Annotated in this window: 45 protein-coding genes and 2 pseudogenes (1 of these 47 only partly in view); 22 read left to right on the forward strand and 25 right to left on the reverse strand. The window is 71.8% G+C overall.

Features of this window, described 5'->3' with window-relative positions; genetic code table 11:
• The 6 genes from ABZW18_RS07240 to ABZW18_RS07265 form a co-directional block, all read right to left on the reverse strand.
• Positions 1-180, reverse strand: the 5' portion of a protein-coding gene (locus tag ABZW18_RS07240) for a sugar phosphate isomerase/epimerase family protein (RefSeq protein ID WP_356183309.1). 828 nt of this gene lie to the left of the window's left edge; 180 of the gene's 1,008 nt are visible here — the first part of the coding sequence; the start codon lies at positions 178-180; its stop codon lies off the left edge, out of view.
• Positions 180-1,355 (reverse strand): Gfo/Idh/MocA family oxidoreductase, encoded by a 1,176-nt coding sequence (locus ABZW18_RS07245; RefSeq protein WP_356183451.1) that lies wholly within the window; start codon positions 1,353-1,355, stop codon positions 180-182. Before ABZW18_RS07245 ends, ABZW18_RS07240 begins: the two co-directional genes overlap by 1 nt.
• A gap of 125 nt (positions 1,356-1,480) precedes the next feature.
• A complete protein-coding gene (locus tag ABZW18_RS07250; protein WP_356183312.1) occupies positions 1,481-2,527 on the reverse strand; it encodes a substrate-binding domain-containing protein in 1,047 nt (348 codons plus the stop codon).
• 45 nt (positions 2,528-2,572) lie between these two features.
• On the reverse strand, positions 2,573-3,529 hold the full coding sequence (locus ABZW18_RS07255) for an ABC transporter permease (RefSeq protein ID WP_356183454.1): 957 nt from the start codon (positions 3,527-3,529) through the stop codon (positions 2,573-2,575).
• Positions 3,530-3,684: 155 nt separating this feature from the next.
• Positions 3,685-5,211, reverse strand: coding sequence for a sugar ABC transporter ATP-binding protein (locus tag ABZW18_RS07260; protein WP_356183314.1), 1,527 nt, complete (start codon positions 5,209-5,211; stop codon positions 3,685-3,687).
• Between the two features lie 420 nt (positions 5,212-5,631).
• Complete coding sequence (locus ABZW18_RS07265; RefSeq protein ID WP_356183457.1) at positions 5,632-6,813, reverse strand: ROK family transcriptional regulator; 1,182 nt, start codon at positions 6,811-6,813, stop codon at positions 5,632-5,634.
• Between the two features lie 816 nt (positions 6,814-7,629).
• Here ABZW18_RS07265 and ABZW18_RS07270 point away from each other — a divergent pair.
• Positions 7,630-8,271, forward strand: a complete 642-nt coding sequence (locus ABZW18_RS07270; RefSeq protein WP_356183317.1) for a GNAT family N-acetyltransferase — start codon at positions 7,630-7,632, stop codon at positions 8,269-8,271.
• A 27-nt stretch (positions 8,272-8,298) separates the two neighbouring features.
• Here ABZW18_RS07270 and ABZW18_RS07275 read toward each other — a convergent pair whose 3' ends face one another.
• Positions 8,299-9,189, reverse strand: coding sequence for a glutamate ABC transporter substrate-binding protein (locus ABZW18_RS07275; protein WP_356183320.1), 891 nt, complete (start codon positions 9,187-9,189; stop codon positions 8,299-8,301).
• Positions 9,190-9,588: 399 nt separating this feature from the next.
• Between ABZW18_RS07275 and ABZW18_RS07280 the strand changes: the two are divergent.
• The 5 genes and pseudogenes from ABZW18_RS07280 to ABZW18_RS07300 form a co-directional block, all read left to right on the forward strand.
• Positions 9,589-9,927, forward strand: a pseudogene (locus ABZW18_RS07280) (Fe-S-binding domain-containing protein); the annotation flags it as partial.
• Between the two features lie 20 nt (positions 9,928-9,947).
• Positions 9,948-10,796, forward strand: coding sequence for a formate dehydrogenase accessory sulfurtransferase FdhD (fdhD, locus tag ABZW18_RS07285; RefSeq protein WP_356183460.1), 849 nt, complete (start codon positions 9,948-9,950; stop codon positions 10,794-10,796).
• Positions 10,797-11,683: 887 nt separating this feature from the next.
• A complete protein-coding gene (locus ABZW18_RS07290) occupies positions 11,684-13,687 on the forward strand; it encodes a sialidase family protein (RefSeq protein WP_356183323.1) in 2,004 nt (667 codons plus the stop codon).
• A gap of 464 nt (positions 13,688-14,151) precedes the next feature.
• Complete coding sequence (locus ABZW18_RS07295) at positions 14,152-15,975, forward strand: long-chain fatty acid--CoA ligase (RefSeq protein WP_356183325.1); 1,824 nt, start codon at positions 14,152-14,154, stop codon at positions 15,973-15,975.
• Between the two features lie 118 nt (positions 15,976-16,093).
• Entirely contained in the window at positions 16,094-16,933 is an 840-nt protein-coding gene (locus tag ABZW18_RS07300) for an aldo/keto reductase (RefSeq protein ID WP_356183328.1), read from the forward strand.
• 196 nt (positions 16,934-17,129) lie between these two features.
• Here the strand turns inward: ABZW18_RS07300 and ABZW18_RS07305 are convergent, their stop codons facing one another.
• Positions 17,130-17,393, reverse strand: a complete 264-nt coding sequence (locus ABZW18_RS07305) for a UBP-type zinc finger domain-containing protein (RefSeq protein WP_356183331.1) — start codon at positions 17,391-17,393, stop codon at positions 17,130-17,132.
• Positions 17,394-17,778: 385 nt separating this feature from the next.
• On the opposite strand from ABZW18_RS07305, the gene ABZW18_RS07310 reads away from it, so the two are divergent.
• Genes ABZW18_RS07310 through ABZW18_RS07320 form a run of 3 tightly spaced genes read left to right on the forward strand, consistent with a single transcriptional unit; the run spans position 17,779 to position 20,504 of the window.
• A complete protein-coding gene (locus tag ABZW18_RS07310) occupies positions 17,779-18,369 on the forward strand; it encodes a sigma-70 family RNA polymerase sigma factor (protein ID WP_356183334.1) in 591 nt (196 codons plus the stop codon).
• The gene (locus ABZW18_RS07315; RefSeq protein ID WP_356183337.1) at positions 18,366-19,133 is read left to right on the forward strand and encodes an anti-sigma factor; all 768 of its coding nucleotides are present in this window, start codon (positions 18,366-18,368) and stop codon (positions 19,131-19,133) included. The genes ABZW18_RS07310 and ABZW18_RS07315 overlap by 4 nt, the downstream gene beginning before the upstream one ends.
• Before the next feature lie 9 nt (positions 19,134-19,142).
• Positions 19,143-20,504 (forward strand): deoxyribodipyrimidine photo-lyase, encoded by a 1,362-nt coding sequence (locus tag ABZW18_RS07320; protein WP_356183340.1) that lies wholly within the window; start codon positions 19,143-19,145, stop codon positions 20,502-20,504.
• 227 nt (positions 20,505-20,731) lie between these two features.
• Here ABZW18_RS07320 and ABZW18_RS07325 read toward each other — a convergent pair whose 3' ends face one another.
• The 5 genes from ABZW18_RS07325 to ABZW18_RS07345 all read right to left on the reverse strand — a co-directional run bounded on the left by ABZW18_RS07325 (position 20,732) and on the right by ABZW18_RS07345 (position 26,588).
• Positions 20,732-21,916, reverse strand: coding sequence for an amidohydrolase family protein (locus tag ABZW18_RS07325; RefSeq protein WP_356183343.1), 1,185 nt, complete (start codon positions 21,914-21,916; stop codon positions 20,732-20,734).
• Positions 21,917-22,351: 435 nt separating this feature from the next.
• Positions 22,352-23,158, reverse strand: a complete 807-nt coding sequence (locus ABZW18_RS07330) for a DUF1295 domain-containing protein (protein ID WP_356183346.1) — start codon at positions 23,156-23,158, stop codon at positions 22,352-22,354.
• Positions 23,159-24,421, reverse strand: a complete 1,263-nt coding sequence (locus tag ABZW18_RS07335; protein WP_356183349.1) for a cyclopropane-fatty-acyl-phospholipid synthase family protein — start codon at positions 24,419-24,421, stop codon at positions 23,159-23,161.
• Positions 24,418-25,302, reverse strand: a complete 885-nt coding sequence (locus ABZW18_RS07340) for a DUF1365 domain-containing protein (protein WP_356183351.1) — start codon at positions 25,300-25,302, stop codon at positions 24,418-24,420. Before ABZW18_RS07340 ends, ABZW18_RS07335 begins: the two co-directional genes overlap by 4 nt.
• Positions 25,296-26,588 carry an FAD-dependent oxidoreductase gene (locus ABZW18_RS07345; protein ID WP_356183353.1) on the reverse strand — a complete coding sequence of 431 codons (1,293 nt, stop codon included), beginning with the start codon at positions 26,586-26,588 and terminating at the stop codon, positions 25,296-25,298. The genes ABZW18_RS07340 and ABZW18_RS07345 overlap by 7 nt, the downstream gene beginning before the upstream one ends.
• A 235-nt stretch (positions 26,589-26,823) precedes the next feature.
• Here ABZW18_RS07345 and ABZW18_RS07350 point away from each other — a divergent pair, with 235 nt between their 5' ends.
• Positions 26,824-27,216 (forward strand): YciI family protein, encoded by a 393-nt coding sequence (locus ABZW18_RS07350; RefSeq protein ID WP_356183356.1) that lies wholly within the window; start codon positions 26,824-26,826, stop codon positions 27,214-27,216.
• Between the two features lie 622 nt (positions 27,217-27,838).
• On the opposite strand, the gene ABZW18_RS07355 is transcribed toward ABZW18_RS07350, so the two are convergent.
• Entirely contained in the window at positions 27,839-28,159 is a 321-nt protein-coding gene (locus ABZW18_RS07355) for a 4a-hydroxytetrahydrobiopterin dehydratase (RefSeq protein ID WP_356183359.1), read from the reverse strand.
• 176 nt (positions 28,160-28,335) lie between these two features.
• Between ABZW18_RS07355 and ABZW18_RS07360 the strand changes: the two genes are divergently transcribed.
• Positions 28,336-30,132: an FAD-dependent oxidoreductase gene (locus ABZW18_RS07360; protein WP_356183361.1), complete on the forward strand. Its 1,797-nt coding sequence runs from the start codon at positions 28,336-28,338 to the stop codon at positions 30,130-30,132.
• Between the two features lie 301 nt (positions 30,133-30,433).
• Here the strand turns inward: ABZW18_RS07360 and ABZW18_RS07365 are convergent, their stop codons facing one another.
• Complete coding sequence (locus ABZW18_RS07365) at positions 30,434-32,596, reverse strand: phage holin family protein (protein WP_356183364.1); 2,163 nt, start codon at positions 32,594-32,596, stop codon at positions 30,434-30,436.
• 331 nt (positions 32,597-32,927) lie between these two features.
• On the opposite strand from ABZW18_RS07365, the gene ABZW18_RS07370 reads away from it, so the two are divergent.
• Both ABZW18_RS07370 and ABZW18_RS07375 read left to right on the forward strand, forming a co-directional pair.
• The gene (locus ABZW18_RS07370; RefSeq protein WP_356183367.1) at positions 32,928-33,710 is read left to right on the forward strand and encodes an MBL fold metallo-hydrolase; all 783 of its coding nucleotides are present in this window, start codon (positions 32,928-32,930) and stop codon (positions 33,708-33,710) included.
• Positions 33,707-34,345: a DedA family protein gene (locus ABZW18_RS07375; RefSeq protein WP_356183370.1), complete on the forward strand. Its 639-nt coding sequence runs from the start codon at positions 33,707-33,709 to the stop codon at positions 34,343-34,345. The genes ABZW18_RS07370 and ABZW18_RS07375 overlap by 4 nt, the downstream gene beginning before the upstream one ends.
• A 192-nt stretch (positions 34,346-34,537) precedes the next feature.
• On the opposite strand, the gene ABZW18_RS07380 is transcribed toward ABZW18_RS07375, so the two are convergent.
• Both ABZW18_RS07380 and ABZW18_RS07385 read right to left on the reverse strand, forming a co-directional pair.
• A complete protein-coding gene (locus ABZW18_RS07380) occupies positions 34,538-35,548 on the reverse strand; it encodes an MBL fold metallo-hydrolase (protein WP_356183373.1) in 1,011 nt (336 codons plus the stop codon).
• Between the two features lie 60 nt (positions 35,549-35,608).
• On the reverse strand, positions 35,609-36,844 hold the full coding sequence (locus ABZW18_RS07385; RefSeq protein WP_356183463.1) for an aminotransferase class I/II-fold pyridoxal phosphate-dependent enzyme: 1,236 nt from the start codon (positions 36,842-36,844) through the stop codon (positions 35,609-35,611).
• 233 nt (positions 36,845-37,077) lie between these two features.
• Here ABZW18_RS07385 and ABZW18_RS07390 point away from each other — a divergent pair, with 233 nt between their 5' ends.
• Positions 37,078-38,442, forward strand: a complete 1,365-nt coding sequence (locus ABZW18_RS07390) for a PAS domain-containing protein (RefSeq protein WP_356183376.1) — start codon at positions 37,078-37,080, stop codon at positions 38,440-38,442.
• Positions 38,443-38,566: 124 nt separating this feature from the next.
• Here ABZW18_RS07390 and ABZW18_RS07395 read toward each other — a convergent pair whose 3' ends face one another.
• From ABZW18_RS07395 to ABZW18_RS07420, 6 genes and pseudogenes are all read right to left on the reverse strand, one after another.
• A complete protein-coding gene (locus tag ABZW18_RS07395) occupies positions 38,567-39,376 on the reverse strand; it encodes an RNA polymerase sigma factor SigF (RefSeq protein ID WP_356183379.1) in 810 nt (269 codons plus the stop codon).
• Between the two features lie 371 nt (positions 39,377-39,747).
• Positions 39,748-39,978, reverse strand: a complete 231-nt coding sequence (locus ABZW18_RS07400) for a DUF4235 domain-containing protein (protein WP_356183465.1) — start codon at positions 39,976-39,978, stop codon at positions 39,748-39,750.
• A 33-nt stretch (positions 39,979-40,011) separates the two neighbouring features.
• On the reverse strand, positions 40,012-40,356 hold the full coding sequence (locus tag ABZW18_RS07405) for a DUF3618 domain-containing protein (protein ID WP_356183382.1): 345 nt from the start codon (positions 40,354-40,356) through the stop codon (positions 40,012-40,014).
• On the reverse strand, positions 40,353-40,724 hold the full coding sequence (locus tag ABZW18_RS07410) for a phage holin family protein (protein ID WP_356183468.1): 372 nt from the start codon (positions 40,722-40,724) through the stop codon (positions 40,353-40,355). The genes ABZW18_RS07405 and ABZW18_RS07410 overlap by 4 nt, the downstream gene beginning before the upstream one ends.
• 101 nt (positions 40,725-40,825) lie before the next feature.
• Positions 40,826-41,008, reverse strand: a complete 183-nt coding sequence (locus ABZW18_RS07415; RefSeq protein WP_356183385.1) for a hypothetical protein — start codon at positions 41,006-41,008, stop codon at positions 40,826-40,828.
• A gap of 206 nt (positions 41,009-41,214) precedes the next feature.
• Positions 41,215-41,469: pseudogene (locus ABZW18_RS07420) on the reverse strand (DUF6158 family protein); the annotation flags it as partial.
• Positions 41,470-41,598: 129 nt separating this feature from the next.
• On the opposite strand from ABZW18_RS07420, the gene ABZW18_RS07425 reads away from it, so the two are divergent.
• From ABZW18_RS07425 to ABZW18_RS07460, 8 genes are all read left to right on the forward strand, one after another.
• The gene (locus ABZW18_RS07425) at positions 41,599-41,982 is read left to right on the forward strand and encodes a DUF2795 domain-containing protein (protein ID WP_356183387.1); all 384 of its coding nucleotides are present in this window, start codon (positions 41,599-41,601) and stop codon (positions 41,980-41,982) included.
• A 172-nt stretch (positions 41,983-42,154) separates the two neighbouring features.
• A complete protein-coding gene (locus ABZW18_RS07430; protein WP_356183390.1) occupies positions 42,155-42,595 on the forward strand; it encodes a CBS domain-containing protein in 441 nt (146 codons plus the stop codon).
• 44 nt (positions 42,596-42,639) lie between these two features.
• Positions 42,640-44,154, forward strand: coding sequence for a diacylglycerol kinase family protein (locus ABZW18_RS07435; RefSeq protein ID WP_356183393.1), 1,515 nt, complete (start codon positions 42,640-42,642; stop codon positions 44,152-44,154).
• 290 nt (positions 44,155-44,444) lie between these two features.
• Complete coding sequence (locus ABZW18_RS07440; RefSeq protein WP_356183395.1) at positions 44,445-45,266, forward strand: methyltransferase domain-containing protein; 822 nt, start codon at positions 44,445-44,447, stop codon at positions 45,264-45,266.
• Between the two features lie 209 nt (positions 45,267-45,475).
• The gene (locus ABZW18_RS07445) at positions 45,476-46,507 is read left to right on the forward strand and encodes an NAD(P)-dependent alcohol dehydrogenase (protein ID WP_356183398.1); all 1,032 of its coding nucleotides are present in this window, start codon (positions 45,476-45,478) and stop codon (positions 46,505-46,507) included.
• A gap of 17 nt (positions 46,508-46,524) precedes the next feature.
• Entirely contained in the window at positions 46,525-47,250 is a 726-nt protein-coding gene (locus ABZW18_RS07450) for an MIP/aquaporin family protein (protein WP_356183401.1), read from the forward strand.
• Between the two features lie 86 nt (positions 47,251-47,336).
• Complete coding sequence (locus ABZW18_RS07455) at positions 47,337-48,137, forward strand: IclR family transcriptional regulator (protein ID WP_356183403.1); 801 nt, start codon at positions 47,337-47,339, stop codon at positions 48,135-48,137.
• A 33-nt stretch (positions 48,138-48,170) separates the two neighbouring features.
• Entirely contained in the window at positions 48,171-48,527 is a 357-nt protein-coding gene (locus tag ABZW18_RS07460) for a VOC family protein (protein ID WP_356183405.1), read from the forward strand.
• Positions 48,528-48,652: 125 nt separating this feature from the next.
• Here ABZW18_RS07460 and ABZW18_RS07465 read toward each other — a convergent pair whose 3' ends face one another.
• Positions 48,653-49,570, reverse strand: a complete 918-nt coding sequence (locus ABZW18_RS07465; protein ID WP_356183408.1) for an NADP-dependent oxidoreductase — start codon at positions 49,568-49,570, stop codon at positions 48,653-48,655.
• Positions 49,571-49,629: 59 nt separating this feature from the next.
• Positions 49,630-51,996, reverse strand: coding sequence for a DUF5107 domain-containing protein (locus tag ABZW18_RS07470; RefSeq protein ID WP_356183411.1), 2,367 nt, complete (start codon positions 51,994-51,996; stop codon positions 49,630-49,632).
• Positions 51,997-52,175 lie beyond the last annotated feature (179 nt).

A 52,175-nucleotide genomic window follows, 5' to 3' on the forward strand; every position in this document is an offset into this window, starting at 1 on the left:
CAGCAGCGCGCGCCGCCCGTCCAGGTAGCCCGTCTCCGTGAGAGCCCGGTCGACCTCGAAGTGGTCACCCCAGCAAGCGAGTTCCAGACCGTCGTAACCGAATCCGCGGGCCAGCCGGCAGACCTCCTCGAGCGGGAGGTCGGCCCATTGGCCGGTGAAGAGTGTGAAGGGCCGGGGCATCAGCTGGCCTCCTGGACGAGGGCGGGGAGTACGGGCGTGTAGACGCTGTTCCTGGCGGCGCTCTCCTCGACGGCCGCCAGCACCCGCTGCACCTGGAGTCCGTCGGCGAAGGACGGCTCCGGTTCGGTTCCGGCGGCGATGGCGTGCACGAGGTCCCGCGCCTGGTGGACGAAGGTGTGCTCGTAGCCGAGTCCGTGGCCCGGCGGCCACCACGCCTCCAGATAGGGGTGATCCGCCTCGGTGACCAGGATCCGGCGGAAGCCGGAGGATGCGGCGGGCTCCGTGTGGTCGTGGAAGTACAGCTCGTTGAGCCGCTCCAGGTCGAAGGCGAGCGAGCCGCGGTCCCCGTTCAACTCGATGCGCAGGGAGTTCTTACGGCCCGCGGCCACCCGGGAGACCTCGAAGGCGGCCAGCGCTCCGCAGGCGAGCCGCCCAGTGAAAAGCGCCGCGTCGTCGACCGTCACCGCACCGCGCGCCGCTCCCCCGCCGGCCGCCGTGGACAGCCCCACCACGGCCCCGCCGGGCAGCGGCCGTTCCCGTACGAACGTCTCGGTCACCGCGGAGACGCCGACCAGCGGCTCCCCCGACAGATGCTGCGCGAGATCCACGATGTGCGCGCCCAGGTCGCCGAGCGCGCCCGAGCCCGCGTACTCCTTCTGCAACCGCCAGACCAGCGGGAACTCCGGATCCACGATCCAGTCCTGGAGATACGTCACCCGTACGTGCCGCAGGGTCCCGATCCGGCCGTCCCGCACCATCAGGCGGGCCAGCGCGATGGCGGGCGTGCGACGGTAGTTGAAGCCGACCATCGCGATCCGGCCGCGGTCACCGGCCCTCCGCGCCGCCTCCGCCATCGCCTCGGCCTCCGCGACCGTGTTGGCGAGCGGCTTCTCGCACAGCACGTGCTTACCGGCCTCCAGCGCCGCGACGGCGATCTCGGCGTGGCTGTCCCCGGGGGTGCAGATGTCCACGAGCTGTACGTCGTCGCGGGCGATCAGGGCGCGCCAGTCGGTCTCGGCGGCCGCCCAGCCGAGTTTGCCCGCCGCGGCCCGGACGGCCGCCGGGTCGCGGCCGCACACCGCGGCCATCACCGGGTTCAGCGGCAGGTCGAAGACCCGGCCCACGGTGCGCCAGCCCTGGGAGTGGGCGGCGCCCATGAAGGCGTAGCCCACCATGCCCACGCCGAGGGTGGGCCGGTTGCTCTCGATGTCGGAAACGTCCACGGGACCTCCAGAGATCGTCGTCGCGCTCTCCCCCGGAGCTCATCCCCGGGCGGGATCCCCAACCGGGGACGTGCCTGTCAGCTGAAGCCGGTGGGCAGGTACTCGTCGACGTTCTCCTTGGTGACGACGGCGGAGTAGAGGGTGAGGGAGGCCGGGATCTCCTGTTCCGCCAGGCCCGCGACGCCCTTCGTCTGCCCCAGGGCCCGGGCGAGGTCGATGGCGGACGCGGCCATGGTGGGCGGGTAGAGGACGGTGGCCTTGAGGACGGAGTTGTCGGCCTTGATGGCGTCCATGGCGTGCTTGGACCCGGCGCCGCCGACCATCAGGAACTCGTCCCGCCCCGCCTGCCTGATGGCGCGCTCGGCACCCACGCCCTGGTCGTCGTCGTGGTTCCAGAGTGCGTCGAACTCGCCCACCGCCTGGAGCAGTTGGGCCATCTTCGCCTGGCCCGACTCGACGGTGAACTCGGCTGCCTGGCGGGCGACCTTCTTGATGTCGGGGTAGTTCTTGAGGGCGTCGTTGAAGCCCTCGGTGCGCTGCCGGGTCAGCTCCAGGTTGTCCATCCCGGCCAGCTCGACCACCTTGGCGTCCTTCCTGCCCTTGAGCTGCTCGCCGATGTAGCGGCCCGCGTTGAGGCCCATGCCGTAGTTGTCACCTCCGATCCAGCTGCGGTACGCCTGCGGGGAGGCGAAGATGCGGTCGAGGTTCACCACCGGGATGCCCGCCCGCATGGCCTTGAGACCGACCTGGGTGAGGGCCTTGCCGTCGGCCGGCAGGATCACCAGCACGTCGACCTTCTTGTTGATCAGCGTCTCGATCTGGCCGATCTGCTGGGCGGTGTCGTTGGAGCCCTCGGTGATCTCCAGGGTGACGTCGGAGTACTTCTTGGCCCGCTCCTTGGCGTTCTCGTTGATCGCGTTGAGCCAGCCGTGGTCGGCCTGGGGCCCGGCGAAGCCGATGGTGACGGGCTTTCCCGGCTTGTCGTCGACGGCTCCGGCGGGCCCCTTCGCCTCGCCCTTGTCGTTGTTCTCATTGCTGGTGCAGCCGGTCAGGAAGGCGGTCGCGGAGACGGCGGCGGTGCCGAACAGCAGGCTCCGGCGGCTGGTGCGTGGGCTCTCGGGCATGGTGGATGACCCTTCCGCTGGGACGTACCGGGGGCTGTGGGGGTTCTACGGGGTGCCGCCGCGCACGGTGCGGTGCTGGATCAGGACGGCGGCGACGATGATGGCGCCCTTGGCGATCTGCTGGACGTCGCTCTGCAGGTTGTTCAGGGCGAACAGGTTGGTGATCGTGGTGAAGACGAGAACGCCGAGGACGGAACCGGTGATGGTGCCCCGGCCGCCGCTGAGCAGCGTGCCGCCGATGATCGCCGCCGCGATGGCGTCGAGCTCGTAGAGGTTGCCGTTGGTGTTCTGGCCCGAGCCGGTGAGGACGACCAGCATGAAGGCGGCGATGCCGCAGCACAGTCCGGACAGCAGATAGAGCAGCAGCCGCTGGCGTTTGACATCGATACCGGCGAGCCGGGCGGCCTCGGCGTTCCCGCCGACTGCGACGGAGCGCCGGCCGAAGGTCGTACGGTTCAGCGCCAGCCAACCGATGACGGTGACGGCCGCGAAGACCAGCACAAGCGGCGGGATACCGAGGACGTACGCGTCGGGCAGCCCGAGGTCGAGCACCGGTGCGACGTTGACGACCTGCGTCTTTCCGTCGCTGATCTGCAGGGCGAGACCACGGGCGGAGGCCAGCATGGCGAGGGTGGCGATGAACGGGACCATGCCGCCGTACGCGATGAGCACGCCGTTGACCAGCCCGCAGCCGACGCCGACGAGCACCGCGCACAGCAGCATCCCGCCGAGCCCGTAGTCCTGCGTCGCGAGGGTCGTGGCCCAGACGGAGGCGAGGGCGACGATCGCCCCGACGGACAGGTCGATGCCGCCGCTGATGATGACGAAGGTGACGCCGACCGTGACGACTCCGATGACCGAGGCCTGGGTGAGGACGAGTTGGAGGTTGTCGGTGCTCAGGAACTCCTCGGGCCGGGTGAAGCCGCCCACCACGATCAGGATCGCGAGGACCCCGACCAGGGAGAGATTACGCAGGTCGGCGCGGGCGCCGAGGGCACGCAGCGCCCCGCGGGCGGCGGCCGCTCCGGACGTCCCGGCCGTCGGCCCGGCAGCGCCGGGCACGCCCGCCCGGCGCTGCTTCGCGACCGGGGCGGGAGGCCCCGCGTCGGTTGCGGCTCGGTCCGGCGTCGGGGACTGCGGATGGCTCCCGGGAGGATTCAGCACGACGGGCTCCCTTCCATGACGAGGTCGAGGACCCGGTGCTCGTCGAGCTCCCGGGCAGGTGCGGTGTGCACGACCCGCCCCTCGCGGAGCACCAGCACCCGCTCGGCGAGGCCCAGGACTTCCGGCACCTCGCTGGAGACGAGCAGGACGGCGACGCCGTCGTCGGCGAGGCGGCGGATCAGGGCGTAGAGCTCGGCGCGGGCGCCGACGTCGACGCCGCGGGTGGGCTCGTCGAGCAGCAGCACGCGGCAGCCGCGCAGCAGCCAGCGGGCGAGGACCACCTTCTGCTGGTTGCCGCCGGACAGGGTACGCACGGGCCGGTCGGGGTCGTCGGGGCGCAGCGACAGATCGCGGATGTTGCGGTGCGCCGCGGCTCGCTCGCCCGTACGGTCCAGCCAGCCCGCTCGGGAGAACCGGGCCAGCGAGGAGACGGAGACGTTACGGGTAATGGATTCGAGCATCAGCAGGCCCTGGGCCTTGCGTTCCTCGGGGGCGAGGCCGAGTCCGGCGCGGACGGCGGCTATGACGCTGCCGGGGCGCAGCGGGCGGCCGTCGACGAGGACGCGGCCCGCGGTGGGGCGGCGGGCGCCGTAGATCGTTTCGAGGACCTCGGAGCGGCCGGAGCCGACGAGGCCGGCGAGGCCGGCGATCTCGCCGGGGCGCAGCTCCAGATCGACGGGCTCGAACTCGCCCTCGCGGGCGAGCCCTTCGACCCGCAGTACGGGCGCCGGGCGGGCTTCGGGCGCGGCGGGCCGCTCGGGGAAGGCGTATTCGACATTGCGGCCGGTCATCAGCGCGACGACGTCTCGGGTGGGGGTGTCCCTGGCGGGCAGTCCGCGGGCGGCGGCGCGGCCGTCCTTGAGCACGGTGACGCGGTCGCCGATGCGCCGGATCTCCTCCAGCCGGTGGGAGATGTAGACGACGGCCACGCCGTCGGTGGTGAGGTCGCGGACGATCCGGAACAGGTTGTCGACCTCGTCGGGGTCGAGGGCGGCGGAGGGCTCGTCCATGACGATGAGCCGCACGTCGTGGGAGAGCGCGCGGGCCATGGAGACGATCTGCCGTCCGGCGGCGGAGAGGGTGCCGACGATCCGGCCCGGGTCGATCTCGGGGTGGCCGAGCCGGCCGAGCAGGGCGGCGGTGGCGGCGCGCGCCTCACGGGCCCGGACGAACCCTCCGGTGGTGAGCTCATGGCCGAGGTAGACGTTCTCAGCGACGTCCAGGTGCTCCACCAGGTCGAGTTCCTGGTAGATCGTGGCGATGCCGAGGCGCATGGCGGCGACCGGGGACTTGAGGGCGGCCGGCTCGCCTCGCCAGGTGATGTCGCCCGCGTCGGGCTGGTGGGCTCCGGAGAGCACCTTGATGAGGGTGGACTTGCCGGCCCCGTTCTGGCCGAGGAGGCAGTGCACCTCGCCGGGCAGGACGTCGAGGTCGACGCCGTCGAGGGCACGGACGCCGGGGAAGGACTTGGTGATGCCGGACATGGTGAGGAGGGGGACGGGGGCTTGCTCTGGTGCCATGAGGACCTCCTCGGCGGGTGTGGCGCCGGTGAGCGGGCAGTTCAGGGCAGGGCTGAGCTCGGTGTGGCGGGACGGTGTTGTGAGGAGCGGAGCGGCGGGAAGGTGCGGAGGGGGCTGCGGTGCGGAGAGGGCGGAGCGGAGGGGGCTGCGGTGCGGCTCGAGCGGTGGTACGTGACGCGGGGTGCGTACTGCGGTACTGCTGAGGTGCTGTGCTGCTGAGGTGTGCTCAGGTGCCGTGCTGCTGAGGTGCCGTGGTGCTCAGGCTGCCGTCGTGCTCAGGTGCCGTGCTGCTGACGTGCCGTGCTGCTCAAGTGCCGTCGTGCTCAAGTGCCGTGCTGCTGACGTGCCGTGCTGCTGACGTGCCGTGCTGCTCAAGTGCCGTCGTGCTCAAGTGCCGTGCTGCTCAGGTTGCTGTCGAGCTCAGGCCGGGGAGAACAGGTGGTCGCTGATCAGGCGGGCCGCGCCGATGACTCCGGCGGCCGGGCCGAGTTCGCCCAGCACGATGGGGAGGTTTCCGGTGGCCAGCGGCAGTGACTGGCGGTAGACCTGGGTGCGGATGCTGGCGAGCAGGGTGTGGCCGAGGCCGGTCACCCCGCCGCCGATCACCACCAGGCCAGGGTTGAAGAAACTGACGAGTCCGGCGATGACCTGGCCCGTACGGTTGCCGCCCTCGCGGATGAGATCGAGGCAGGCGGTGTCGCCGGCCGCGGCGGCGGACGCCACGTCGGCAGCGGTGAGGCGTCCGGCGGCCTCCAGACGGGTGGCGAGTTCGTCGGAGCGGCCGTCGCGGGCGGCGGACTCGGCGTCGCGGGCGAGCGCCGAGCCGCTGAAGTACGCCTCGAGGCAACCGCGGTTGCCGCAGGCGCACTGACGGCCGTCCGGCTCGACCTGGATGTGGCCGATGTCGCCCGCGCTGCCGGTCGTACCGCGGTACACCTCGCTTCCGACGACGATGCCGCAGCCGATTCCCGTGCCGATCTTGACGCAGAGGAAGTCCTGCACGGAGCGGGCCACGCCCGCGTGCTGCTCCCCCATCGCCATCAGATTCACATCGTTGTCGACCATGACGGGGCAGCCCAGCTCCTGGCTGAGCGCCTCGCGTACGGGGAAGCCGTCCCAGCCGGGCATGATCGGCGGGGCGACGGGGACGCCCTCGGGGAAGCGAACGGGTCCGGGGACCCCGATGCCCGCGCCGTCGAAGCCTTCCGCGACTCCGGTGGCACGCAGTTTGGACGCCATGGTGAGGACTTGCTCGAACACCGCGACCGGGCCCTCGCGCACGTCCATGGGCTGGTTGAGGTGGCCGAGGATCTCCAACTCGGCGTTGGTGACGGCCACATCGACGGAGGTGGCACCGATGTCCACGCCGAGGAAGCGCAGCGCGGGTGCGAGCCGGATGTTGTGGGAGCGGCGGCCGCCGCGCGAGGCGGCGAGTCCGTCGGCGACCACGAGCCCGGTGTCCAGCAGGCGGTCGATCTCCACGGCGAGCTTCGAACGGGAGAGGTCGACCTGATCCCCCAGCTGGGCACGGGAGTTCGGCCCGCCCTCGCGCAGCAGACGGAGCAGTCGCGCCTGGTGCGTGTTCGCGGGACGAGCGGTCATGCGCCTCACGTGCCCCTCCCTCCCCTGTGGTTCCCCTGCCGTGCGGCGAGGGGATTCGGCATGGGGACCGACATCGGCAGTGCCCACGGTGAGCGGCGCTGCCCACCGGGCTTTCACAGGGAAAGTAGCAGCGCTTGTCGGGGCTGGGAAGAAGTTGAGCGCGGATTGACTCCAACTTTCTCCTGACTGAGGACAAAGCCGGGTCCGGGAACCGGCCGAAGCGGGCGGGGCTTCGAACATCCCGGCTGTCAGCCGGAGTTCCGCCGGTGGTAGGACGCGCGGGTGTGCTCGGTGCGCGCGCCTGATCTCGGTGACGAGCCGCTCGTCGCTGGCGGCGAGGGCGGCGATCAGCTCGCGGTGCGGATCCAAGACCGCATGCCGCGCCGCCGGGAGACAGGCGTCAACTTCTCGGCCCTGAAGGTATCGAGCTTGCGTGCTCGGTCGCTTCAAGCCGGGTCGCGCTCCCGGCTGTCCCTACGACGGGACGGCCACGGGCCGCATATACCAGTCGGGGAGGTTATGCACCTGGTGGTACGGGTGCGTTGACGAACACCCACTGCCCCACATCTCCGATCCACGGCCTCCGGCCGGTGCCCGTCACGAACCCCCGCAGGTCAACGCCCCGCGCTCACACGTCAGTTGGCGGAAGTGATACTGATATACCGGTTCCCGGAACGACGACCGCACAGGACTCCGTGGACCGCGGACCAGGCCCCGGAGCTCAGTCCGCAGTTGTCCGCAGCTGCGGACAACTGTGCGTAGACCTAGCAGACCTAGCAGACCTCGCAGACCTTCGCAGACCAGGGAGCCATAGCCATGTCCACGTCAGCCTCGGCCGCGCCCGGGATCCGTCGAGCCCGGGCGGAGGAACGGCAGGCGATACGGCAGCTGCTGTGCGACGCCTTCATGGACGACCCGGTCAGCGGCTGGGTGTTCCCGGACGAGGCGCACCGGCGCACGGTCCAACCGCGCTTCTTCGGAGTCTTCCTGGACGAGGCCCTGGGAGAGGGCTGGGTCGATGTCACCGAGGATCTGTCGGCCGCGGCGCTGTGGCTGCCCATACCAGCGGCGTCCACCGTCGAACACGGCGAAGGCGACAGCGAGAACGACGGCGACACCGACAACATGGCCGAGCGAATGGCGCAGGTCGACCCGGGCAATGAACGCACGGGCATCATCGGCCGGCTGACCTCCGAGGCCCACCCCCAAGCCCGCGCCCACTACTACCTGCCCGCGATCGTCGTGGCACCGGGGCGCCAGAGCACGGGGCTCGGCAGCGCCCTGCTGACCACCGCACTCGGACGCTGCGACCGCGAGCAGGCCCCCGCCTACCTGGAGGCGAGCAACGCGCGCAGCAAGGCGCTGTACGAGCGCCTCGGCTTCGTCTTCACCGGCAGGACGGTCGACCTGCCGGGCGGCCCCCCGATGTGGCCGATGTGGCGCGAACCCCGCCCCTGACCTCCCCGGACACCCATAACGGTGCCGTCACTGCGGGCAGGGGTCCACGTCCGGGTAGGCCACCGCCCCGGAGGTCTTCCACAGCGTCCTCGACAACGCGTTCACCCACGACCCGTCCCGGTAGGAGTGCGTGAGGGTGCGGTTGATGAACTCGCACATCTCGGTGTCACCCTTCTGATAACCGACGCCGTAGCGCTCCGAGCTGAACGGCTTGCCGACGACCTTGAGGGCTTCCGGCTTCTGCGCGGCGTAGCCGAGAAGGAGCGCACCGTCCGTGGTGACCGCGTCGACGGACTTGTCGAGGAGCTGCTCGATGCATTCGGTGTAGGTCCCGTACGGAACCGGCGTGGCGTCGTACTTCTCCTCGACCCTCTGAATCGACGTCGTACCGCGGGCCGAGCAGACCCGCTTGCCCTTGACGTCCCGCGTCCCGGAGATCGACTTGTCGCCCTTGCGCACGAGCAATTGCTGGCCGGTGACGTAGTACGGGCCCGCGATGCCGACGAGCTCGCGTCGCTCGGGAGTGATCGAGTAGGAGGCGAGTACGAGATCGACTGTTTTGTTCCGCAGGAACTTCTCGCGGTTCTGCGACTCGGTCTCCACCCACTGGATCTTGTCCGGCGCTATGCCGAGCTTCCCCGCGATGACCTGCGCCATCTCGACGTCGAAGCCCTCCGGGTCGTCGTCCGACCCGGCCTCCCGGTAACCCATCCCGGGCTGGTCGAACTTCACGCCGATCCTGATCTTGCCCGCGACGCGCAGCTTCTCCATGGTGCTGCCGGGTACGAAGGTCGGGTTCTCGTCGACGTAGACCGACTCTTTGGGTTCGGGATCGCCGCTGCCGCACCCGGCCAGGGTGAGGCCCGCGGCAACGCAAACGGTGACACTCGCGACGAAACTCTGTCTTCGAACGGCCATGCTGTCTCCATACGTGGTGGGGCGAACGCGCCGACGGTCAGGGGGCGGAGCTGTTCGATAAGGCCGGCGTCACGGACCGGGGCTCCCGGCCCTCGCCCATCCGCAGCCGGATGGAGAGTGCCTCGGGAGCAGTCGGGCGGGCGACGCCGCCACCGGCCGGGCGCGCGGCACAGCCGGCAGCGCACCGCGCGAAGCCCGGACTCGAAGCGCTCAAGCCGTTCATCCCCCCCCGAACCCCTTCACCCCGTACCGCTCCCTGCTCCGGCGCGCACCGCACACTGACACATCACCGCATCGGCGGTATCAGAACAGATAGCGGGCGTCCGCGCCAGTGCCGCCCAGAACCCCTGCGACCGACCCCGCCCTCGGTCGCTTCACCGAACGGAGCCACACCGGAAAGTCGCAGTTGTCGGCGCCGGTGCCCGGATCTCCGCCGAGCACGATACGCCGCTCACCGACTCCGCCTGTGTGTACGGCGGCAACTGCATCGAGGTGTGCCCGACGGGCGCTGGGCTGCACGTCCGAGTTCGACATGCGCGTGGCCGTGACCTGGGAGGAGTCCCGGCAGACGGAGACCACGACGGTCTGCGCCTACTGCGGTGTCGACTGCAGCCTCACGCTGCACGTGCAGGACAATGGGATGTGAAGGTCACCTCGCCGCACGACAACCCGGTGACCCACGGCAACCTCCGCATCAAGGGCCGCTTCGGCTACCAGCACGTGCACAGTGCTGACTGAAACGAGTGGGACTGATCACCATGGGACGGGTCACCGAGCGACGCCGCGTCATCCGCATCCGCGACGGGGCCGTCACCACGCGCCCGGACACCCTCGTCGCCGAGGAGCCCCTCGAAATCCGGCTGAACGGCAAGCCGCTCGCCATCACCATGCGCACGCCCGGCGACGACTTCGCACTGGCCGCCGGTTTCCTGGTGAGCGAGGGGGTCCTCGGCGAGGCGGAGGAACTGGCGAACATCGTGTACTGCGCGGGCGCGACCGCGGGGGGTTCGAACACCTACAACGTCGTCGACGTGACGCTCGCGCCCGGGGTGCCCGTGCCGGACATCACGCTGGAACGGAATGTGTACACGAGCTCCTCCTGCGGTCTGTGCGGGAAGGCCAGCCTGGACGCCGTACGTACCACGGCCCGATGGCCGATCGCCGACACTCCCCCGGTCCGCGTCGAACCGGCCCTGCTGTCCGCCCTCCCCGACCGGCTGCGGGCCGCGCAGCGGGTCTTCGACCGGACCGGGGGCCTGCACGCCGCGGGGCTGTTCTCGGAGCGGGGCGAGCTGCTGGATCTGAAGGAGGACGTCGGCCGGCACAACGCGGTCGACAAACTCATCGGCCGCGCCCTGCAGTCCGGCGACCTGCCACTCTCCCGGACGATCCTGCTGGTATCCGGGCGGGCCTCCTTCGAGCTGGCCCAGAAGGCGGTCATGGCGGGCATCCCCGTGCTCGCCGCCGTCTCGGCGCCGTCCTCCCTCGCGGTGGACCTGGCCGCCGAGACCGGCCTCACCCTGGTCGGCTTCCTGCGCGGCAGTTCCATGAACGTGTACGCGGCCGAGAAGCGCGTCGCTCTGCGGACTGCGGCCGCCCGGAGCTAGGCGCGGGGCTGTCCGCTGCACGGGTCGGCGGACCGGCCGGCGGGGAGCGACCCGCGCCCGCCGGCCCCGCCGACCGTCCGCTTCGACCGTTCCCTCCGACCCACCCTGGAGCGCGTCGTGACGGGCTGTCGCCCACGCATGTACCTGGTCAGGGAGCTCCACCGGGGCCGCTGCTCCGATGTCCCGGAGCCGGGCGTTGTCGGCGTGCTGGTCGTAACCGAGGGGGCAGGCGGGCGCGGAACTGCGGGCCGCGGAGTCCATGGGGTCCCTTCGGTGTTCGAGCCGGACCCGGCCGGGCCGGGTCGCATAGGTCGGTCGGATCCGGATCCGGATCCGGATCCGATCGGTGCGAGGTGCGAGGTGCGAGGTGCGAGGTGCGAGGTGCGACGTGCGAGGTGACGTGCGATGCGGTGCGGTGCGACGAGGCGGGTCTCCACCGGTGGCCGGTCGCATCGGACACCGGCGCCAGGGGCAGCGCACGGGCAGGACGGTCAGGGCGCTGGACAGTCGGGCCTGGAGGCCGTGCGGGTCATCGGAGAAGGCCGCGCCGTAGAGGGTTCCGCCCCGGTAGCGGGAGGCGGACGGCCGCTCCCTGCGCTGCGCCAGCAGGCATGATGTGTCGTCAATTTCCGCTACATAGGGCCCTGTTGAAGATAATCAACCGCACAGGTATATCCGGGCGACGCTACCGCCGCCGCGGCGCCGGGGCCCGGCACCTCTGGAGCCCGAACTCCCCGCGACCGCCGTCCGGGGCCGAATTCGGGACGGTCCGTACTCCGGACGAGCTGAGTTGCGCACGGTGCTTGTGGGGAGCATGACCCGGCACGTACCTTCGACGCGGACGTGGGACGTGGGATGTCCGGATTATCGGCTGAAGGGGACGTGTCATGTCGTCAGATCATGGTGCGCACGCGGGATCCTGTCAGGCCGGACGGGCCGGGCCGGCGGGCGCCCCCGCGGAGGACAGGGGAAGCCGGACGGGCCGGACGGGCCGCGGACGCCGACCGCGTCGCCTGTGGGCGTTACTCGCCACCGCGGCGCTGCTCTCCCCCACCGCCACCCTCGAAAACGCCGCGGCCGCGGAGGACCCGGCGGCCGCGCCCCGTACGGGCTTCGAGCAGCAGGTGCTGTTCAAGGCGTCCCAGGACCCCGGTTACTCCTGCTTCCGGATCCCGGCCGTGGTGAAGTCGACCCACGGCACGCTGCTCGCCTTCGCCGAGGGCCGGGTGAAGAACTGCGGCGACGCCGCGGACATAGACATCGTCCTCAAGCGCTCCACCGACGGCGGCAGGACCTGGGGGCCACTCCAGGTGGTCGACGAGGGCGGCGGGGACACCCACGGCAACCCGGCCCCGATCGTGGACACCCGGACCGGCCGGATCGTGCTGGCCACCACGTACAACAAGGGCCGCGACGACGACCACAGCTGCGATGTGCCGTGCGACCGGACCCCGCACCTCCAGTACAGCGTCGACGACGGTGCCGAGTGGTCCCAGCCGCAGGACCTGAGCGACGTCATCCGGCCGCCGGAGTGGAACTCCTGGTACGCGACGGGCCCGGTGCACGGCATTCAGCTCACCTGCGGCCGACACGCCGGGAGGCTGGTCTTCGGCGTCAACTCCGAGAGCCACGACGGGACCCGCATCACGGCGAACCACGCGGCTCTGGTGCACAGCGACGACGGCGGCCGCAACTGGCGGATCGGCGCGGTGGACAGCTGGCCGCTGGCGACCGACGGGACCTTCCGTCAGAAACCATCCGAAATGGCCCTGGTGGAGCAGAGCGATGGCTCCATCCATGTCAACGGTCGCGAGCAGGACGGCACGGACCTCGGCCACCGGACGTACGCGGTCAGCCGGGACGGCGGCGGGAGCTTCAGCGCCCCGTTCCGGGCGCTCCCGGGCCTGTACTCGCCCATGGTGCAGGGCTCGCTGCTGCGGCTGCGCAGCAAGGCCGCCGACGGCTACAGCAGGCTGCTCTTCTCCGCCCCCGCCGACCCGGACCGGCGCCGCACCATGACGATCCGCTCCTCCTACGACGAGGGGCGCACCTGGGAGGGCGTCGACCGGGGCAGCCGCGTGACCACGGACTGGTCGGGCTACTCCGACATGGTCAACATCTCCCGCGACACGGTCGGCCTGACGTACGAGGGCGGGGCGGTCGACGCCCGGGACGAGATCCGCTTCGCGCGATTCACCGAGGACTGGCTCGGCCCGCGCCGCGGCCCGGATCCGACGACTCCGGACCAGGCGCCCTGGGCCCGGGGCGCGGACGTGCTGGGCGGGGCCTCCCGGACGGACGGCCGGTTCGGCGGGGCGCTGTCCTTCGACGGCGCCGACGACGCCGTACGCCTGCCGTATCGCGGCTCGCTCCGGCTCGGCGCCGAGGACTTCACGGCGAGCCTGTGGTTCCGGTACACCGCCGCCAGCGGTGAGCAGCCGTTCCTGTGGATGGGCGGCGTCGGCACCAGGAACCCCCAGGTGTGGCTGCGCGGCCAGCCCGCCCGGAACCGGCTGACCGCGCTCATCACCGCGGTCGACGGCGCGAGCCCGGCCGCGACGGCCTCGGTGAACACGGCGGGCGCGTACAACGACGGGCAGTGGCACCACCTGGCGCTCCGGCGCAGTGACGGTCGGCTCCTTCTCACCGTCGACGGCACGGAGGCGTCCGCGCCGGACGTACCGGGCACGGTGAGCCGGTCCTCGACCTTCGGAGTGCACCTGGGTCAGGCGGCGGACAGCCGCGCCTGGCTCACCGGGGGGCTCGACGAGGTACGGGTCTACGACCGGGCGCTGTCCGACGCGGAGCTGGACAGGGTCCGCAAGGTCAATGCCCCGGCCGGCCTCCCCGTCCTACGGCTGCCGCTCGACCGCGTCCATCCGGCCTCCTAGGTCCCCGACTGGGCCTGGAGAGGGCTGGAGGGGCTGAAGAGGGCCCGAAATGAGCCTGGAGGATGCAGAGAACTGCAGAGAACTGCAGACGCCCTGACCCCGCCGCCCCGGACGGACCGTACCTCCGTCCGGGGCGGCGGCACGCGCGCGTCCGCCCGGCAGGGGGGCGGCGGCACGCCCGCGTTGGGCGGCCGACGACCCTCCGGTGACCGGACCCCCGCGCCGCTGCCGCGCGCCCCTCTGTAAAGCAGCCGTGACGTCGGGGGGTGGATTCCGTGGAGATTCCCGCGGCCACTCCTTACCGCGGAGTCAGGATTGGCCCGTGAGCAGGCTCACAGAGATCCACGCATCCCCCTCTGACCAGCGACTATGCGACATACCCCGAATCCGGAACCCCCCTCCCCTTCGTCCCGGGGATCCGGTAGCGTCGCGGCGCTGTGCTCAGCACGCTAGGGAGCAGGTCATTGCGCGAGTTCACCGTCCCCCCTGTGGAGATGGCGCCCCAGGCCGGAGGCCTGGCCGACGCCGTGTTCGACTATGCCGCCAAGGATCCCCATCGGGTGGCGCTCGGCCGAAAGATCGACGGCAAGTGGCAGGACGTGACCGCGGCCGAGTTCCGTGACGAGGTCCTCGCCCTCGCCAAGGGCTTGCTGGCCCAGGGTGTCCGGTTCAACGACCGTGTGGCGATCATGTGCCGCACACGGTATGAGTGGACGCTCTTCGACTTCGCCCTCTGGTCGATCGGCGCCCAGCCGGTGCCGGTCTACCCCACGTCCTCCGCCGAGCAGGTCTGCTGGATGCTGCACGACTCCGGCGTCTCCGCCGCCATGGTGGAGCACGAGGACCACGCCATGACCGTCGGCTCGGTGGTCGACCGGCTGCCCCAGCTCACCCGGCTGTGGCAGCTGGATACCGACGCCGTGAGCGAGCTGATGGCCGCCGGTGCACACATCGACGACGAGGTGGTGCACCGGCACCGGCTGGCGATCACCGCGGACTCCCCGGCCACCGTCATCTACACCTCGGGCACCACGGGCCGCCCCAAGGGCTGCGTCATCACCCACGCGAACTTGATGTTCGAGACCGACACTCTGGTCGCCCGCTGGGAGCCGGTATTCCACTCCAAGCCCGGCGACGAGGCGTCCACCCTGCTGTTCCTCCCGCTCGCCCACGTCTTCGGGCGGATGGTGCAGATCACGGCGATCCGCGGCCGGGTGAAGCTCGGCCACCAGCCGGATCTCAACGCGGCCGCCCTCCTGCCGGACCTGGCCGCCTTCAAGCCGACGTTCATCCTCGCGGTCCCGTACGTCTTCGAGAAGGTCTTCAACGCGGCGCGGCGGAAAGCCGAGGGGGAGGGCAAGGCCGGGCCGTTCGACAAGGCGGTCGACGTCTCGGTGCGCTACGCGGAGGCGATGGAGCACAAGGCGTTCGAAACCGGGCCCGGCCCGAGCGCCTCGCTGCGCCTACAGCACCAGCTGTTCGAGAAGCTCGTCTACAGCAAGGTGCGCGAGGCGATGGGCGGCCGGCTGAGAACCGCGATGTCGGGCGGCTCGGCGATGGAGCGGCGGCTGGGTCTGTTCTTCAACGGTGCGGGCGTCACGGTCTACGAGGGGTACGGGCTCACCGAGTCGACCGCGGCGGCCACCGCCAATCCGCCGCGCCGCACCCGCTACGGCACGGTGGGCCGGCCCCTCCCCGGCACCACCGTGCACATCGCCGACGACGGCGAGGTATGGCTGTACGGGAACCATGTTTTCAGCGGCTATCTCAACGACCGGAAGGCCACCGAGATGGTTCTGCGGGACGGCTGGCTGGCCACCGGGGACCTCGGCGCCCTCGACGAGGACGGCTATCTCACCATCACCGGCCGGAAGAAAGAGATCCTGGTGACCTCGGGCGGCAAGAGCGTGTCGCCCATCCCGCTGGAGGAACGGGTCAGGGCGCACCCCCTGGTGGCGCAGTGCATCGTGGTGGGCAACGACCGGCCGTACATCGCGGCCCTCGTCACCCTCGACCCCGAGTCCGTGGATCACTGGCTGCAGATGCGGGGCAAGCCGAAGATGAGCCCCGCCGAACTGGTGCGCGACTCCGACCTGGAGACGGAGATCCGGCGGGCCGTCGTCGCGGCGAACACCCTGGTGTCGCAGGCCGAGTCGATCCGTACGTTCCGGATCCTGGCGGCGCAGTTCACCGAGGAGCGCCATCTGCTCACCCCCTCGCTGAAGCTGAAGCGGAAGGCGATCGAGCAGTCGTTCGCCACCGAGGTGGACGCGCTCTACCACTCCTGAGCGGGTGCGACCGGCCGCACCGCACCGCGTCGCAGCCGTACGAGCGGGAATGCGACCCCCTGCGTGATCGTTGACGATGGAAGTACCAACCGTGACGACACAGAGGAAGCGACCGCCTGTGAGCAAGGTCCCCTTCATCACCCTGAACAACGGCGGCGTGATGCCCCAGCTCGGCTACGGCGTATGGCAGGTGCCGGACGACGAGGCGGAGCGGTCGGTGGGCACGGCGCTGGAGGCCGGGTACCGGAGCATCGATACGGCCGCCATCTACGAGAACGAGCGCGGCACCGGCAAGGCCATCGCCGCCTCCGGCGTCAGCCGCGCGGAGCTCTTCGTCACCACGAAGCTGTGGAACAGCGATCACGGCTACGACTCGACACTGCGTGCCTTCGACGCGTCGCTGTCCCGGCTCGGCCTGGACTACGTGGACCTGTACCTCATCCACTGGCCGCTGCCCCGGCGCAACCTTTTCATCGACACCTGGAAGGCGTTCGAGAAGATCTACGCGGACGGCCGCGCCAAGGCGATCGGTCTCTCCAACTTCCTGCCGGAGCACCTTCAGCGGCTGCTGGACGAGACCTCGGTGGTCCCGGCGGTCAACCAGATCGAGCTCCACCCGCACCTCCAGCAGACCGAGTCGCGCGCTTTCCACGCCGCACACGGCATCACCACCGAGGCGTGGTCGCCGCTGGGCCAGGGCAAGGGCCTCCTCGAGGACCCCACCATTGCCAAGATCGCCCAGAAGCACAGCCGTACGCCCGCCCAGGTCGTCCTGCGCTGGCACCTGCAGATCGGCAACGTCGTGATCCCCAAGTCCGTGACCCCGTCCCGGATCCGGGAGAACATCGACGTGTTCGGCTTCGAACTGGACTCCGAGGACCTCGCCGCGTTCGGTGCCCTGGACCAGGGGCCGGCCGGCCGCCTCGGCCCCGACCCCGCCACCTTCGACCTGGCCTGACTGCGCCCCCGGCGCCGCCCGACCGGCTCCCCGCGCGCTCGGCCGACTTTCCCGGCGCCGCTGTCCTCACGGACGGCGGCGCCGGGGCCTTTGACCGGTCCGTGGCGGCCGGAGCCGACGGCCGTCCGCCCGCCTCCGCGCCTCAGCGGAAGAGCCCAGGGGCGCTCTCGTCCGCCGTCATCGGACCCACCGTCATTCAGACCAGCGCCTCGTGGACGAAGCACCACCGCCACTCCTCGCCCGGCTCGTGCGAAGCCACGATGGGGTGACCCGTCGTGCCCGCGTGGGCGCGGGCGTGCTTGTGCGGGGAGGAATCGCAGCAGCCGACGTGACCGCAGGTCAGGCAGAGCCGCAGATGCACCCAGTCGGACCCCAGACGCAGGCACTCCTCGCACCCTTCGGGGGTGCGCGGGGTGACCGGGCGTGTCAGCGACAGGTGCCAGTCGTGCTGGTTCGTCATCGGGACTCACCCTTCGTCGGGGGCTTCCGGCCCGCCGTCGGTTCCTCGGCCCAGGAGCCCGGTACCCGGGGCCGGCGCGGCGCCCGTCCGCCGGGCGGTCACCTCGCCCCTGTCGAGTATCAGCAGCGTGGGCGCCCTCTGCACGCCGAACCGGGCGCCGGCCGCGCACACCGGCCGATGAGCGCCCCTCCGGCGGCCGGCTCCGCCGAACAAGCCCTCCGCACCGCCCCTGGTGAACGCGTGCGACAGCTGTTCGGCAAGATGTCCCTCCCGCGGCCAATCCGCGTGTGCCCGGGCTCCGAAGAAACCATGGAGCCTGCGCAGATGCGGGCCCCGCCCGCGGGAATGATGGGCGGCACACGGCCGCCCGGCGCTTGGAGGAAACATGAGGCCCGCTGATCTCCGCAGCCAACCCCGGCCCGGGCCGGCCGGGCCGGATCTGCAGGAGTTGATGGGCCTGGTCGCCCGCGGTGACCAGGAGGCGTTCAGCAGCGTGTACGACGCGGTCTGCGGCCCGGTGCTCGGGCTGGTCCGCAGCGTGCTCCGCGACCCGGCACAGTCCGAGGAGGTGGCACAGGAAGTGATGGTGGAGGTCTGGCGGAGCGCCGCCCGTTTTCGGTCCGATCGGGGCAGCGCCATGACGTGGGTCCTCACCCTCGCCCACCGCCGCGCCGTGGACCGGGTACGGGCCGCCCAGGCCGCGACGGACCGGGAGCACAAGGCCGCGCTGCTGGAACGCACACGCGACTTCGACGATGTCACCGAGCAGGTGGAGGCCCGGCTGGAACGGGAGCAGGTACGCCGCTGCATCCGGACCCTCACCGAGCTCCAGCAGCAGTCCGTGACCCTCGCCTACTACCGCGGAATGACCTACCGGGAAGTCGCCGAGCTGCTGGCCGTACCGCTGGGAACCGTCAAGACACGGCTGCGGGACGGCCTCATCCGGCTACGCGACTGCCTGGGGGTGGGTGTATGAACGCCCCGGATCTGCACACGATGACCGGTGCCTACGCCCTGCACGCCCTGCCGGACGGCGAGCGCGCGGAGTTCGAACGGCACCTCTCCGGGTGCGCGCCCTGCGCCCAGGAGGTACGGGAGCTGACCGCGACCGCCGAACGGCTGGGCCTGGCCGTCTCCCTGGTTCCGCCACCGGAGATGAAGGAACGGGTGCTGCGGCGCGCGGCGACCGTACGGCAGGAGCCGCCAATGATCGCCCGGCACTCCCGGCGGGGCGCTGCCGGGGTGCGGCGGGGACGGTTCCTGTCCCGCTTCGCGCTGGCGGCCTGTATGGCCGCTGCCGCCGGCCTCGGTGGAGCCACCGTGTGGCAGTACCAGGCGGCGCAGGACGCCCGGCACGAGGCGGGCAGGGCAGAGCAGCGGGCCGAGGCGCTGGCCCGGGTGCTCGCCGCGCCGGACGCGAAGGCCACCACGGGCAAGCTGACGGGCGGGGCGACCGGCACGGTCGTGGTCTCCCACAACGAGGACAAGGCGGCGTTCCTCGCCTCCGGACTGCCGCCGCTGCACGGCGGCAAGGTCTATCAACTGTGGTTCGACGACGGCGGGACGATGCGGTCGGCGGGTCTGATGGACCGTAAGGCGGCGACCGGCTCGGCACTGCTGGAGGGATCCGTCGGCCACGCCGCGGGGGTGGGCATCACCGTCGAGCCCGCGGGCGGCTCCGAACAACCGACCACCGAACCACTGGCCCTGATGCAGTTTCCGTCCGAGCAGGGCTCCTAGGAGCGGCCCATGAGGGTGTCGATTGCCCTGTTCACCTCCGACCTGCGACTGCACGACAACCCCGTGCTGCGGGCCGCGCGACGCGGCTCCGACGCGATCGTGCCGCTGTTCGTGGTGGATTCAGGGGTACGTGAGGCGGGCTTCGACGCCCCCAACCGCCGGGCGTTCCTCGCCGACTGTCTCGCCGACCTGGACGCTGGGCTGCGCGGCCGGGGCGGCCGGCTCGTGGTCCGTACGGGCGATGTGGTCGAGCAGGTCTGCCGGGTGGCCGACGAGTCCGGTGCCCGCCGGGTGCACATCGCGGGCGGGGTGAGCCGCTACGCGATGCGCCGCGAGGATCGGCTGCGGGACGCGCTGCGCGGCGAGCGGTGCAACCTGCTCGTCCACGACGCGGTGATCACCGCCATTGCGCCGGGCGCGCTGACCCCGGTCGGCGGCGATCACTTCGCGGTGTTCACCCCGTACTTCCACCACTGGGAGAGCACCGTCCCGCGCGACGTGCTGGGAGCGCCGCGGGTGGTGCGGGTGCCGGAGGGCATCGGCTCCGACGACCTGCCGTCCCGGACGGACCTGAGGAACGTGTCGCGGGGGCTGGCCGCGGGCGGGGAGACCGAGGGCCGCGCGCGCCTGCGGGCCTGGGAGTCGGGGCCGATGGCCGACTACGCGGCCCTGCACGACGACCTGGCGGGTGACGCGACCTCCCGGCTCTCGCCGTTCCTCCACTTCGGCTCGCTGTCCCCGGCGGAACTGGTCCACCGGGCGCGGAAAGCGAGCGGCGAGGGCGCAGAGGCGTATCAACGGCAGCTGGCCTGGCGTGACTTCCACCATCAGGTGCTCGCCGCCCGGCCGGACGCCGGATGGCACGATTACCGCCCGAGGGACAGGGACTGGCGGCAGGACGACGAGGAGATCGCGGCCTGGCGGCAGGGCCGTACGGGATACCCGGTGGTCGACGCGGCGATGCGGCAGCTGCTGTACGAGGGCTGGATGCACCCCCGGGCGCGGCTGCTGGCGGCGAGCTTCCTGACCAAGACGCTCCGTGTGGACTGGCGGGTGGGTGCCCGGTATTTTCTCGATCTGCTGGTGGACGGCGATATGGCGAACAATCAGCTCAACTGGCAGTGGGTGGCGGGCACGGGCACCGACACCCGTCCGAACCGGGTTCTCAATCCGCTCCGGCAGGCCAAGCGCTTCGACCCACGGGGTGATTACGTACGCCGCTGGGTACCGGAGCTGGCCGGTGTGGAAGGAGCGGCGGTCCACCGGCCGTGGCTGCTCCCGGCCGAGCTGCGCAACCGGCTCGATTACCCGGAGCCGCTCCTGGACCTGGGCACTGGCCCCGCGGGCTTCCCCGAGGCCCGCGGAGCCTGACGGCATGGTGGTGCGACTGAGGTCCGGAGATGCCGAACCAACGGTTCGGCCGGTGGGTGGTCGGCCCGGGTGACGCCGGAAGCAGCTCCGCTGAGAGCTGCCGTCAACCCTGCCTCACTACGCGGTCCGCGCTGCGTGGGCGATGTGGGTTCGCCGTACTCACCGGACTCCGCGTCATCTCACCGCCGCTCCCGGCAAGGTCGGCGACATCGTCGCCGAGCCACGCTTCATTTGATGACGAGGCGGCCTGCCGTGAAGACGTGCTGGATTCGGCGGAGGGCGTCCAACTCGGTCAGAGGGTTGCCGTCGATGACGATGAGGTCGGCGCGCATGCCGGGGGCCAGGACGCCGGTGTCGGTCAGCCCGAGGGCATGAGCGGAGTTGGTGGTTGCCATGTCGAGGATTTCTGCAAGGGTGAAATCAAGGGAGGCGAAGAATTCGAGCATGCCGACGTAGTCGCCGAACCGGGCTCCTGGCACACCGGCGTCCGTGCCGGCGATGAACCGGACGTCGGCCTCCCGCATTTTCCGAATGTGGCCGGCCATTGCCTCCGCCCGTTCGGGGCCCAACTTGTCTAGGAAGCCTCGCCAGTCCCCGGACACGCAGCGGCAGACGGCTATGTCGTTCTCGACCATTCGGCGGGTGATCTCCGGGTCGTAGACGGTGCCGTCGGCGGTGCGCCAGGAACAGTGTTCGATAGTCCGGACACCGGCTGCCACACAATGGGCAATGGCGTCGGTGCCGTGTGCGTGCGCGGCCACCCCCAGGCCATAGCGGGCGGCTTCATCAACCATCAGGCGCAGTTGGCGGGGAGCGAACTGCGGCTCCCACATGCGCGGGCCACTCGGCGTGAGGGAGCCACCGGAGGCCATCACCTTGATCAGGTCGGCTCCGGCCGCCGCGTTGCGGGCGATCTGTGCGCGGATGTCGTCGTCGGTGGTGACTTCACCGCCGAGGAATCCACAATGGCCACCGCGTGAGGTCAACGGCGCGGTCGCGGCGAGGATACGTGGCCCGGCCGCCGTCCCGGACTCGATGGATGCACGCAGCGGCACGGTGAGCGCGTCGCGGTCACCGAGATCCCGTACGGTCGTCACCCCGGCGGCCAGCATCTGTTCGGCGCGGTCCGCCATGGCGGCGGCGAGCTCGCCCGGGTCGGCGTGGGCCACGGCACTGATCGGGTCCGGGCCCGCGTCGAAGGCGAGGTGGACATGGCAGTCGATCATCCCGGGCAAGATGGTCGCCCCAGGACACCGCAACCGGGACACACTCACATCCACCGACGTGTCCAACTCGGCCGCGGTACCGACAGCGGTGATCACGCCGTCGTCCACGAGCACAGAACCGTCGTCGATCACCTGATCCGCGGGCCCGATAATGACGCGGTCAGCGGTAATCAGTACCTCGTTCACGATTGCCTTTCCGTAGCGCGTGGGATATGGCGATGAGTTCACGGGCATCGGCGCCCAAGTCGTTGCCGGAGGGCAACGGCCGGTCACCCGCTGCGCTCCGCGGGGGAGAACGCAGGGATGTCGGCCGAGGCGCACACCGATATGTTCCGCCGATCGCCGTCCACCGCTCCACCATGCGGCGGTCGGCGGAATGCACCGGTTGCGCGCAGCAGCAATAGGCCCTGGCGGACGTGGAGTGCTCTGACAACGCCCGGTACGGACGTGCCCGCATGGGCCGGGTAGGAGGCACTGCGCGCAGCCCGAGAGTACACATGACCAGTTGCGCAGCCCAGTACGCCGCCGGCCACCGGAAGCGACGGAGCCAGGCTCAGTACCGGATGGACTGAGTCAGGGGTCGAGGCGCTCCCCGGCCGTGGGGGTGGACATGCAGCCGCCTCAGTCCCGGTTGCGCGGGGGCATCGGGAGGAATCCGCTGGTGCGGGCCCGGTACTCGGCATAGCCGGGACGATTCGCCATATGGCGTTCCAGCAGGGGCTTTCCGCTGCCGTTGATGAGCAGATAGCTCATCACCAGCGGGGCGACGGCCGAGACTCCCGCCGCAGCCGGGTCGTCGCAGGTGATGAGGTACAGGCCCCACCAGACACAGAAGTCCCCGAAGTAGTTGGGGTGCCGTGTCCAGCTCCACAGCCCGCGGTCCATGATCCGGCCCCGGTTGGCCGGTTCGGCCTTGAAGAGGGCGAGCTGCCAGTCCCCCACCGCCTCGAAGACCAGCCCGAGCAGCCAGAGCGCTGCGCCCGCGGCGGCGATCGCGCCCATCGGACCCGGTACGTACTGCGCCGCCTGGACGGGCAGCGACACCAGCCAGACCAGTGCGGCCTGAAGGAGGTAGACCATGCGCAGCGCGTACGCGTCACGGCTCCCCCGGGCCCTGTCGAGCAGCCGCTCGTAGCGCGGGTCCTCGCCGTGGCCGCCGCCCCGCCAGGCGATGTGCCCGGCGAGCCGGAGCCCCCAGACGACGGTGAGGACGGTGACCAGCAGCCGCCGCCCGCCGTCGCCGTACCCGGCCGACATGCCGTACGAGACGACGGCGACGGCCACGAAGGCGAGGCCCCAGGCCACGTCGACGATCCGGTGCAGCCCGACGGCGCGGGCGACACCGAAGGTGACGAGCATGACGACCAGGGCCGCGACCGCGGCGGCGGCGAGCCCGGTGCCGAAGGCACCCCACGGGAAGGCGTGCACTTATGTGCTCTCCTCCTTCGTCAGCAGCAGTTGCTGCACCTCCAGGTAGCGGGCGCGGAAGCCCGCCTCCGAGTAGGCCAGATAGAAGGTCCACATGCGGTGGAACGTCTCGTCGAAGCCGAGCGCCGCGACCTCGTGGGCCCGCTCGGTGAAGCGCTCCCGCCACAGCCGCAGGGTCTCTGCGTAGTGTGCGCCGAACTGCGCCCGCTCGGTCACCCGCAGCCGGGTGTGCGCCTCCGTGATCTGCTCGATGGCCTCCACGGAGGGCAGCAGGCCGCCGGGGAATATGTACTTCTGGATCCAGGTGAAGGTGTCCCGGGAGGCGAGCAGCCGGTCGTGCGGCATGGTGATCGTCTGCAGGGCGGCCCTGCCGCCCGGAACGAGCAGCCGGTCCAGGGCGGTGAAGTACACCGGCCAGAACTCGGCACCGACCGCCTCGACCATCTCCACACTGACCACCGCGTCGTACCGGCCGATGACCTCCCGGTAGTCGCGCAGCAGCACGGTCGCCCGGTCGGCGTGGCCCGCCGCGGCGATGCGCTGTACGGCCAGATCGCGCTGTTCCCGGGAGAGGGTGACGGACAGTACCCGTGCACCGCGCGCCGCCGCCCGGATCGCCAGCTCGCCCCAGCCGGTGCCGATCTCCAGCAGCTGTGTGCCGGCACCGACGCCCGCCGCGTCCAGCAGCCGGTCGATCTTGCGGTGCTGGGCGTCGGCGAGCAGGGAGCGTTCGGCGGGGAAGCCGCGGAACACGGCCGAGGAGTACGACATCGTCTCGTCGAGGAAGAGCGAGAAGAGGTCGTTCGACAGGTCGTAGTGGCGGTGGATGTTCTCGCGGGACCCCTCGAGGGTGTTGCGCTGGGCCTCCGGCTGCCGTCGGGTCCACAGGTCGCGCAGCCGTTGCAGGGACTGCGGCATGAGGGTGCTGACGTTCTCGGCCAGGACGGTGAGCACACCCACCAGGTCGTCCGCCTCCCACTCCCGCGCCATGTACGACTCGCCGAAGCCGATCAGGCCTGTCGCGCCGATCCGGCGGAAGAACGCCTCGGGGTGGTGCACCTCCATCAACGGGCCGCCCCTGCCGAGCGTTTCGGCGCCGCGCAGCCGCACCATCAGCGGCAGCCGTGCCAGGGCTCGGCGTACGGTCAGCTCGGCGCCGGCCGCCCGGGCACGGGAGCACTGCGGCACGGATGCCACATCGGGCCACCGGGCCGGATCCACCGCGTTCGTCGTCGGAATGCTCGGGGACACGGACACGCTCACTCCAGACCCTCCTGGGTTCGGTGACGGGGGCGGGGCTGTACGGGGAGTCCGCGCAGGAACAGCCGGATGCCGTGCACCCGGATCCCCGCGGATACGGCGAGGGTGGACCAGGGGTTGCGGACAGCGGCCCGCAGCAGGCCGAGCGGGGTGGCGGGACGGCGCTCGCCCCGTACGGTCGCGGTGAACGGCCGTCCGCCGTCGCGTTCCAGATGCACCGTCAGGTCAAGGCGGCTGTCGGGCTCCGGCAGTCTCATCCGGTAGCCGCCGTCGACCGGGAAGAACGGCGAGACGTAGAACTCCTTGTCCACGGTGGCCTGGTGGCGCCCGTCGGTTCGGAGCAGATAGCAGTGGCGTCCGCCGTAGGTGTTGTGCACCTCGGCCACGACGCAGACCGGGGAGCCGTCGCGGTCGTGGCACCAGTAGAGGGTCAGCGGGTTGAACACATGGCCCAGCACGCGGGCGTGGGTCAGCATGATCACCCTGCCGCCGGCGAGGTCGACTCCCCGTAAGTTCAGGAAGCGCTCCAGCCCGGCGCGGATGGTCGGCGCGGTCCCGCCGAAGTGGTCACGGGCGTCGAAGCGGGCGAGCGGGCGCAGCGGCGCCGGTAGGCGCGGGAGCCGGTCGGGGTCGACCAGCCAGAGGTAGGTGCGGTGGCGCAGGGCGTATCGCCGGGGGCTGTTGCGTAGGTGGGCCACCGTGCAGGTGTAGAGGGCGGGTACGGGGTGATGGCCGGCGGCGGCGGTCGAAGCGGCGTCGGGGGCAGAGGCGGACGCCGGGGCGGAGGCAGGCCCCGGGGCGGAGGCGCGTGCGGGTGCCGGTGCGGGGACGGGTGCCAGGGCGGGGACGGGTGCCGGTGCGGGGACGGGCTCCGAGGTCACCATCGGACCCCCAGGCTTCTCGCCGCCTCCACTCCGGAGCGGCAGCCGTCCTCGTGGAAACCCCAGCCGTGGTACGCCCCGGCATAAGCGGTGATCGGGCCGCTGAGTGCGGGGAGCCGGAGCTGGGCGGCGACCGATTCCGGCGTGTAGGCGGGGTGCTCGTAGACCATCCGTGCGAGGACACGGTCCTCGGCGACGCGGTCTGCGCCGTTCAGCGTGACGATGTGCTGCTCGGGGGCGTCCAGCCGCTGCAATCGGTTCATGTCGTAGCTGACCAGCACGGCGCCGGCGGATGCCCGGCACGAGGGCATCGTGAAGTTCCATGACGCCTGGGCGCCGCGGCTGCGCGGCAGCAGCGAGGCATCGGTGTGCAACAGGGTGGGGTTGCGGGAATAGTGGAAGGCGCCCAGCACATGGCGCTCGTCGTCGGTGGGGTCGGCGAGCAGCCGCAGGGCCTGGTCGGGGTGGACGGCGAGCACCACGGCGTCGTAGCGGGTCGTCGTTCCGTCCTCGGTGACGACCTCGGCGCCGCCGGGGAAGCGGCGTACGGCCCGTACGGGTGTGGCCGTGTGGACAGCGGTGAGCTGTTTTCCGATCCGCTGTACGTACTCGCGCGAGCCGCCGGTGACCGTCCGCCAGGCCGGGGAACCGCTGACACCGAGCATCCCGTGGTTCTCGAGAAAGCGGAACAGATACCGGGCCGGAAAGCGCAGCGCGGTCTCCGGGGAGCAGGACCAGACGGCCGAGACCACGGGCGTCATGAAGTGCGCGGTGAAGTACGCGGAGAAGCGGCCCTGCGCGAGGAATTCGCCCAGCGTCGGATCAGCGCCGGCGCCGGGTCCGGCTCCAGGGCCAGGGCCGTCGGCGAGGAGCCGCCGCGCCCGGCGGTGGAAGGCAGTGACCTCGGTGAGCATCCGCAGGTAGGGGCCGTGCAGGGCGTTGCCGGGCTGGGCGAACAGGCCCTGCGGTCCGCGCGCGCCCGCGTACTCCAGGCCACAGCCCTCGCACCGCACCGACATGCTCATCTCGGACTCCTGGGTGGTCACCCCGAGCTCGTTGAACAGCCGCAGCAGATGTGGGTACGTGCGCTCGTTGTGGACGATGAAGCCGGAGTCGACGCGCTGCACCCTGCCGTCGGAGGAAGGTATCTCATGGGTGTGCGCATGGCCGCCGAGCCGGTCGTCCGCCTCGTACAGCGTGACCTCGTGCGCGCGCCGCAGCACATGCGCCGCTGTCAGCCCCGCCACTCCGCCGCCCACCACGGCCGTACGACGATGTTCCACCGCCATGCCGCTCCCTTCACAGCTGCCGCGTTCCAAGCCCTTCGGCGGTGATTCGGTGCCGCGCCCGTACCGGATTGGTCCTGGTCGGGATCTTCTTGCGGCGGACACGTATCCGGAGAGCCGCGGTTTCGGGTGGCCCGGAAAAGTTCGCGGCGGCAGGATGTCGAGAACGGGCTGCCTGCTCCGACGTCTCCTGTGAGAGGCGCCCGGACCGGGTGTCGCAAGCAAAGGGAGTCAGGCCATGAAGTACATGCTGATGATCCTCGGCAAGCAGTCCGACTACGAGGCGCTGCGGGGCGAGAAGACGGACGGACCCGCCTGGACCGAGCAGGACCGCCAGGCGATGTTCGACTTCATGGGAGCGGTGAACAAGGACCTCGCCGAGGCGGGGGAGCTGATCGACGCGCAGGGGCTGACCGAACCCGCGGAGGGCAGGCTCGTCACCTCGACGAAGGACGGCGAGCCGGTGGTGACGGACGGGCCGTACGGGGAGGCCAAGGAGGTGCTGGCCGGGTACTGGCTGCTCGAGTGCGAGAGCATCGAGCGGGCGACCGAGATCGCGGCACGTGTCTACCAGTGCCCGGTGCCCGAGGGCGCCCCCAACTACCCGGTCGTGGTACGGCCGGTGGGCTAGCGGACGGTCGGCCACCGGACGGCGACGGCCGGGCGGCGCGGAAGCTCCGCCCCCGGCCCGAACGCCGCGCGCCGGCGGCCGGCCGCTCGAGAGCCTCCCGGGCCGCGCACAGCCCGGCCCAGGACGCGGCGGAACGCGTATGGGACCGGGCGCCGACCACGCACCAAGACCGCAGGCCGTGTTGGCCGTGTTGGCCGACCCGTAGGCACACGGCGGGTCGAGCCTCTCCCGGACGGTTCGGTGCCGCGGCGGGCGACAGCGGTACGGGTCCCCGCGGATTGGCCCAGGTCACGACAGTTCGCCGGGCAGACGCAATCTTCACTCGTACGAGTGAAGAGTCAGTCCCCCGGCCGGTCAGCGCCGAATGCGGGGTGTGAGCGAAGACCGAGAAGCGACGACGAGCAGTACCCCAGCAGCCCACGCCCGCCGAGCCGGTGGGCCCCGTCGGCTCGGGTTGCCCTGGGGGCTGGTTGCCCCGGGGGCGGGGCGCTCAGCGGGCTGCGGGCTTCGCGGCGCCGGCTGTGGCCGAGCCGGTGCCGGTGGCCGCACGCCCGAGCCGAACCGGTGCCGGTGGCCGCACGCCCGAGCCGAACCCGGTCACCACGGAGGGCGATGCCCGAGGCTACCCGCCCTTGGTCCCGCCGACCCCGTGCTCCGTGGCGATCTGCTCGATGCGATGGGCCAGTTCGAGATCCAGCTCGGTCACCTTGTGGCCGACGCTGTGGGTGTTCACCGAGACCTTCAGCTTGTTGTAGGAGAGCGTCAGATCGGCGTGATGGCCCAGGGCATCCTGGACACGGGCGATCTGCCCGACCATGGCCGCCGCAGCGAGGTGCCCCTCGAAGGTGTAAGTCCGCTCGATCCGGTCCCCGGGCGCGGACCAGCCCGGGAGCTCGGCGAGTGCGTCCTCGATCTCTTTGTGCGACAGCGCTTCCGGTGCCATGTCTGCTGCCTTCCGTCCGGTGGATGCCCGATACCCGTACCTCCCAGCCTGCCACCGGGCGGGATCGGTTTCCCGCCAATGTGCTCCCGGGGCGGCAGTTCGCTTCCGAGTCACGAGGGCGGCTTCTATGCTCCTGCGCCGGATGGGATGGTTACCGGCGGTAGCAGGGGGCGGGTATGACGGGCACGGATCACAGTGATCGCACGGATCGTACGGGCAGCACAAGACGCACCTTCGTCGCCGGGGCGGCCGCGGCGGGCGGAGCCGTGGCCGCCTTGGGCGGCACGGCGGCCGCAGCGCCCCGCCGGAGCAAGGCCGGGCAGTCCGTGGCCGTGCTCGGCGGCGGCGTCGCGGGCCTGACGGCGGCGCACGAGCTGGCGGAGCGCGGCTTCGCGGTCACCGTCTACGAGAAGAAGGCACTGGGCGGCAAGGCCCGCAGCATGGATGTGCCGGACAGCGCCAAGGGCGGGCGCAAACCGCTGCCCGGCGAGCACGGCTTCCGTTTCATCCCCGGCTTCTACCAGAACCTCCCCGACACCCTGCGCCGTATCCCCTTCCCCGGCAATCCGAACGGCTGCCACGACAACCTCGTCGCGTCCACCGAGGTGATGCTGGCGCGGACCGGCCGCGAGGACATCCGGCTGCCCTTCGCCACGCCCGGCACCCCGCCCGGCCCGCTCACCCCCGACGACCTGGTCCGCATCGTCAAGGGTCTGCTCATCACGGCCTGCAACCTTCCCGCGCACGAGGCCGCGTACTTCGCCGGCCGCGTCCTCGTCTTCTTCACCAGCTGCGACAAGCGGCGGCTGGACGACTGGGAGCGCACCCCGTGGTGGGAGTTCCTCAAGGCCGAGAAGATGTCGAAGGACTATCAGCAGCTGCTGGCCATCGGCATCACCCGCAACATCGTCGCCACCAAGGCCGAGGTGGCCAGCACCAAGACGGTCGCCAACTGCATGGAGGCGTTCCTGCTCAACCTCCTCGGGCGGGGCGCGGACGGCGAACCCGACCGGGTGCTCAACGCGCCGACCAACGAGGCCTGGATCGACCCGTGGGTGATGCATCTGCGCGGTCTCGGCGTACGGTTCGAGGTCGGCGCCGCGGTCGAGGACCTGCCGTACGCGGACGGGCGCGTCACCGGAGCCGTCGTGCGGACGCCGGACGGCGCGCGCCGTACTGTCACCGCCGACCACTACATCTGCGCGATGCCCGTCGAACACGCCAGGAAGGTGTGGGGCAAGCAGCTGCGGGCCGCCGACCCGCAGCTGGGGCGGGCCGACACGCTGGAGACGGACTGGATGACCGGAATCCAGTTCTATCTGACCGAGCCGACACCGGTGATCCACGGCCATGTCAACCATCTCGACTCGCCCTGGTCACTGACGTCCGTCGGCCAGGCGCAGTACTGGAAGAACCGGGACTTCCCCACCGACTACGGCGACGGACAGGTCCGCGACTGCTTCTCCGTCGACATCTCCGAGTGGGACCGGCCCGGCATGTTGTACGGCAGGACGGCCAAGCAGTGCACCCGCGATGAGGTCGCCCGCGAGGTGTGGGCCCAGCTGAAGGCCGCGCTCAACGACACCGGCCGTACGGTGCTGCGCGACAGCACGCTCCACTCGTGGTTCCTCGACCCGGCGGTGGACGGCATCGGCACGCCGGATCCGCGCAACGACGAACAGCTGCTCATCCACCCGACGGGCACCTGGTTCAACCGGCCGACCTCCCGTACGAAGATCCCCAATCTCTTCCTGGCCGGTGACTACGTCGCCGTGGACATCGACCTGGCGACGATGGAGGGCGCGAACGCCGCCGCCCGGCAGGCGGTCAACGCCCTGCTGGACGCCGCCGGTTCGGCGTCCCCGCGATGCGCCGTCAAGCCGCTCTACCGCGCTCCGGAGTTCGAGGGGCTCAAGCGCCATGACGAGTTCCGGTACGGGCTCGGTCTGCGCAACGCCTTCGACCTGAGCTGAAGCGCCGGCGGCCCCGGCGGTCGACTACTTTCGGGAGCATGAGTGAAGTCGCTGCCGCTGCCGGTACCACTCGCGGCTCCGGGGCCGGGGCCGGGGCGGGTGCCGGAGCGGGCTCCGATGCCGGTGCGGGGCCGCTGCTGCGCGGCTGGCGGAAGCGGCGGCGGATCAGCCGGCTCGAGCTGGCGCTGCACCGGTGGAGGGCGAGCACGCACGGAATTCAGCTACGAACCGGACTCGGCGGCGGCCCCTCAGCCGATCCGCTCAGCCGGTTCAGCCGGTACAGCCGGTACAGCCGATCTGCTCAGCCGATCCGCTCAGCCGGTTCAGCCGGCTCGTCCGGGGCCGTCAGCGGAACCTCCGGACCGGACGCCTCATGGAGCCAGCGGCGCAGGACCTCGTGGACCTGCTCCGCGCCGGCCAGTTCCACGTCGTCCGCCACCGGCGGCGTCAGTTCCACCGGCCAGAGCAGGAAGGGCCGCGCCTGGTCCCCGCCCAGGCCGCCGTGGGAGCCGATCTGCTCCTCGAAGGCGTACACCTCACCCGTCGCCGGGTCGTACGCGGAGTTCACCATGATGTCCGCCGCGTGCGGAAAGCTCGCTGAGCGCCGTACGGTCCCCTCCGCTTCCGGGCCGAGGCACGCGAGAGGGTTCTCGGCCCCCTCCCCCACCAGCTCCCCCGTTTCGAGCCGGAGTTCGGCCCCGTCGGCACCCAGCACGACCGGTCCGTGCTCCACGCTCCGTACGAGGACGAAGCCCACGCCCGGGTGCTCCGCCAGCGTCCGCAGCAGCGCCGGGTTCCGGGCGTCGATGTCCTCGCGGCTCACCCGGCCGGGCAGTTCGGGGAAGGTGACGAGGCCGAGGTTGCCGGATCCGAGAACGAGCGGGCCGTTGGCACGGGTGCGCCGCAGCCGCTGGCCCTCCTTCTCCGGACGGTGCAGCGCCGCGCGCGCCGCGGCCCGCGCCTCGGCGCCGCTCGTCGACCTCCTGGCCCGGCGCGACACGGGGAGCCCGCACCCGGCCCGTACGAGGTCCTGGAGCGTCAGGCCGTACGTGTCCGCGAAGGTCGGCCCGGGGCTCTGCCCGTGGTCGGAGAGCAGCACGATCCGGTACTCGCGCGGTGCGTGCTCGGCGACCTTCGCCATCAGCTCGATACTGCGGTCGAGTCGGGCCAGGACCTGCTCGGCGTCGCGGCTGCGCGGCCCCGAGTGGTGCGCGACCTCGTCGTAGCCGACCAGATCGGCGTAGACCGCCCTGCGTCCGGCGAGCATGTCGCCGACAACCGCCGCCACGACGACGTCCCGCTCGACGACGGTCGCGAAGGCACGGAGGAAGGGGTACAGCCCGCCCCGCTTGATACGCGGCTCGTCACGCCGTACCCGCGCACGTATCGACTGGACGATCTCGCGGACCACTTCGGCGATGAACGAACCGGCCGTACGCGTCGCGTTCGCGGGGTCGGAGAAGTAGGCGAAGTAGCCCGCGCGGGAACGGTTCTCCTTCTCCCGCCGGGCGGCCACCGACAGCACGAGCGCGAGTTGCTCCGCGCCGCCGCTGAAGAGGTTCCCGCGGCTCGCCCCGTCGCCCGCCAGCAGCCCGGGGCCACCCGTGCGCGCGATCGCCCGGCGCTGGAGCTCGGCGACGCTGGTGGGCCGGCTGCACACCATGACCTCGCCGGTCTCCTTCTCGTACCAGCGGAAGGCGGGCACATCGAAGTTCGAGCCGTGCAGGATGCCGAGCTGGCTGGCACCGGTCTGGCTGGACCAGTCGGTGCGCCAGGGGGTGAGCCGGTGACTGCCGGAGTCGCACCAGCCGGCGACCGTCCCCATGAGCGGCGGCTTCGGGCGCCCGTCGGCGGCGCCCGGACGCTCGCATACGGCGGCGGCCAGGATGTCGTGGCCGACCCCGTCGAGCTGCAGGAACACGGTGCCGGGCGCCCTCGACTGCCCGAGGCCGTCGTCCCCCCGCCGTCGGCGCCGGTCGGCCAGCCGGTACAGCCGCCGCCGGTACGCGCCGTCGTCGCGCACGGCGAGGGCCGTACTGGTCGCGGAGGCGACGGCCGACATGACGGCGGCGACCACGACAGCCGTCTCGGGCGCGACCTCGCCGCGCTGGTCGGGTACGAGCTGCAGAGCGACCAGCAGCACGGAGCCGTTGAGGAAGAAGACGAGCAGCCCGAGCACGAAGGCGGGCACGAGCAGCAGGGCACGTACGAGCGCGGGCCACACCAGGGCGCTGAGCAGGCCGAAGGCCCCGGCGCCGAGGGCGGCGGTGATGGCGATACGGGTGGCGCTGTCGCCGTCGGCGGACTGCAGCCGGAAGTCGGGGAGGACGGCGGCGAGCACGAGCATTGTCAGCGTGCTCGCTCCCCAGACCACGAGCACCCGCAGCAGGGCCCCGCCCCCGGCCCGCCATCTGCCTCCGCACACGGCGATCTCCCGCCTCGCGTATCCACCCGCACCGGGCATGCGGGCGCGCTCTCCAGCGTGGCACACGCGGATGACGGGTCCGGAGCGCGGAGGACAGTGCCGTGGGCGCCCTGATGGAGGCCCGCACCCGGTCGGCCGGAGGCCGGGGAGCTTCGCAAGGCGCGGAGCCGACCCCGTACTTGGGTGTCGTGCCGAAAGGGCGACCGATCGCTCGGACGACCGATGACGGCGCAGTCCGGGGCTCCTCCCGGCCCCAGGCTGGGGAGTGCCGTGCCTCGGAGCGCTCCCCGGCGGGAACGGCGGTTCAAGCCGTAGGCTCGAGGTACGCGCGCGTGCGTGCGCAAGTGCGTCGCGAGCGGCGGGAGGTGACGTGCCGGTGGAGATCACCTGGTGGGGGCATGCCACCGCGACGGTCGCGGACTCCGGGGTCCGGGTTCTCACCGATCCCCTCTTCGCCCAGCGGCTGGCCCATCTGCGGCGGCGCCGCGGGGCGCTCCCGCCGCCTGAGGCCGCCCTCGCGGACGTCGCTCTCGTCTCACATCTGCACGCCGACCACCTGCACCTGCGCTCGCTGGCACGGCTGCCCCCCGGCACCCTTTTGCTCGTGCCGCGCGGTGCGGCGCGGGCCGTGCCGGGTCTGCGGAGGCTGGTGACCGACTACGGGCTCCGTGTCACCGAGGTCGCCCCCGGCGACGAGGTACGGGTGGGTGAGGTCCTGGTACGCGCCGTCCGGGCGGCGCACGACGGTCGGCGGCTGCCGTACGGACCACACCGGTCGCCCGCGCTCGGCTATGTGGTGCGGGGCGAGGCGAGGACGTACTTCGCGGGCGACACCGGCCTGTTCGAGGAGATGGCCGCCGAGGTGGGGCCCTGCGACGTGGCGCTGCTGCCGGTCGGCGGCTGGGGTCCGTACCTCGGCTCCGGGCACCTCGACGCCTCGCGCGCGGCGCAGGCGGCGGCGCGGCTGGCCCCGCGCAGCGCGGTTCCGGTGCACTACGGCACGTACTGGCCGCTCGGGATGGACGCGATCCGGCCGCATGAATTCCACGCTCCGGGCGAGGAGTTCGTACGGCACGCGGCGCGGCTGGCGCCCGAGGTGACGGTGCACCGGCTGGGTCACGGGGAGAGCGTGCGGCCGGAGGCCGCTCGGTGATCCGCGATGTGGTGCGCGATGTGCTGGTCTCGGTGCCGCCGGAGTCGACGCAGCAGGCGGTGGGCTATCCGTCGCTGTTCCTGCTGATCGTCCTCGGGTCGCTCGTGCCGGTGGTGCCGACGGGTGCCCTGGTCAGCTCGGCGGCCGTGGTGGCCTTCCATCAGACGGCGCCGTTCTCGCTGCTGGTGGTCTTCGGGGTGGCGGCGTCCGCCGCGCTCCTCGGGGACATCGGCCTGTACTGGCTCGGCCGCCGCGGCGTGCGGTCGAAGAACGGCTCGCGCTGGCTGGAACGGCTCCGGGGGCGGGCCGAGCCGGACCGGCTGGAGACGGCGCAGCGGAAGCTGGACAAGCACGGAGTGATGGTGCTGGTGCTCTCCCGGCTGATCCCGGCGGGCCGGATTCCGGTGATGCTGGCATGCCTGCTCGCGCGGATGCCGATGCGTCGGTTCGTCCGGGGGGATGTGCCGGCCTGCCTGGCCTGGGCGGCGGCGTATCAGTTGATCGGGATCGTGGGTGGCTCGCTGTTCAGCAAGCCGTGGGAGGGCGTGCTGGCGGCGGTGGTGCTGACCGTGCTGATCGGCGCGGCCCCGGCGGTCTGGCGGCGGGCGTCGACCCACCGGGTCAGCGGGGGCTGACCCGGCGCCGGCTCAGCGGCGTGGTCGGGACTGACCGTGCGTCGGCCCGTCTGGGCGCCGGGGTGACCGAGCGCCGGCTCAGCGGCGTGGTCGGGACTGACCGTGTGTCGGCCCAGCGGGGCGGTCGGGGCGGCCGCGCGGCGACTCACCCGTCAGCCGGGGCGGCCGCGCGGCGGCTGACGACTCACCCCGTCAGCCGGCGCTGAGGACCCGGGACCCCCCGACCGGGAGGTCCCACAGGTCTTCCCACGGACGGCCCGCTGCCAGCCAGGCCGCGCGGACGCGGGTGATCGGCTCCAGCGGCGGCTCGGCCGAGAGCAGAAACGTCGCCCAGTGCATCGGTGCCATGGCCCGCGCGCCGAGGTCCGCGCAGGCCTGGACCGCCTCCTCCGGGTCGGTGTGCACGGGGTGGAGCAACCAGCGCGGGTCGTACGCCCCGATCGGGAGGAGGGCCAGATCGATGTCGGGATAGCGGCGGCCGATCTCCGCGAACCAGTGTCCGTAGCCCGTGTCGCCCGCGAAGTAGACCCGCCGGTCCCGGCCGTCGGTGAGCACCCAGCCTCCCCACAGCGAACGGCAGGTGTCGGTCAGGGTGCGCTTGCTCCAGTGGTGGGCCGGCACGAAGTCGAAGCGCACGCCCCCACCTCTCGAGGGCAGCTTCACCGCCTCCCACCAGTCGAGTTCGGTGACGTTGGTGAAGCGGCGGCGACGGCACCACGCGCCGAGGCCCGCGGGCACGAAGAGGTGGATGTCGCGGGGCAGCCGCTTGAGGGTGGGGGCGTCGAGGTGGTCGTAGTGGTTGTGGCTGATGACCACCGCGTCGATCTTCGGCAGGTCCTCCCAGCGGACGCCGACGGGCGTGACGCGCTCGGGCGTACCGAGGATGCGGCTGGACCACACGGGGTCGGTGAGAACGGTGAGCCCTCCGATACGCAGCACCCAGCTGGCGTGGCCGGCCCAGGTGACGGCGACGGCCCTGGCCCCGGCTCTGGGCAGCGGCCCGGGCTCGAACGGCAGCTGCGGAATGTCGCGCTGCGCCGCGTCGGGGGCGGGGCGCATACCACCGTCGCGGGCGATCCGGGCGAGCGCGCGTACGCCGGGCAGCGGAGCGGTGAGCCGGTCGGCGAAGGAGCGGGGCCAGGCCCGGGTCTCCCTAAGGGGGCGCGGCTCGGCGAGGGGGGAGCGCTCGGTCTGTTCCGTCATCGCGGGGCTCCGTTCGGGCGGGACGGGCGCGCAATGCCTTGCGCGCCCGCCTTCAACAGGTCATTCGCCGGATCGCTCATCGTCGTTCAGCTCTGCGAAGGCCGATCCGAACAGCCTCAACGCCTCTTCCACATGCGGCAATTCCAGCGGGTCCGGAGCGGTGAGTGTCCGAAGCCGCTGCTCGTCGGACGGGCCCAGTAGCAGGCCGGTGGACAGGCGTACGCGGAGCGAGTCCGGCCCGTCACCGAAGCGGTGGCCGCCGGGTACGGGCTCGCCGAGCCGGCGGGAGAGGTGGTCCTCGAGCTCGACGGAGTCGGTGATGCCACGGGCTGCGAGGGCTGGGAACAGGGGGTCGAGGTCGGCGTAGAGCTGGCTGCCCGCCTGGGGCGGTCGGCACAGGGCCCCGGCGCCGGTGACGGTTCGGTGGATGGCTGCGGCGAGGCGGCCGTGCAGCCGGGCGGCGGCGGCGACGCGGGCGGCGACCGGCCCGGGCTCGGTGAGGGCGTGGGCCACTACGGCGGCGACGGGCCCGGCAAGCACGGACCGCAGCCCGGCCAGCGCGTCGAGCGTGGCGGCGTGCAGCTCGCCGCCGTGCCAGGTGCCCGGGAAGCGGGCGATACCCGCGGGCCAGCCGGGCGGTACGAGGCCGGCGCCCAGGTCGGCGATGACGACGACATGCTGCGGGAGCATCTCGGCGGGGCTCAGCAGCACGCTGCTGACCGGGTCGTGGAGCGTGTCCCGGTAGGTCTCGTCGCTGACGATCAGCAGTCCTTCGCCGATGGCGGCCTCACAGGCCTCGTGCATCAGCTCGGGCGGTGGGACGGTCCCGCAGGGGTCGTCGGCGACGGACAGCAGCAGCACCCGCGGGTCACCGCCCTCCTCGCGGACGCGGCGTACGGTCTCCAGCAGCGCGAAGGGGTCGGGGACGCCGCCGCACTCGGCGGGGACGGGCGCGTGGTAGGCGGCGCGGCCCAGCAGCCGGGCCTGCGGGGTGTACCAGGGGGCGCAGGGGCGGGTGAGCAGCACATCGCCACCGGTCGCGGCGAGCAGTGCGAGGAGGAGTGGCTGGGCGCCGGGTGCGGCGGCGACGTGGAAACTGTCGGTCGGCAGACCACGGCGCGACCAGTAACCGCAGGCCGCCTCGAGGACGGCCGTCCCGCCACCGGCAGGCTCCGGCTCCGCCCCGGCGGCGGCTCCCAGCCGCTCCGCGAGCTCCGGCAGGACCGGCAGCCCGGGGGCGGATACCGGCGGCCCGAACGGCGCCGGCCCGCGGCTCATCGGCGCGGTCGGCTGCATCCGTACCTCACCTCCGAGGTCGATCCGCCCCCTGCTCATGCCCTTTATAGGCGCGGTATCCCACCTTCGCAGATCACCCGGTGGCGACAACGGGGCGACACGTACCCGGCGGGTGGCCGCCGGGTACTACAGGCAGGGACGGGGCAGGGACAGGGCCGGCGCGGGCCAGCCGGGCCGGGGCGGTGGTCTGGCATGGGCGGGCCCGGCCGAGCAGCAGCGGATACCGTGTGACCATGGCCGAGTCGTCGGAGTTCGGGGCGGAGCTGTCGGACTTCCGCAGCCGGGTCGAGGAGTTGCGGTCGGCCCGTTCGCTGCCGCCCGAGGAGCGCATCGCCGCCCTCGACGCGGCCCTGTTCGAGCTCCAGCATGTGGCCGACGTCCTGTGGCCCCGCTTCGAGGAGCTTGCTGCTGCCGCCAAGCGCAACGGCGCGCGGCGGGACGAGCCGGAAGTACGGCTACTGCGCGGCCTGTTCCAGCGACTGCCGCTGCCGGTCGCGCTGGTGGACCACACCACTGTGGTGCGTCGGCTCAACGTGGCCGCGACCGAACTGTTCGGCATGCGCTCCGGCTACGCGACCGGGCGCGCCCTGACCGGTCTGCTCGCCCACGACTGCCGGGCCGCATTCCGTTCCCAGGTCGCGGCGGTCGCCCGGGGCGAGGGCGACCGCAGTCTGGACGTGCGGCTCCTGCCCGAAGAGGGTGCACGCCCCCGGGCGGGCGAGACGCTGCGGGCCACGCTCGCGGCCCTGCGACCGCCGGGCGAGCCACGGCCGGCCGTACTCGCCGTCTTCCAGGACGCAGCGGGCACCGGACCGCCCGCCTCCGCGTCCGCCTTCCCCTCCGCGTCCGCCTTCCCCTCCGCGTCCGCATCCCCGTCCCCGTCCGCCTCCCCCTCTGCCCGCGCCTCCGGCTCCGAATCCACGGGCTCGCCCGCGCCCGGGTCCCCGGGGCACGCCCGCCGTCCGGCCGAACCGGAGGCCCGGGTTTCCAAGGCGCCCCGCCCGGACCTGGCCGAGGTGTCCCGTAACGCCCTGCTGATGGACCTGATCGACGACATGGCCGCCGAGCTGCTGCGGGTGGAACCGGTGGGCAGGGAAGCCGTACTCGAAGGCGCGGGCCGGCTGCTGCAAGGCCGCTTCGCGGACTGGGTGATCGCCGATCTCGCCGACGGGCAGTCCGGGGACGACTTCGGCGGCTGGCCGCTGCGCCGGATCGCCGTCCTCGGCCCCGATCCCGGGCAGGAGGCCGCCCTCGTAGCCCAGGACCCGGCTGACTGCCCATTGGTGGTCGACGCGGTCCGTGACAGCGTCTCGGCGCTGCGCGTACGCCCCGACGACCCGGACGCGTTCGGCCGGGACGCCTCCGGGGCCTCCGTACTCGTACGGGCCCAGGTGACCTCGCTGCTGTGCGTACCGCTGTGCCTGCCGGCCGACTGCGGGGTGCAGACGCCCGCGCTGGGGGTGCTCACGCTCTTCCGGACCGGTGGGCGGCGGGCGTTCGAGATGGCGGAGGCGGGGGTGGTGGACCGGATGTCGCGGCACCTCGCGATGGCGCTGCGGCAGGCCGGGCGCCGGGCCCGGCCCCTCGAGGGCCGGTGACTGAGGGGCGTACGGGAACGCGCGTCCGTCCGTGCGCGGTCAGCCCGGCGTACGGAACCACACATCCGTCCCGCGCGATCAGCTCGCGACCGGCGTACGGAACCGCACGTCCGTCGTCCCGCGATCAACTCGCGTCCGCCATCACCTGGTCGCACAGCGACGCGCAGGTCCGGCTGATCAGCCGGGAGACATGCATCTGCGAGATGCCCAGCTGCTCGGCGATCCGGCTCTGCGTCATGTCGCAGAAGAAGCGCAGGTACAGAATCTGCTGCTCACGCTCGGGCAAGGTGCTCAGCTTCGGTTTGATCGCCTCACGGTCGACAACCAGGTCATAGCCGTCCTCCTGGTCGCCGAGGGTGTCGGCGAGGGAGTAGCCGTCCTCCGAGCCCGGCAGCTCCGCGTCCAGGGACAGCGGGGTGTAGCTGTCCAGGGCCTCCATACCGAGCCGGACCTCCTGCTCGGTCATGCCCGTGTGGTCCGCGATCTCCCGGACGCTGGGACCGCGCCCGTCGAGGGAATGGGAGAGCTCGCGGTGGGCGGCCCGTACCCGGTTGCGCAACTCCTGGACCCGGCGGGGCACATGGAGCCCCCACATGTGGTCGCGGAAGTGGCGCTTGACCTCGCCGACGACGGTCGGTACGGCGAAGCTCTCGAAAGCCGTGCCCCGGGCCGGGTCGTAGCGGATCACGGCCTTGACCAGGCCGAGGACCGCCACCTGCTGAAGGTCTTCAAGGGACTCCCCGCGGTTGCGGAACTGCCGGGCCAGCCGCTCGGCCATCGGTATCCACGCCTCGACGACGTGCCGGCGCAGGGCTTCCTTCTCCGGCCCGTCGGGCAGGTGGGAGAGTTCCTGGAATTCGGCCGAGGTATCAGGTGCGTCGTCGTGCGGGTGCTTCGCTGAGGGGCGCTTGGCCTGTGCGCGTACGGTCGTCATGACTGACAGCTCCCAGGACGGCGGATCTGTTTCTCACCGCAGGAGCACACGCGCCGTGACGGACCGGGGCGCACGGAGGCAGAGCCGACTGCTCCCGCGGGCGTGCCTCCGGTCCGAAGCACGTGTCTCGCTTGCCCCTCGGTCCTTGGACGAAACTCGCACCGGGTCAGGTCGGCCGAGCCACGCCGGGACCGAACGGGTCTTCCTTCACGTTAGCCATCCCCGGCCCCGCCCGCACCCGGCCAGGGCCCCGACTGTTCTTCCCGGCGTCCGCAGCGCAGCATCCCCCGGGCCTTACAGCGCACCCGGGCCTTACAGCGCACTGGCGGGACCGCAAGCCGTCGCTTGCGGTCCCGCCAGTGCGCTGAACGTCAGCCGGGCCAGGTGCCGGTGATGCGGCGGACGCCGGTGGCGCTGCCGCGTTGGATGGTGGCCCGTACGCCGGCGCCGATCGCGCCCTGCAGAGCCGCCGCGGGGAGCACCTCGCGCCAGCGGCGGTCCTCATCGGTGGGCTCCGGGGTGTCGTCCTCGCCCGCGACGACCTTCCATACCCGTTTGAAGATCGCGCCCGCGATCATGCCGCCGATCAGGCCGAACAGCATGGACAGCAGCTTGAAGAGCAGTTTGCCCACGGCTCAGCGCCTCCTGGCGCCGGGATGGGCAACGGCGCTGTGCCTGCCGCGCAGCACCATCACCGCGGCCAGTACGAGCAGCCCTCCGACGACGGCGACGGGGGCCGGACGGCGCCGTCCTGTCTCCGCGGCCCGTGAGGCGGCCGTACGCACCTGCTCCGGCGTCTTATCGTGCACCAGGTGGGCGGCGTGGCTGGCAGTGTGCTGCATCTGGTCCCTGACCTCGGCTGCCCTGTGCTGCGCACGGCCCTTCACATCGGCCTTGGCCGCCAGTTCCTCCACCGTGGCGCCCAGCCGTTCGCGGGCCTCGGCGACCTGGCCGCGCAGTTCCTCGGGGGTCTTGGTCATCGGTGTGCCCTCTCCTTGATCTCTTCGACATCGGCCTTGACCGCGCTGATCGTCTCCTCGGGCATCAGCGGTGACGCCCGGTGGGTCTGCCCTCTGGCGAGCATCGCGAGGATCGAGGCCAGCACGAACAGCGCGCCGGCCATGATCAGCGCGGCGGCCCAGATGGGCAGCTCCAGCGCGATGGCGGCGATACCGGCGGCCACGAGTGCCTGCAGTGCGAGCAGGACCGTGATCGCGGCGCCGCCGTACAGTCCGCCGCCCCGCCCGGCCCGCTTGCCCTTCCTGGCCATCTCGGCCTGGGCGAGCCGCAGTTCGCTCCGTACGAGGTCGGACAGCTGTTCCGAGGCCTGCTTGACCAGCTCCCCCACCGGCTTGCCGGCGGTCGCGGCGGCTCGGTGGCCGTTGGGGTGGGTACGGGCGGTGTGCTCGGTGGCTTGCCCGGTGCGTTCCCGCGCGTCGGTCGTGTCGGTCACCTTTCCTCGCCTCCCTCATGTGCCGTGAACCTTCGGGCGAACCTGTGGACCCTGATCAGCCGCCGGTCCGGGCGGCCGTGTGGTGCCGACGGCGTCAGCATCAGTTCCTCGTATCGGCCCAGTGCCAGCACGACCCCGAGCATCGCTATCGGCATGAGTACGGCGACCAGCACCGCCATGGCCCTGTCCTTCCCTGGGGACCCGTATCGGCTCCGGCGGAGCGCTACGGGCCTTCGGGCCGGGTGACCCTCCGCGCCGAGGTCAAACGTCCGCGGGCGGTCTCACCGAGCCGGACCGCTCAGGAGCCATGGGCGGAATGGGCGGTGCCGGTGCCAGTGGCGGCGCCCGTTCCCGTGCCGCCGGCTGTGTGGCCGCCCGTGCCGCCCGAGGATTCGCAGGAGTTACGGGCCCGCGCCCCCTCCCGCGTCCGGGTCCTCGCCACCTGCCGCTCCGGATGCCGCCGCAGGTACTCCCCCTCCAGTTGCGCCATCCGGGTGTTGTGCGCCGCGAGGGCGTCCGGCGACCCGTACAGCAGCGTCTCGTGACGGGTCCGGTGGATCGTCGCGAGCTCCTTGATGAGCTGTGGTTCGTCCAGCGCGGCCGGGTCGACGCCGCCGCCCCGCCGCTCGCTGTCGGCCATGGGGCACTCCCTTCGATCACCCGCGTGGCCTGCCCGGCCACGCAGCGCAGCCGTGTTGCTGTCCGATCGCCGGGTACCCGCTATGGACGACCGCCAACAGATCCGCAGGGATCAGTACGGAGACCCAGCATGGAGCGAGGAAGCAACCGGCTCAATGTGCACCGGGACGACGAGATGAAGCATGAGCTGCAGGGCCTGCTGCGGTCCGGGCACCCCACCCGGGCCGAGGAGTGGCACGACCCGGAGCCGGGCGCGGACGACGACCCCGAGATCACCGTGGGTCCCGTCCCGCAGCGGGCGGAGGCCGCCGAGGCGGAAGCACTCCGCTTCGAGCTGGCCCGGCACCTCGCCCGTACGCCGTTCCCCGCCAAGCGACGGGAGCTGGTGCGCACGCTGGAGGAGCGGCACGCCCCCGACCGGCTGATCGACATCGTCGGCGAGCTGCCGCCGGAGGACACGTACGCCAATGTGCAGGAGATGGTCACGGCGCTGGGCCGGAGCACGCGCGCGTAGGCGGCAGCACGCGCGCGTAACGGCGTTCGCGACGCCGCACGGTGCGAACTCGCACGGTGCGGCGTCGCATAGTGCGGCGCGCCAGGGGTACAGCGGGTTGCGGCACCCACCCCGCGTTCCCCACACACTCCGTTCCCGAAGCGGACAGACGTACGAGAGAAGGCGAACAGCCATGGCCCAGTACGTGAGGGATGTCATGACCCCGGCCGTGACATCCGTACGGCCCGACGCCTCGCTGGTCGAAGCGGCAGAGCTGATGCGGACCCAGGACATCGGGGACGTACTCGTCGCCCAGGACGGCGCGCTGGTCGGGATGCTCACCGACCGGGACATCACGCTGCGCGCCGTCGCCGAAGGCGTGGATCCGCTGACGGTGAGCGCCCAGTCCGTGTGCACCCCCGCGCCGGTGACGGTCCGTCCGGACGATCCGGTGTCGACCGCCGCGGCCCTGATGCGCACGCACGCCGTGCGGCGGCTGCCGGTCGTCGAGGACGGCCACCCGCTGGGCATGCTGAGCATCGGGGACCTCGCCCAGGAGCAGGATCCGGACTCCGCGCTGGCCGACATCAGCCGTGCGGCGCCGGACCGCTGGCCCGGCACTTCGGTCACATGACCGGAGCGGTCATTGCCTGACCGGCAGCGGGTAAGTGGTTGTGCATGGATGATCTGATCAGGTACCGCCTCCGCCGCCGGCTCAGCGCACGGGACCGGTCGGTCTTCGATCTGGTGGCCTCCCGGCACTGGCCAGGAGCGGAGAACGTGCTGCCCAGGCTGAGCCGGAGCGCCAACCACGGTCTGCTGTGGTTCGGCATCGCGGCCGGCATGTGGGCCGTCGGCAGCCCCAGGGGGCGGCGGGCGGCGGCGCGCGGTGTCGCTTCGCTGGCCCTCGCCTCCGCCACGGTCAACACCGTCGGCAAGCGCTCGGTGGGCCGGGCGCGCCCGGGGATCGAGTCGGTGCCGCTGATACGGCAGTTGGCACGCCGGCCGCACACGACGTCCTTCCCCTCCGGACACGCGGCGTCCGCGGCGGCCTTCGCTGTGGGCGCCGCCCTCGAATCGCGCCGCTGGGGCGCCGTGCTGGCGCCTGTCGCCTTCTCCGTGGCGTTCTCCCGTGTCTACACGGGCGTCCACTATCCGAGCGATGTGGTGGCGGGCGCGGCGCTCGGCGCGGGCGCGGCGTACGCGGTACGCGGACTCGTACCGTCCAGGACCCAGCTCCCGCCGCCCGCCAGGCCGCGCACCGACGCGCCCGCCCTGCCCGGGGGCGACGGCCTGGTCGTGGTGGTCAACCCCTCGTCGGGGGCGCAGCCCACGGTGACCGATCCGGTGCGGCAGGTGCGGGCGGCGCTGCCCAAGGCGGAGGTCGTCCTCTACACGGAGGAGGCCGGACCGCTGCCGAAGGTACTGGCGGAGGCGGCGCGGGAGGCCGCGCGGCGCGGCGGCGCGCTCGGTGTGTGCGGCGGCGACGGGTCGGTGAACGCGGCCGCGGCGGCAGCGCTGTTGCACGACGTGCCGCTCGCCGTCCTACCGGGCGGGACGTTCAATCACTTCGCCGTCGACCTCGGACTGGAGACCGTCCAGGACGCGTGCGACGCGGTGGTCGCCGGCAGCGCCGTGCGGGTCGACGTGGGCCGGCTGGTCCCGGAGGCGCGGCGTCCCGGCGAGGGGCCGGAGCCCGTGTACTTCCTCAACACCTTCAGCATCGGCTCGTATCCGGAGCTGGTACGGGTCCGGGAGCGCTGGTCGCCCAGGCTGGGCGGGCCGGCGGCGAGCCTGCTCGGGGTGCTCCATGTGCTGCGTACGTCCCGGCCGGTCACGGTCCGGGTGAACGGGCGACGGCGGTCGGTGTGGCTGCTGTTCGCGGGCAACGGGGCCTACCGCAGCGTCGGCGTCGCACCGGTGCGCCGCTACGACCTGGCGGACGGGCTGCTGGACGTCCGTATCGCGCACGGCGGCCGCTTCGCCCGGACGCGGCTGCTGGCGGCGGCGCTGACGGGGGTGTTGCGGCGCTCCCCGGTGTACGCGGCCACCCGCCCGCAGCGGATCCGGATCTCCGGGCTGGCCCAGGGCACGCACATGGCGTACGACGGCGAGGTGGCTCCGGCGCCTCCGGCATTCCTGATCGACAAGGCCGAGGAGGCTTTGACGGTCTACCGCCACACACCGGGCTGACGCGTGCTGCGGGCTGATCGCGGGCTTGATGCCGGGCTGACACATGCTGACACCACTGGTGGCAGCTCACACGTGCTGACACCGGCTGATGACGGCTCACACGAACTCCGACCGGCTCGGGCCGTGCCTCGGCCGAGCCGGAGCCGGCCGGAGCCACTGTCCTGCCCATCCCGGCCACAGGCCCTTCCCCCCATCGGACATGACCACATCGTGATACGCATCTCTCGCAATGCGAGACGACCGCGTAGGCTGCGGATACCTGCTGACGCACCGTCGAGAGGGGTTCCGCCATGCCGGAGAAGGCCGCTGTCTACACCCATGGGCACCACGAGTCCGTGCTCCGCTCGCACCGTTGGCGCACGGCCGCCAACTCGGCGGCCTATCTCCTCGGCGAGCTGCGCCCGGGACTGTCCGTACTGGATGTGGGATGCGGGCCGGGCACCATCACCGCGGACCTGGCGGATCTGGTCGCCCCCGGCCAGGTGACCGCGGTGGACGCGGAGCCGGACATCCTGGGGCAGGCCCGGTCCGCCGTCGACGAACGCGGCCTGCACAACGTCCGGTTCGCGACCGCCGATGTCCAGGACCTGGCCTTCCCCGACGGCTCGTTCGACGTCGTCCACGCGCATCAGGTGCTCCAGCATGTGGGCGACCCGGTGCGCGCGCTGACCGAGATGCGGCGCGTCTGCCGGCCGGGGGGAATCGTCGCGGCGCGCGACTCCGACTACGCGGCGATGACCTGGTATCCGGCCGTGCCCGGCCTGGACGACTGGCGGGACCTGTACGAGCGGGTGGCCCGCGCGAGCGGCGGCGAACCGGACGCGGGACGCCGGTTGCTCTCCTGGGCCGGCCGGGCCGGCTTCACCGACGTCAGGGCCACCGCCGCGACATGGTGCTACTCGACGCCCGGGGAGCGCGCGTGGTGGAGTGGGCTGTGGGCGGACCGTACGACCGGATCGGCGTACGCGCGACGAGCGGTGGAGGGCGGGCACGCCACGCACGCGGACCTGCGACGGATCGCGGAGGCGTGGCGGGAGTGGGGCTCGGCGGAGGACGGCTGGTTCGCCGTCCTGCACGGCGAGGTGCTGTGCAGGCTCCCCCTGGAAGCATGATCCGTCGGCGCAACGCCGCTCGTCGGCGCGACGCCGCTGTGCTTCCGTGACAGCCGTACGACGGGCGACGCGAACTCCCCGCACCGAGGAACGCCAAGGGATTTGTCCGTTTTCCCAATAGCCGGAATCTTATTGGTTGACCTGCGCACAGGCACGGACGAGCATCTCCTCAATCGCCCAGGGATACAGCGATGAGGAGCCGTGAAAAAATGAAGGCAGTACGTTTGCACAATTACCACGAGCGGCCAGTTGTCGAGGAGGTTCCGGAGCCAGAGATTGTTTCTCCACTGGATGTCGTAGTGGAAATTGGGGGCGCGGGTCTGTGCCGTACCGATCTCCACGTCGTCGAGGGCCAGTGGAATGAGAAGTCCGGCGTGGAATTGCCGTATACGATCGGGCATGAAAACGCCGGATGGATCCGCCGAATCGGTTCCGGAGTTTCCAACCTGGAGGTCGGTGACGCCGTCATCATCCATCCGTTGATCACCTGCGGCCTGTGCCGGGCATGCCGCTCGGGGGATGACGTGCACTGCTCGGCCGGCGCGTTCCCGGGAATCGACTGCGACGGCGGAATGGCGGAGCTGATGCGCACCACCGCCCGCTCGTGCGTGAAGCTCGACCCCGGTCTGCGCCCCGCCGATGTGGCCGCTCTGGCCGACGCGGGCCTCACCGCCTACCACGCCGTACGCAAGGCGCTGCCGCTGCTGTACCCCGGCGCCGTTGTCGTCGCCATCGGCGCGGGCGGGCTGGGGCACATCGGGGTCCAGTGTCTGGCTGCGCTCACCGCCGCGGAGATCATCGTGGTCGACACCTCCGAAGCGGCACTGAGCCTCGCCGGGACGCTGGGCGCGCACCACACCGTGGATGCCGGCGGCGACCCGGTGGCGGCGGTCAAGGAGCTCACTTCCGGCCAGGGCGCGCATGTGGTCATCGACTTCGTCGGCGAGCGGGGCACCGAATCGCAGGGCATCGCCATGCTCCGCAGAGCGGGTTCCTACTTCGTCGTCGGGTACGGGGGGCATGTGAACGTCCCCACCATCGACATCATCTCGGCGGAGATCAATGTGGTCGGCAATCTGGTCGGCAGCTACAACGACCTCGACGAATTGATGACGCTCGCCGCGCAGGGAAAGGTGGCGCTGGAGACCACGGCGTATCCCCTGGATGCGGTGAACCGCGCAATGGACGATCTGGAGCACGGACGTCTGCAGGGCCGGGGAATCCTGGTTCCCGGCGCATGAGTACGCCGGCGGGCCCCATGGCGACGAACAGTTTTCCACAGCGGCTCTTCGCCGAATTCCTCGGCACCGCGTTTCTCGTTTTCCTCGGCGTCGGTTCGGTCCCCGCCACGCTGATGTTGCAGGAGAGCGGGAAGACCAGCTTCACCATGGCCGATATGGGCATGATCGCCTTTGCTTTCGCCATGGCGGTCGTGGCCGCCGTGTTCGCGATAGGGCATATCTCCGGCTGCCATATCAACCCGGCGGTGACCCTCGCCCTGGCGGCGACCGGCCGAGCCGCCCGGCGGGAGGTCCCCGGCTACGTCCTGGCCCAGTGCGCGGGGGCGGCCGTCGGCGCGGCGGCCATCGTCGCCGTACTGGGGACACGGGCGGTGCGCCTGGGTCTCGGCGTGGCCTCGTACGCAGCACCGACGTCCGCCTCCCAGGCGTTCTTCGGTGAAGCCCTGGGCACCTTCATCCTGGTCTTCGTCGTCTTCGGCGTCATCGACCAGCGGGCCCCGGGTGGCTTCGCCGGACTCCCCATCGGATTCGCCGTCTTCGCGATCGCGGTCGCCGTGGGCCCGGTCACCGGTGCCGCGCTCAACCCGGCGCGGACACTCGGGCCGCTGGTCACCGCCGCGCTGTGGGGCGGGACGGTCGACTGGTCCCAGCTCCCCGTCTATCTCCTGGCGCAGATAGTCGGAGGTCTGCTGGCCGGACGCACGTATGTCGTGGTGAGCAGGCTCCGTGCGATCCCGGCCTGACTGTTAGCTTGGCAGACCGGCCGTCGCGGGCCCACCACGGCGGCCGGCCTGTCGGGCCGGACCCTGCGGCCCTGGAAGGGACGATCATGGATGGCAAGGAGCGGTACGCGGCCGACGCCCACGACCTGCTCGGCTCGGTGCGGCGCGCGCTGATGGTCCTGGAGGTGGTGGCCGCCGCCGGGGACGGGATCGCCGCGAAGGCCGTCGCCCGCCGCCTGGGACTGACCCTGCCCACGACCTACCGGCTGCTGGGCACCCTTGTGCACGACGGCTACCTGGTCCGTCTCAACCACTCCCGCGGCTACGGGCTGGGTTACAAGCTCACCGACCTGCACCGCCGGCTGTGCCAGCAGCTCGAGGTGACCCCCGGTGTCTCGGGTGTGCTCCACCAGATCCACCAGGACTGCGCAGCCCCCGCCTACTACACCGTCTTCCGGGACGAGACCATCGTCGTCGCCGAGGTCGTGGACTCGGCCGCGGCTCCGCGGGCAGAACCGCTCGGCATCGGCTTCCACGAGGCTCCCCACGCCACAGCCTTCGGGAAGGTCATGCTCTCGTCCATGTCGGCCGCACGGCGACGGGACTATCTGCGGGAGCAGGGGCTGACCGGTCTCACCGCTTCCACCATCACCGCGCCCCATGTCCTGGACGGGCATCTGCGGGAGGTGCGGTCGTCCGGTGTGGCCGTCGAGGTGGAGGAGTTCATGCACGAGGTGTCGTGCGTGGCCGCCCCGGTGTTCGACAACGGCGGGGAGGTGGCGGGAGCCGTCGCCACCTCTGTCCCCGCCGAGCTGTTCGCGCCGCGCCGCCGGCAGTTGGAGGCCACCGTACGGGCCGGGGCCGCCCGCGTCTCCCGGCTGCTCGCGGCCGGCGCCGCGACCAGCTGAGGAGGCGGGCAGGTAGGTACTAGGCTCGTTCGTATGGAGATCTTGGGAACGTCACTGCGGGTCTGCGTCGACGACATCGAGGCCGCGGTCGGCGTCTATGAGCGGTTGACCGGCAGCGAGGCTCTGCGGTTCGAGCGGAGCGGTGTCTCCGTCGCGGCGGTGGGGGCCTTTCTGCTGATGAGCGGGCCGGAGAGCGAGCTGGAGGTGCTGCGGAAGGTCGTGGCCACCATCGCCGTGAAGGACGTCGACGAGGCACATGCCGTGCTGACCGAGGTGGGTGCCCAGATCATCGTGGGCCCGCTGCCGACGCCGGTGGGCCGGAACCTGCTGGCCCGCCACCCCGACGGCTCGGTGTTCGAGTACGTCGACCGTGGCGGGCCAGCTTCCTGACGGAACGTCAGATATCAGGGGCCGGGAATTCGGCCGGACAACGGGCGTCAGACATCAGGTGTCAGATGTCAGGTGTCAGGAGCCGTGCGTCAGGAGCCGTGCGTCAGAACGGGCTCGGTCCGGCGTCAGGACACCGTGAGGACGATCTTTCCGCGCGTACGGCCTTCCTGGCTGAGCCGGAACGCCTCGGCGGCCTCCGCCAGCGGAAGTTCCTTGTCGATGTGGACCGTGAGCTTTCCGTCGTCGGCGAGTCGGCCCAGCGCGGTGAGGTCGTCGGTGTCGGGGCGGACGAAGATGTAACGGCCGCCGGACGCCGCGATCTCGGGGTCGATGATGGAGGCGACCCGCGACGGGGACCCGGTGAGGGTGAGCGAGTCCCTGATGGCGTCACCGCCGACGAAGTCGAGCGCCGCCTCCACGCCTTGGGGAGCCAGCGCCCGCACCCGGTCGACGAGCCCGTCCCCGTACGTCACCGGCTCCGCGCCGAGCGACCGCAGGAAGTCGTGGTTGCGCTCGCTCGCCGTGCCGATCACCCGGGCTCCCTGGGCGACGGCGATCTGGACGGCCTGCGAGCCCACGCCGCCCGCCGCCGCGTGCACCAGCACCGTGTCGCCCTTGCCGACATCCGTCGCGCGCAGCGACTGATAAGCGGTCAGCCCGGCCAGCGGGAGGCCCCCGGCCTGCGACCAGTTGAGGGCGGCAGGCTTGCGGGCGAGCGTGCGGACGGGCGCGGCCACCAGCTCGGCGTAGGTGCCGACCTGCACATGGTCCTGCCGGTTGTAGGCGATCACCTCGTCGCCGGGGGCGTACTCGGTGACGGCCGGGCCGACCCCCTCCACCACACCGGCCACGTCCCAGCCGGGGATGAGTGGGAAGTGGACGTACAGGAACGGGTCGAGATACCCCGCGGTGACCTTCCAGTCCACCGGGTTGACTCCGGCCGTCCTGACACGGATCAATACGGTGTCCGGGCCCACCTTGGGCTCCGGCTGGTCGGTGATCCGAGGGGTCTCGCCGTATGCGTCGATCGTGATTGCCTTCATGTCCGGGCAACGGCGGACCGTAGAAGATCATTCCCCGGTCCGCCGCTTCCGGGCGGATGTCAGCCGGATGGCCTCATGCGGTAGTCGTACCGTTCGGGGAGCGGGTGCTCCGCGCGCGCCCTGGCCCGTACGTCCCCGGTCACCGGCGCATCGCCCGCGACGAGCCGCTCCGCGATCGCGTACCAGGTCTCCTCCAGCGACTCCTCGCCCTCGCGGAGGTCCGCGACCTCGAATCCGCGGTCGAATACGGCACGGGCTGCCGGGGCGTCGCCCTCGGCGAGCAGGATCCGCGCCCGCAGCAGCCGGAACCGGCCACGATCGCGCACAACGGGCCTCAGGCCGTCGCACACGGCACGGGCGTCCGCGGTGCGCCCGACGGCCAGCAGGGCCTCGATCGCCTCCCGGCCGAGTGCGGCCATGGCGGCGGTCCGGGCTGCGCCTCGGCCGGCCGTTCGTACGCCGCTGTGTTCCGCGGCCGCCTCGGGGCCGCGGACGCCCGGTCCGGCCGACTGCACACCGGCCGCATCCGCCGTGCCCGGGACCAGCGGCGCCATAGGCCGGGAAGATGCCTCGGTGGCGGTGGCGGTGGCAGCGCCGACTCCGGTGCCGAGGCTGGAGTCGGCACCGGAGTCGACTCCAGGACCGGTCGCCGCATCCAGGTCCGGACCGTCCCCGGCGGGCCGATCATCAGCTCCGCCGTCCGCCCCCACCAGGTCCCCCACCAGGTCCCCCGCCAGGCGGACCGCTCGCAGCAGCCGGTCGGCCGCGCGTTCCGGGGCGCCGGACTCCTGGTCCGCGACGGCGAGGCACCGCAGCGCCCAGGGGCTCTCCGCCTCGCTCAGCGAGCGCTCCCAACTGCGCGCCGCCTGGGCGCGGTCACCGGCGTGCCACTGCGCGACTCCGAGGTGGTAATCGGCCGACGCACCCGGACGGGCCTCCTCTAGGAGCTCGCGCCAGGCGGGGGCCACCAGGGACGGCCCCGGGTCCGGTGCCGGCAGAGCGAACGGCAGGCTGCCGGTGCGCAACAGATCGAACCAGGGCTGCTGCGCCTCACCGAGTGTGGACTGCTCGAACGGCGTGCCGGGGAGCTCGTACCCGGCACGCGCCACTTCGAGTGCGCCCCAGCCGGAGCCCGTCGCCAGCATCTCCTTCGGCTCGGCGTCGGCGCAGGGAAGCCATGCGGCGTAGGCCGCGTCGACATCGGCGCGCGGCAGGGCGGCTTCGAGGCGCGCCCCGGTCTCGGCGCGGGCAGCATCCCAGTCATCGCCGTGTACGGCAGCCGGGTCGGCGGACAGCGGCCCGTACGCCTCCAGCCAGCTGAATTCGGCGCCCGCCTCCAGCCGTACGTGCTCCAGCTGCGTGCGGGCGAGTCCGGCCTGGATCTCGGCGTAGCCCTCCGTGCCCGGTTCGGTCAGCCACTGCTGCCAGCGGCGCCCGCCCGGCGCCGCACCCCACACGAAGAGCTTGCGGCCGCGCAGCAGGTCGGTGGAGGTCTGCGCGAGCCCGTGGCCGTCCGGGCCCAGCGAGGCGATCCAGCGGCGGGCGCCGTCCGGCACCTCGTAGAAGTAGTCGGCGGGATGCGAGCTGCGCAGCGGATAGCTGCGGTCGGTGCCGTCCCACTCGGGGACGGGCACACGGCGCAGGCTGCGCTCGTAGCCGAAGTGCCAGGCATCCTCGGCGGGGACGAGGACACGGTTGCCCGCGCCGCCTGCGGCGGAGCCGGTGACGTCACCGGTGGCGGCCGAGGTCGCGGCGGCCTCGGGGACAGCGATGTTCGACCACCAGTAGACCGGGACGGGCCGGTCGTGCGGGTTGCGGATCCGCACCCCCACGTGGAGGAAGTCCGACCCGTCGGGCAGCCAGAGGTCGACCTGGAACGGGGTGCCGCGCAGCCGCTCCCACTCCCACAGCCGCAGCATCTCTCCGCCGTCGGGAGCGGGCACACGGGCGGCGTGCAGCGGGGCGCAGGAGAGGGTGGTGTGGCCGGTGGCGCCGATGTTCCACTCGATGCCACCGGAGAACCAGGCGCCGTTGAGTGCGAAGCCGGCGGGCTGGAAGACCGGGTTGCGGTAGAGGAGTTCGCGGCCGTCGGCCTTGTGGACGAGGGAGTGGACGCGGCCACCGAGACCGGGCAGGACCGTGGCCCGGAGCCGGTCGTTCTCGATGACGATCGCCTCGATGTCGGTGGGGCGGCGCTGCCGCCCGTAGCCGTCGAGCAGCCGTACGGGCAGCACGGAGCGCAGCGGCTCGTAGCCGACCTGGCGGGCCATGTCGGCGGGGAGGGCGGCGCTCCCCCCGCCGATGCCGGGGGCCCCGCCCCGCTCGCCGATGCGGTGAAGCTCGTCCAGCGGCCGCAGCGGGGGCAGTGGATTCTCCGGCCCGACGGGCACACCGGGCAGGGTCAGTACGGTCCGTCGCACGCTCATGGGCACGGCAACAACCTCGCTCCCTCGTACGGGCCGCCGCCGATCCGGCGCCCCCCGATGACCATGGAACACGTTCGCGGCCCGGCTGAACAGGCCCGCTCCTGATCAGGGTTGAGCAAAGGCCGCCTCCCGCGGCGGAGTGGACGGCCTCCGGCTGCCTGCCCGGCGCTCGGCACATC

The organism is Streptomyces sp. NPDC004647 (genome assembly GCF_040609575.1).
GTDB lineage: Bacteria > Actinomycetota > Actinomycetes > Streptomycetales > Streptomycetaceae > Streptomyces.

What these genes read in the sequence shown, in the direction of transcription:
- ABZW18_RS07440 (WP_356183395.1), top strand. Translation starts at nt 44,445, where the DNA reads ATGCCGGAGAAGGCCGCTGTCTACACCCATGGGCACCACGAGTCCGTG.
- ABZW18_RS07345 (WP_356183353.1), bottom strand. Translation starts at nt 26,588, where the DNA reads ATGGCGGTGGAACATCGTCGTACGGCCGTGGTGGGCGGCGGAGTGGCG.
- ABZW18_RS07315 (WP_356183337.1), top strand. Translation starts at nt 18,366, where the DNA reads ATGAACGCCCCGGATCTGCACACGATGACCGGTGCCTACGCCCTGCAC.
- ABZW18_RS07445 (WP_356183398.1), top strand. Translation starts at nt 45,476, where the DNA reads ATGAAGGCAGTACGTTTGCACAATTACCACGAGCGGCCAGTTGTCGAG.
- fdhD (WP_356183460.1), top strand. Translation starts at nt 9,948, where the DNA reads ATGGGACGGGTCACCGAGCGACGCCGCGTCATCCGCATCCGCGACGGG.
- ABZW18_RS07380 (WP_356183373.1), bottom strand. Translation starts at nt 35,548, where the DNA reads ATGACGGAACAGACCGAGCGCTCCCCCCTCGCCGAGCCGCGCCCCCTT.
- ABZW18_RS07395 (WP_356183379.1), bottom strand. Translation starts at nt 39,376, where the DNA reads ATGACGACCGTACGCGCACAGGCCAAGCGCCCCTCAGCGAAGCACCCG.
- ABZW18_RS07415 (WP_356183385.1), bottom strand. Translation starts at nt 41,008, where the DNA reads ATGGCGGTGCTGGTCGCCGTACTCATGCCGATAGCGATGCTCGGGGTC.
- ABZW18_RS07435 (WP_356183393.1), top strand. Translation starts at nt 42,640, where the DNA reads ATGGATGATCTGATCAGGTACCGCCTCCGCCGCCGGCTCAGCGCACGG.
- ABZW18_RS07305 (WP_356183331.1), bottom strand. Translation starts at nt 17,393, where the DNA reads ATGACGAACCAGCACGACTGGCACCTGTCGCTGACACGCCCGGTCACC.
- ABZW18_RS07290 (WP_356183323.1), top strand. Translation starts at nt 11,684, where the DNA reads ATGTCGTCAGATCATGGTGCGCACGCGGGATCCTGTCAGGCCGGACGG.
- ABZW18_RS07270 (WP_356183317.1), top strand. Translation starts at nt 7,630, where the DNA reads ATGTCCACGTCAGCCTCGGCCGCGCCCGGGATCCGTCGAGCCCGGGCG.
- ABZW18_RS07405 (WP_356183382.1), bottom strand. Translation starts at nt 40,356, where the DNA reads ATGACCAAGACCCCCGAGGAACTGCGCGGCCAGGTCGCCGAGGCCCGC.
- ABZW18_RS07460 (WP_356183405.1), top strand. Translation starts at nt 48,171, where the DNA reads ATGGAGATCTTGGGAACGTCACTGCGGGTCTGCGTCGACGACATCGAG.
- ABZW18_RS07350 (WP_356183356.1), top strand. Translation starts at nt 26,824, where the DNA reads ATGAAGTACATGCTGATGATCCTCGGCAAGCAGTCCGACTACGAGGCG.
- ABZW18_RS07390 (WP_356183376.1), top strand. Translation starts at nt 37,078, where the DNA reads ATGGCCGAGTCGTCGGAGTTCGGGGCGGAGCTGTCGGACTTCCGCAGC.
- ABZW18_RS07355 (WP_356183359.1), bottom strand. Translation starts at nt 28,159, where the DNA reads ATGGCACCGGAAGCGCTGTCGCACAAAGAGATCGAGGACGCACTCGCC.
- ABZW18_RS07425 (WP_356183387.1), top strand. Translation starts at nt 41,599, where the DNA reads ATGGAGCGAGGAAGCAACCGGCTCAATGTGCACCGGGACGACGAGATG.
- ABZW18_RS07260 (WP_356183314.1), bottom strand. Translation starts at nt 5,211, where the DNA reads ATGGCACCAGAGCAAGCCCCCGTCCCCCTCCTCACCATGTCCGGCATC.
- ABZW18_RS07320 (WP_356183340.1), top strand. Translation starts at nt 19,143, where the DNA reads ATGAGGGTGTCGATTGCCCTGTTCACCTCCGACCTGCGACTGCACGAC.
- ABZW18_RS07360 (WP_356183361.1), top strand. Translation starts at nt 28,336, where the DNA reads ATGACGGGCACGGATCACAGTGATCGCACGGATCGTACGGGCAGCACA.
- ABZW18_RS07365 (WP_356183364.1), bottom strand. Translation starts at nt 32,596, where the DNA reads ATGCCCGGTGCGGGTGGATACGCGAGGCGGGAGATCGCCGTGTGCGGA.
- ABZW18_RS07310 (WP_356183334.1), top strand. Translation starts at nt 17,779, where the DNA reads ATGAGGCCCGCTGATCTCCGCAGCCAACCCCGGCCCGGGCCGGCCGGG.
- ABZW18_RS07250 (WP_356183312.1), bottom strand. Translation starts at nt 2,527, where the DNA reads ATGCCCGAGAGCCCACGCACCAGCCGCCGGAGCCTGCTGTTCGGCACC.
- ABZW18_RS07245 (WP_356183451.1), bottom strand. Translation starts at nt 1,355, where the DNA reads ATGGTGGGCTACGCCTTCATGGGCGCCGCCCACTCCCAGGGCTGGCGC.
- ABZW18_RS07465 (WP_356183408.1), bottom strand. Translation starts at nt 49,570, where the DNA reads ATGAAGGCAATCACGATCGACGCATACGGCGAGACCCCTCGGATCACC.
- ABZW18_RS07400 (WP_356183465.1), bottom strand. Translation starts at nt 39,978, where the DNA reads ATGCTGTTCGGCCTGATCGGCGGCATGATCGCGGGCGCGATCTTCAAA.
- ABZW18_RS07275 (WP_356183320.1), bottom strand. Translation starts at nt 9,189, where the DNA reads ATGGCCGTTCGAAGACAGAGTTTCGTCGCGAGTGTCACCGTTTGCGTT.
- ABZW18_RS07455 (WP_356183403.1), top strand. Translation starts at nt 47,337, where the DNA reads ATGGATGGCAAGGAGCGGTACGCGGCCGACGCCCACGACCTGCTCGGC.
- ABZW18_RS07385 (WP_356183463.1), bottom strand. Translation starts at nt 36,844, where the DNA reads ATGCAGCCGACCGCGCCGATGAGCCGCGGGCCGGCGCCGTTCGGGCCG.
- ABZW18_RS07430 (WP_356183390.1), top strand. Translation starts at nt 42,155, where the DNA reads ATGGCCCAGTACGTGAGGGATGTCATGACCCCGGCCGTGACATCCGTA.
- ABZW18_RS07265 (WP_356183457.1), bottom strand. Translation starts at nt 6,813, where the DNA reads ATGACCGCTCGTCCCGCGAACACGCACCAGGCGCGACTGCTCCGTCTG.
- ABZW18_RS07340 (WP_356183351.1), bottom strand. Translation starts at nt 25,302, where the DNA reads ATGGTGACCTCGGAGCCCGTCCCCGCACCGGCACCCGTCCCCGCCCTG.
- ABZW18_RS07450 (WP_356183401.1), top strand. Translation starts at nt 46,525, where the DNA reads ATGGCGACGAACAGTTTTCCACAGCGGCTCTTCGCCGAATTCCTCGGC.
- ABZW18_RS07470 (WP_356183411.1), bottom strand. Translation starts at nt 51,996, where the DNA reads ATGAGCGTGCGACGGACCGTACTGACCCTGCCCGGTGTGCCCGTCGGG.